Consider the following 57,671-nt stretch of genomic DNA (forward strand, 5'->3'; position numbering starts at 1 on the left):
GGGCAATGAAGAAACGCAAGGAAGAAGTGAATCTGCCAAGACTTGCTTCTGCTGGCGTGTGGCTATACCAGCTGTTTCCACGTCTTGCAGATCGATTGTCGCACGGTGTAATGAATCAGAAGTAAAAATGCAATAATGGGCATCATATACGGAATGAAAGAAAGGCTCCGCCGAGGGGCTTTTCTTTTTTTTGGCGTGTATACATATGATTCTGGAATAAGATTTGGTACACGGGCTTTTTTCGCATATAATGAAAGGTAATGTGATGACAGGCTTCGGTTTATATCCGTACAAGCAGGGCTATCAAAATGAATAAATTAAAAGGATGGACATACATGACGAATCAAACATTTGCTTCAATTGGCGTGGAACAGGATCTGGAGGCGCTTTTGGCTAAACATGGCATTAACGAACCCTCACCTGTACAGGCTCAGACGATACCGGTGATTCTGGAAGGCCGGGATGTCGTATCCAAATCCCAGACGGGAACAGGGAAAACGCTGGCGTATCTGCTGCCACTGTTACAATCCATCAAAATGGATATCAAAGGTACGCAGAAGCTCATTATTGCACCTACGCAAGAGCTGGCGATGCAAATTGTACGTGAAGCGCAGCGTTATGCGGAAGAACGTAAAATCGGCGTATTGGGTCTGATTGGAGGCGCAGCGGCTAAACGTCAGATCGAGAAGTTGCGTGAGCATCCGCAATTGGTTGTGGGTACACCGGGACGACTGAAAGAATTGATTACACTCAAAAAACTGAAAATGCATAACGTTTCCACCATTGTCATTGATGAAGCGGATCAGGTATTCCAGCTTGGCGGCGTAAGTGATGTGAACTTTGTACTCAAGAGCGCATTGCGGGACCGTCAGCTGATTTTCCTGTCGGCAACCATTGATGAGCACACGGCTGGACTTGCGAAGCGTGAGATGAAGGAGCCTGTGCAGATCGGGATTGAACCGGACCGCGCTACGGCTGCGGGCCTTGAGCATTTTTATTTTGTAGAAGAGAACCGCAACAAAATTGACATGCTGCGTCGTCTGGTTAGACAATATAACCCGGATCGGGCAATCGTATTTGTGAATGCAACCGAGGATATTGGTGAAGTGGAAGCGAAAATGAATCATCTGGGCTTGTCGGCTGCTGCACTGTACGGGGATGCTGACAAAGTGACCCGCAGCAACGTGTTGTCTGCCTTCCGTAATGGTAAACTTCAGTTGCTGATCGCCAGCGAAGTCGCTGCAAGAGGACTGGATATCGAAGGCTTGCCAATGGTTATTAACTATGACCCTGCCTTTGACTCGGAGCACTATGTTCACCGTGCAGGCCGTACAGGCCGGATGGGACGCTCGGGTATCGTTTTGTCCATTGTGGATGAAACACAGATCTTTATTATGCGTAAATTCGCACGCGAACTCGGTATTGAATTGCAAGAACGTGTACTCTTTGGCGGTAAAGTACTGGAGGCTGACCCGCGTCCGGACACGCGGCCTGAGGGACATTCGTTCTCCAGGAAACCAGGACAGTCCAGAGATCGCAAACCAGGTCAGGGCAATCGTAATGGGGGAACCAGAGCTACAATCTCCAATTCGAGTCCAGCAGGTAGCAAACCAACTGGCAATACAGGCCGTACGGAGCGCGATCAGGATCGTAAAAACAAAGGAGCACCCAAGTGGAGTAAAGACAAAACGCCACGCTCCGAAGAATAGAATCTGACGAAAGGGGTGCAGGGATAGATGGAAAACGTTCAATCGCCTGTTCTGCAAATCAGCGGGTTAAGCGGAGGCTATAGTGCCAAACGGCCGGTCCTTCACGGTATCGATCTGGAAGTCGGACGTGGTGAGATGGTCGGACTGATCGGATTAAACGGTGCTGGCAAAAGTACTACCATGAAACATATCCTCGGCTTGATGACCCCTCAACAGGGTGAAGTGCGAGTGATGGGCAAGAAGCGGGACGAGGATGCACAGATCTATCAATCGGCGATGGCATTTGTACCGGAATCACCCGAACTGTATGACGAGATGACGGTGATGGAGCATCTGGAGTTTACGGCAAGAGCGTATAATGTGTCGGAGGCTGATTTCAAACAACGGACGGAGAAATTGCTGGCATTGTTCCGCATGAATGAGAAAAGTACAAGTCTGTCGACGCACCTATCCAAGGGGATGAGACAGAAGGTCATGATCATGTGTGCTTTTGTGGCCGGACCGCCACTGTACATCATCGATGAGCCTTTTCTGGGGCTGGATCCATTGGGAATTCGCTCTTTGCTTGATTTTATGCTGGAGATGAAAGCTTCGGGATCATCCATCCTGCTGAGTTCACATATTCTGTCCACGATTGAAAACTACTGTGACCGTTTTATCGTTTTGCACCGTGGGCAGGTCATTGCTCAAGGGACGCTGAATGAATTGCGCTCCCAATTCGGGGAATCGGATGCCACGCTGGAGCACATGTTCTATTCCCTCGTACAAGGCAGGGATTGAGCATGGATCTCAAGCTGCTATGGAAGCAAAGACGCACAGGATTCTGGAACGGAATTCTTCCTTATCTGGGTTATGTGATCCAGAGCGGTGTAGCTATGGTCTTTTTATTTCTCGTCATTGCGTTCTCCGCCTGGTATACATCGTTTGTCCAGAACATTCCGGCGGGATTCCCGATTCGCTGGATTGCATTGTTGCTGCTGGCACCACTGGTGCTGTTTAGCAGTTATCGTACATATCTGCTTTCGGCAGATATCGTGTTCCTGCGACCACAGGAATACCGGATGCAGGAATATTTGAAGAACAGCTTTGCTCGGGGTGTCATCTATAAGAGTCTGGGCTTGCTGCTTGTTTTTGTTACACTGTGGCCCCTTTATGTCAGAGCAGATCTGGATGCACGGCCATTTGGCTGGTTCATCGTATTCCTGCTGTTGTGGAAAGGGTTGTCCAGTTATGGAGCCTGGCAAGAGCTAAGAATGGTTCAGGTCGGGGCTTCAAGAGGGTATCGTCTCTTGCGATGGGCTCTGGCAGTGCTAGCTGTTGGCGCATGGTTGTGGCAGCCACCGCAGCGCAGCGTATGGTTCCTGCTGTTGCTGGCTGTCGTCTACATCGTCGCTTTGCGTATACCGGTGAAACATCGGGTAGCGTGGGAACGTCTGATTCAGGTGGAGCAGGGTCAGGCTGGCAGGGTCATGCGGACGTTAGGCTGGTTCGTGGATGTACCATCATCCGGACAGAAGGTAAGTTCGCGTCGCTGGCTTAGCAAGTTGGGGAGCGGTCTTCCCTGGAATGCGGGGAAAGCTTATCGTTATCTCATTACCAAAACGTTTATTCGAACCGAAGTGTTCTCGATCGTGTTACGCCTAGTTGTACTGGGCATGTTACTATCCTGGTGGACGGCAGGCAGCTACTTCGGTGTAGGGGTGTATCTGTTCTTCCTGTTGCTTGCAGGGGTACAGCTCGGTGCGCTGCGTCGCAGTCATGGTGAATCGTTCTGGATTATGATCTATCCGATCTCGGGAGAAAGCCGTCGTTCACAGGTGCTGGGATTCATATTCCATCTGCATGCACTGGCTGCCTTGCTCATGTGGTTGCCTATGCTGGCTGCAGGAGTGAGTGGACTAAGCATCACCGGAGTGGCACTTATTTTAGGTATACTGGTGATCGTAATCATGCGGCGTTCGCAGGGCAACAAGTGGTTGAAGGAAGAAGAGGACGAGTAAATCATCGTACCTTCGTACGTCTCTTCAGCCAAGACGGTAGTTCGAGGTGAACGCTGACTTCTAATCATGCTAAAAAAAGAAGGGTATTCCGGACTGTGTCCCGGAATACCCTTCTTACTGCTGCAATCAGATTACTTGGTTCTCGTGCATGTGTGTGTATTGGGTACTAACAGAGGAACGATTTAGTGATAATCACGAGCAAGATGAACAGAACGAGAATGGCACCTGTGTTTGTAAATCCTCCGTAACCGCCGCATCCATAACCGCCTCTTGTATCTTCAACTCCAGACATGGTCATTCCCCTTTCAAGTGGTTGTTTGGCACGCCCTTGCGTACATCGTATATTATGTGCGCGGGGGTTAGGCTGATTGGGCCGTTGCCCGGTAAAGCCAGAAATTGAAGCTTTTGGGCAGATAAAACACAAAAGAACCCTTTGTATATCCGTAGACATGAAACGTCGCCGTTATACAAAGGGTTCTTATATCATTCAGGGTACAGAGATGATCCTGTTTCCCTGATCTATTGAGATTGTTGTAACTTCGCTACTGTGTGTTATCTAGGTCGCTTGCAGATCCTGAACTCCACGATAGATGGTTTCATACAGATCCTCCAACCCGGACTCTTCAATACAGGAGAAGGCGATTCGCAGATCCGATTCACCCAGCGCGATCGTACCCACACCGTATTTGTGCAGCAAATGGCTACGAAGTTCTTCAGCGCCAACTTCTTTTAGCTTCAGACACATGAAGTAACCGGAATTGAACGGATAATAATCCCATGCATCTCCATACTTGCCGCTATCGAGAATGGCCTTCACCTTGTTGGCTCGGCCTTTCATAATCTCGAATTTCTCCTGTTTTTGCCCTTCAAACTCCGGTGCTTTCAGCGCATCCAATACAAATGTCTGGGAAGGATGCGGGCCACTGGAGATCGTTGCCCGGATAATGCCGAGTGTCTTCTGTTCCAATGCGTGCAGAACGGCTGCATCTTCATGGGCATACGTAATGAATCCAACACGGAAGCCCCATACGAATTCTTCCTTGGTTGCACCATCCACTTTTACAGTCAATACACGTGGATGAATATTGGCAAGTTTGCCAAACAGGGATTCATGAATCGAATCTTCGAAGAACAGTCCGAAGTAAGCATCATCTGTTACGGCAACCACGTTCACGCCAGCTTCAGCTGCCTGAAGAATGGTGTTCACAATCGCATCTGCTTCTTCGGCTCCTGGCGTATAACCTGTAGGGTTATTCGGGAAGTTGAGCAGCACGATCGCTTTACCTTTGTCCTTCTGATCAAGGAGGGCCTGAAGCAAGCCTTCACTGTTGAAGTTCAATTGATCATCAAACAGGGGATAATGAACCAACTGGCCATGACGACGAATTCCGAAGGTCAGCTCATAATTTTCCCAGTTTTTATCTGGATATATGACAGCGTCCCCTTCATCGGCGAACAGGTCGGCTACGATACTCAGTCCATGGGTTAATGCATTGGTTACAATCGGGTTACCGAACGTTTTACCTTCAAGCGAAGGCGTTTCCTTCAGCATCTTGTCTCTCCAGACGGTCCGCAGTTCAGGCTTGCCTGCAGGCGGAGCGTAAGGGTACAGATCTTTTGGCTGGAATGCAGAGAGCTTCTCCTGAATAACCGGAAGATGCATCGGCACACCGCCCTCCAGAGCGATACCAATCGTTGCATTATAGGTTTTGGCCAAGCTTGCTGCTTCAGCAGATTGACTCAAGATACCTTCTTTAGGAAAATAAATTTCTTTGCCGAGCTGTGACAGCATGGAGTAGACGTGACTGCTGCCTGCCTGAATACTTTCGTTCAACTGTTCAGCCAGTGGATTCATTCTTTTCATCCTTCCAAGTCTTTGGGATTCAACTGCCTAACATTATAACACCTTGACATCCCCCCGTCACGGAAATTACGTAACATGACAGTTATATCACTTTACCGCGTTGTTGCAGAGGGCTTTGAGGTGGGAATTAGCCGAATTTATCCTTGGATGAATCCTCTGAAAATGAGAACTATTGCTGATGAAATGGACAATATTTCTGCATCATTGCTGCGGTTTCGGCATCTCGCCCCTCATTGCGCTGTTCCAGTTCACCACGGACATGATCCAAGCGATCGATAGACCAATTTTGTCCAAATTTAAACTTGGCGCTGATTCGTTCTGGCACGATTCTCACAACGGCTACAGCTTTAAGGTTCCCTGTGTAGCGTGAGTCAGTAGCATCAATGGGCACATACCCGCCTTGCGGCTGGAGTTTCTCCATAAATCGTTGCAGCACCTTGCCTTTGATCTCCAGTTCCTTAACCGGTTCTGCCTGACCGAAAGCCATGACACTTTTGAAGAAAGAAGTCGCCGGACAAGCAAGCTCTGGATCATTGAAGTAGGATGGAATCAGGGAGAACTCTTCCGCAACCGTAAAACTGACCGACGAATCCTGTTTGATCTGTTTCATCTTTTCGCCAGCCAGACTGCCGTGGAAATAAAAGCAACCGTCCATATAAACGAAATTCAGTGGTGTAACCCGTGGTTGTCCATCCGGGCTGACCGTTCCCAGAAACCCGAAGGAGCACTGATCCAGAAACTCGGTAATCTCCTGTTCTTCATCTACTGTGAATTCTTTCCGTCTCATGTGTATTCCCCCATCATTGAAATGTATAATAGAACGCCATATCTTATGGATAACAATAGTTCATACATTGACATTGAAATAGATCCAATTTACATTCACTTTAGTAGGCCAATTGGTTAGGGATCACGAATGAAGAAGAATGAAGAGAGGTGCATAATGGAATTGTGGCTGCCAATGGATACCTATGAACTTCAGCATCGATACAAGTATGAGGCATTGTACCATGCGTTACGTGATGCCATTCATGCAGGCACATTGGTGGGAGGTACGAGACTACCTTCTACCCGTGAACTGGCAAGGCAATATGAGATGTCACGTGGTTCGGTAGCTCAGGTATACGACATGCTGCTTGCGGATGGGTATGTCCATGCACATCGGGGAAGAGGTACATTTGTAACGGAAACATTATCGACACAGGAAAATGAACAACAAGAAGCCGTTCTCAGGCTGTCTCCCTGGGGCGAACGAGTACAGATGTTGAATACGCAATATGAAGTTCTGCGGACTCAGATGTCTTCACCGAAGCCGTCCGTTATTAATTTTCAAATGCAGCGCATGCCTGCAGAACATTTCCCGCTTGGGGAGTGGAAGAGTGCACTCGCTGCGGTTCATCGCAGTGGTTGGCGAGAACCTAGTGGTGTAGCCGGCGATCCGGAACTGCGTGAGGCCATCGCCTCCCATCTCAGATGGACACGTGGTATTCAGGCTGAATCATCTCAGATTGTATTGTTCAGTGGTTCAATGCAAGCCATCACCCTGCTATCTCAACTGCTGATTACGGAGAATACAGCAGTTGTATTGGAGAATCCGGGGTATCCAGGCATCGCCCATGCCGTCAAATCCTGTGGTGGGCATATCATCCCGGCAGATGTGGATGCCGAAGGCATTATTCCTCAGCATTGGGAGGCACAGACGTTATTTGTCACCCCTACCCGGCAGTTTCCAACAGGGGCCGTATTGGGATTGGACAGAAGACGTACCTTGCTTGCCTGGGCATCGAAGCGGAATGCGGTCATTATTGAAGATGATTATGACAGTGAGTTTCGATGGGGCGGAAGACCCATTGAACCCCTCAAAGTGCTTGATCGTGAACAGCGTGTCATCTACGTCGGTTCATTCTCGCAAACGATGGTTGCTTCGTTCCGACTGGGCTACGCTGTCCTGCCACCTGGTCTGGTGGAACCTCTGCTTTCGGCCAAGGCTCTGTATGAACCGGTGCCTCCGGCACTGCTGGAGCAACGAGCATTGGCAAAGTTTATGACCCGAGGAGGTTACCTGCGGCACTTACGGAGGTTAACCCGTTTATACGGGGAAAGGCATGATTTTTTTGTCCGAGAGATGCAGCTACAGTTGCCGGAGGCATTCACAATGCAGCTTGGTGATGCTGGATTGCATATCTACGCTACCTGGAATGGCGATATGGATAGTTACCAGCGGTTTAAAAAGCTCGCTCAGGAGGATGGCATATTGTTCCGGGATGCAGAGCGATACCGGTTGACTTCAGGACATCCGGCGGTCTGTTTTGCTTTTGCACATCTGGAGAAAGAAGAGATGGCGGAGGGAATTCGGCGAATGCGGTTAGCCTGGGAGAAGTGCACATTTTCGTTTCGGTGAATTCCGCTGTATAATGGGATAAGTCGTTTCGCTCCTGTAGGAGCAGATATCATATATAAGCAAGTTGGTTTGAGTGATTCAACATACCGAAATACATATGGCCTCGATTGAAGAAGTGAGATTCAGATCAGCAAGATGCCATATGCAGAGAGATTAACTATCAAGGGGGAGTGGCGACATGCTGCAGGCATCGCCGTCATCATTTGTTATTTTGCCCGCTGTCGCCAAAATTGTCTGTGAACCGGGCTGGAAGTGGCAGAAGCGCGAAAAACCGATGCAAAACTATGATTTATTTTATGTATGGAGTGGTGAAGGGACGCTTGTACTGAATGACCAGTCGTATGAAGTTGGCAAGGGTAGTTGTTTTCTATTCAGGCCAGGCGATCATCCTACTGCAACACATAATAAGCAGAAACCATTGGTTCTGACGTATATTCATTTTGATGTGGACGTGCCTGTTGCTGATGTTCCTCAGTCTTATCGTGAAGTACAGGAGACCGTGGAATTTGAGCATTTGCTGGCACGTTATGTAAGACTGTTCTTATCGGATGTGTATGGACGTGATGAAGAGAGTCGATTGATTCTGAAACAGCTGATGATTCATTTGCTTCGTGCCGATACGGAAGAACCGGTGGAGAAAAAGGTAAGCAACCAGCTGTCCGATGTGATCCAGGAGGTCGCCAATTATGTGCGTCAGCATCCGGGGATTACGCATCGGGTAGAAGATCTGGCTGCCCGGGCAGGCTTATCGCCCCGATATTTCTCGATCAAGTTCAAGGAACTGGTGGGATCATCGGTGCAATCTTATATCATCCGCATGCGTATTGAACGGGCAGAACATCTGCTGGTGCATACCGGCATGAATGTGACCGAAGTAGCTGATGCTCTGGGATACCGGGATATTTTCTTCTTCAGTCGTCAATTCAAACAGTATACAGGTAAAAGCCCGTCCGAGATTCGTTAGCATTCTGGTTGGAAGAACATGACAACGTTTCAAGTCTGGGAAGCAAGGGTAATGATCTAGCATTCCAGATGACTAAAAGGGGGGAACTTGTGATGAACGGAAAACGTCGGGTCCGCAACCGGGGATGCTCAACGAAGGGATGCAATATTTTCCGGAACCGTCTGCGCCGATTCAAACCGGCAGAGGACTTGCAAGATGTATGGTTTTGAGGAGAACTCAGCAGACCAATAACGACGGAGCGAAGCTTCGTTTTGCATGTATACATGGATGAAAATGAATGCATAAAGAGGATGGCGCAATACCTGGTTACAGGTGCTGCGCCATCCTCTTTATTGGTGTATGGACCCCTTATTGCTTCGGTTTCAAACGACCAAGCAATGCACCCATTTTGACGGAATCGCCTGGCTGTAAGCCTGGTTCCGGTTCAAACGTGCCACTCTGCGTCAGCAGAACGACAGTGGAACCGAATTCAAAATAGGCCAGATCATCCCCTTGTGCCCAGGTACTTGTGTCCGTGTTCGCATATTGTATGCTACTTACGTTCATTGCGCCCACTTTGACAACCGCCACTTCACCGTAATCGTGTGCGATATACGTAATGAGCCGTTCGTTTCGACTAAGCACGGATCTCATATGGGTCAGGCCAAAATCATTCACGGGATAAACTTTGCCCTTGATGTGTTCGCTCTCGATCTTGCGGCCGCTGACAGGTGCATGAATGCGGTGATAGTCGCGAGGGCTGAGATAGAGGACGAACCCGTACCCGTGCTTGTACTTCTCCAGATGGGGAGAATGGTTTAATAATTCAGCAAGTGTATAATTTTGTCCCTTAACATTCAGGAGTGTCCCTGCAGATATCGGACCGGCTGCCGTAATCTTGGCATCTACCGGGCTGATCAGTGCATGCTCTGAAAGTTCCAACGGGCGCATGCCCGGTTTTAATTTGCGGGTAAAGAAATCGTTCAGTGAACGGTATTCCTTCCAGTCCTTCTCGGCCTCCTGAACAGGGATGTCGTAGGTCCGGACAAAATAAGGGATAAATGCCTTACTTCCCCGGCTTTTGGAGAAGGCTCCCACAGTCCGGGAGATCCATTTGCGCGAAGAAAGCTCGGTCATTAATCGCAACAGCGTTTTTGCCATGAATATCCCCCTTAGGGTTAATGCGAACTTCAAGGCCGGCAAGACCGGCCGTTCTGCATAATATTGACACAGAATGCACACGAAATCAATATAATCCCCTATCGTATGTCTGCGGTTGTCTCGGAATCCTCGAATTCTGTTCCAGCAGAAGACGGCCATAGGCCATCGGTTTGCTGTACGTTCTCTTCCAGTGTTCCGACATTCCGGCCTTACGAAAACCGTAGCGCTGATCTCGTCCATTGCATTCAATGAAATAAATCTGACCGCTGCGGGTTACACCAAGATCAAGACCCAGGTCAGCCAGATGTGGCAAACTGGAAGCCAGCGTCTGGGCAATTCGGAGTGCAACGAATCCGATTCTGTGTTCCAGTCGAGCCAGATCGAAGTCGGATTCTGCTGCTCCAAGCGCCTCCGCGAGTGTCATGACTCTACCGCCCTGCGCGATGTTGGTAACAAACGTGTGGGCAGGAGCTGCTTTGGCAAACATGCCTGTAATTCCCCACAGACCATCGCTACCCCGCTGCACGGATACCCTCAGATCAACCGGCCTGCCCTCATAACGAACCAACTTAATACGCTCTTCGATGAGGTAGGCATGGCGAAAGATCCGCCGCAGGGTGGAGGAAGGGAGCTGTCCTTTGCTCAATCGGAAGGTCGCCCATCCTTTGCGCGCAGCCTTCGTCTCGCAGGTTAGTTTCCACTGTCCATCTCGCTGAAAGACCCGCATAATGCCATGACCGATACTACCGCTGCACGGTTTGATAACGAGGTCATCATAATGTTCCATCATATAGGCCAGAGACTCTGGCGTAGCTTTAACTGCACGGGGCAGGTGTTCTCTCAAGGCGAGATCCTGATGAAGCATGTCATGAATGTGATCTTTACGGTACCGGTTGCGAACGTTGAATACCTGAATACCCTGTAACATCAGCTTGGTGATCTGATGCTGTTCCGACCGACGAAGCTGGAGTGATCGGTTATGAATGACGGAGGGCAATGGCATGCGCTCGCGAACATATCTGCCTTCCTTTTTTACATAAGCAAGACATGTTTTCCGATCCGAATCAATATCTTCCAGTCGCAAAAAGTAGGGAGTTAATCCGTAACTGGCTGCTGCCTGTTCATAATTCGCGAGTGATTCCTGACCGGTCCTTCCGGCCGGTATCCCCCGGTACATGCGTGAATCGAACATAATGCCGATCGTTTCTTGGAGCATGACCGTTCCTCCTTCAATGTTATCGCGACATGGATCGTCCAATCATGGAATGCCGGCCTGTCACCGCATGGTTGGACATCACGATAACGCAGACCGGTGTATAGATGCATCGCCATGCACCAGCGTGAGCTCAGACACAATATCTTATGACATGAGTGGGACGGGGGCGTGGACAGCCGCCTTTCCTCTGCTCCCCTGACACGCCTATTTCCACGAAGATCATCGAACCTTCCTGTCTTGACGCCTGTACATTCGTGCTCTGGAATCCGCAAAAGTCATAAATGAAGTGGCAGATGCCCATATGGAAGCATATGATGCCGGAGACGAACGTTAGAGGAAGGAGCAAGCTGCATGAGTAAAAATGGCAAAAAGAAGGTTCCGACGCCGAAACTGCGGCATGTGAGCCCGAAATTCAAGGAATTGGAACTGACTGATCGCCGGGCAGACAAGATGAACTCAGGTTTCACTGTGAATAGGGAAGAACGTTTGAATACTGATAAAAGGGATTCGAGAGCTGTTCAGGAGTCGGAAGAATTCCTATTTGAATCAACGGAGCTACCTGCTTCAACAAACGAGCTGGAAGAGCTAGAGATCGAAGCCAAAATCAAGCCGGAACCCGTAGAGTCTGATAGCAAGGCAGTCGAGACGCAAGATAGCCTGGAAAAGCAGATTCAGGTCAGCAGCGTGGCCCCGCTTGCTCTGGAAGAAGAGCAGAGCACCAACAAGCTGGAGACAACAGGCAAGGACCGGTTGGAGGTCCTGAACCAGAACCAGATGCCGGGTCATACCGGACACTACATCTATACAGATGATCTGAGTGATTTTGCGGTAACGGAGAGCAAATTGGCTCCGTTCTCTGTGGATGACTCCAAGCTAAAACCAGGTGCAGTCGGCAGTGAAGCATTGCAGGATTATGCAGTGACCAGCATTCACATTGCAGATGGGGCGATTGTTTCCGCCAAACTGGCAGAAGCGTCTGTATCCGATGAGCATCTCATTGACGGCTCGGTGTCCGGTCATAAATTACGCAATGCATCAATTGCTGGCGAGAAAATCAGAGATGGCAGCATTACCTCGCAGAAGCTGGGCAACCAGGTAATCGATTCATCCAAAATTGCCGATGGTTCCATCGGCACAAGGCATCTCAGCCGCATGCTGGTCACGGAAGATTTAATTCAGAATCATGCCGTAACCGGAGACAAGATCGCGATTAGCGGTGTGGATACGCGGCATCTCACGGGAGGGGCTGTGCACACGTCCAAATTGGCCGACGATGCGGTGACTAGATCCAAAATTCGTGAAGGTGCTGTCTCAGGCAGCAAAATCGAAGAACAATCCATCGAGTCTCACCATATTCAGGCAGGTGCTGTTAAACAGACACATCTGGCAGAAGGGGCCGTCGGTCGTTCACAACTATCTAATGGCAGTATTGGAAGTGACCAAATTGAGGATGGATCCATACAAACAAGACATTTAGCTGAGGGTTCGCTAACTGGAAGACATCTACTGGACGGTTCAATCGGCTCAAGCCAGATTCGCGCTCATGCAGTTGGCAAGGAACAGATCGGCAATGGAGAAGTGGGCAGTGAACATTTGACGGAAGGTGCAGTAACCAGCAGCAAACTGGCAGACCAGTCTGTAGGAACAGCAAAATTGCTGGAACAGTCAATTACGGCCTCCAAGATTTCTGATCAGAGCGTCATTTCTTCCAAAATTGCAGATGAAGCTGTACAGGGTAAACATCTTGCCAAAGGATCCATTCGTGCGGAACACATTGCGAATCGGGGAATCACGCCGGTACATGTGGACAATTCCGCAATTCACTCCATTCACATTGCAAGTGGAAGCATCGAGGCAACCCATCTATCTACCGGAAGTGTGTCCGGAGAAGCGCTTGCAGATGGCGTTGTATCCGAGCGGCATCTGGCTGAGGCGGCGGTGGGTACGTTTGAGTTACAGGATGCTGCAGTGACAGACGTCAAGCTCGCAGACGGAAGTGTGACAGAAGAAAAACTTGGAACGGCATCGGTTAGTAGCAGAGCACTCGCTCCGGGAAGTGTCGCATCCTCGCATCTTGCGGGTGGTGGTGTCACGGGTACACATCTGGCTCCAGGCAGCGTGGGGTCCGAGGCCCTGAGACCTTATGCCGTGAAATCGGAGCATCTGACAGAACATGCCGTGGGTGTGCCTCATCTTCAGCCGAGCAGTGTTGAAACAGATGCTATTGCACGGGCGGCGGTCACAACAGACAAATTGGCTCCTGGTAGTGTAACTTCAACCCAACTGGCGGGCGGGTCCGTTTTTCCGCCTCATCTGACGGATCATGCGGTTACCTCCCCCAAGCTCTCACCAGAGAGTGTTGCCACGGATAAACTGGCGGATTTTGCTGTCACGTCAGCCAAACTGGCCGACGGCAGCGTGACTTCTTCCAAGATCATGGCTGAAAGCATTAATGCAAAACATATTCCAGCAGGAACCATACGCGGCTATCACCTGAAACAGCATGCCGTATCCCTGGAACATTTGTCGGAGGAAATACGTTCACCGGAATTATTCGCCGATGGCAGTATTACAGGCAACAAACTGCGGCATGGGTCGGTCACTGCGGACCATTTGACAGCAGACTCCGTATCAGGGACAGAGTTGCAAAAGGCAGCCATAAGCAGTGAGCACCTTCAGCCATCCGTTGTGCAATCCGAGCATCTGGCCGACGGTAGTGTGAAGTCTGACCATCTGGGTGATCACGTTGTGAACTCACAGCATCTGAAGCCAGACATTATTCATGAGGAGCATATTGCTGAACAGGTCATTAGATCCCAACACCTGGCTCCGGGATCTGTCGAAACAGACCATCTGGCACCTTTATCAATTACAGCGGCCCATCTTCAGCCAGGTTTGATCAGTGGTTTGCATCTTCAGGCAGAGTCGACGAGTGCTGTTCACCTGCAGCAAGGAGCGGTACATTCCCGTCATATTCAAGATGGTGAAATTCTTCCTCATCATATCCATGAACGCAGCATCGGAACGACTCATCTGGAAGAAGAAGCGGTAAGTACGATTATATTGCAGGATGAATCTGTAACACGCTCCAAACTGGCCGGTGGTAGTGTTGATGGCAGCAAATTAGCTACAGGGACAGTATCGGCTACCCACATTGCAGACGAAAGTGTGCAAACCCGCCATATCCAAGAAGGAGCAATTCTTGCTGAGCATATTCAAGAGTACAGCATTGGCTCAATCCATCTGGATGAGAAGTCAGTAAGTGCGGTTCATCTACAAAATGGATCTGTAACGAGTGACAAACTGGCGGACGGCAGTATAAGCGGCAGCAAATTGCTCGAAGGTACGGTATCAGGGATCCATATCGCATCCGAAAGCGTGCAATCCGGGCATATTCAGGAAGGGTCCATCCATGCTGACCATATTCAGGAGCGGAGCATCGGCACATTCCATTTGGAAGAGGACGCGGTAAGTGCAATTCATCTGCAAAATGGGTCCGTAACAAGTGCCAAATTGGCTGATGGCAGCGTAAATGGAAGTAAGCTGCTCGAAGATGCGGTATCGGGAATTCATATTGCATCCGAAAGTGTGCAGTCCCGCCATATTCAAGAAGGAGCGATCCTTGCTGACCATATTCAGGAGCGGAGCATCGGCACACCTCATCTGGAAGAGGAAGCAGTAAGTGCAATTCATCTGCAAAATGGGTCTGTAACGAGTGCCAAATTGGCTGACGACAGCGTGAATGGAAGCAAGTTGCTTGAAGGTGCGGTATCGGATATCCACATTGCAGAGGATAGTGTGCAATCCCGTCATATTCAGGAGGGAGCCATTCTTGCTAATCATATTCAAGAGCGCAGCATTGGCACTGCACATCTGGAAGAAGAGTCGGTAAGTGCAATCCATTTGCAAAATGGGGCTGTAACGAGTGCCAAACTGGCCGACGGTAGCATAAATGGCAGCAAGTTGCTCGAAGGTACGGTATCCGGGATTCATATCGCCGCGGAAAGTGTGCAATCCGGGCATATTCAGGCAAATGCCATCCATGCTGATCATATTCAGGAGCGGAGCATTGGCACAGTCCATCTGGAAGAGGAATCGGTAAGTGCAGTCCATCTGCAAAATGGGTCCGTAACGAGTGCCAAACTGGCCGATGGCAGCATAAATGGCAGCAAGCTGCTCGAAGATACCATATCGGGAATTCATCTTGCACCGGAAAGTGTGCAAAGCCGGCATATCCAGGAAGGCGCGATCCTTGCTGACCATATTCAGGAGAACAGTATTGGCACGTCTCATCTGGAAGAGGAAGCAATAAGTGCGGTTCATCTGCAAAATGAATCTGTAACGAGTACCAAATTGGCCGATGGCAGCGTAAACGGCAGCAAATTGCTTGAAAATGCGGTGTCAGATCTTCATATCGCAAATGGAAGTGTGCAATCCCGCCATATCCAAGAGAAAGCCATTCATGCGGACCATATTCAAGAGCGCAGCATCGGGATCTCTCACCTGAAAGCGGAATCGGTAAGTGCGATTCACCTGCACAATGGTTCGATAACGAGCGCGAAACTGGCTGATGGCAGTGTAAACGGCAATAAATTGCTTGAAGGTACGGTATCGGCAATCCACTTGGCAGACAAAAGTGTCCATTCCGGGCACATTCAGGATGGAACGATCCTTGCTGATCATATTCAGGAACGCAGTATTCGCACAGTCCATCTGGAAGAGGAATTGGTGAGCGGAATTCACCTGCAGAATGGATCCGTAACGAGCGCCAAACTAGCTGACGGCAGTGTAACTGGCAGCAAACTGGGTGACCAAAGCATTACCTCCAATCACTTGAATGCGGGAATTGTTGGTCCTGCCCATTTAAGTGTAGAGATTTGGAATGCGATCCGTCAGTTCAGTGGAGAAACGCTGGAACAGCTGGCAGCGATCAAAAGACAAGAGGCATTTCCTCAAGCAGAAAGTGAGGCTGTACAGCTATCACAGCAGGCAATCGTTGAGGCATTGCCGAGTGCCAGTCTGGAGGAACAACAAGAGCTGTTATCCCCAACAAACCAGCATGGAGTACCACTGGCAGCTTCGTACACGACAGAGGAGGCTGTTCAGGATCAGCAACCACAGCTTGAACTGTCACAGGAGATCGGTGGAACTACGGAGTTTATGTTAAGTGAACAATCGATTACACAAGAGCATCTGTGTGATGATTCTGTTGGCAGCAGTCAGCTGAAATTGGGTGCAGTTCAGACCAAACATCTGGCCTTCCAACCTGTTCGTAGTATAAGCAAGCAACCTGTGGTACAACAATTCGGGATGGAAGCTTTTGTACTGCCAGAGAGTGAAGAATGCACAGAGGTAACCGTTGTTTTTGAAGAATCATTTGCTTCAGAACATTATGTGATTGTGGCCATGAGCAATGATCGGGGATTTCAGGTATCCCTTCTCTCGCAGAGTGAGGATGAAGCGGTGCTGGAAGTGTCACGTACAGCAGATTGCAAGCATACGTACGGATTGTTGTCATGGATTGCCGCGGGGCCTTCGGAAAGATAATGAAGAATTATATAAAATAGACAGAAAGACAAAAGCGGTGCCCAGAGTTGTCCTGGACACCGCTTTTGGTTGAATTAAGCTTGATCCGTTCGGACGGTGAGGGGTGTCTGAACGTTTCGTTACATTTTAAAATGAGTTGATTATAAGTTCATCTACTTATAGTAAGAATTACAAGATCAAAGTAAGATTTACAGGCCTACAGCTTGATATGCTTTGGTAATGGCAGTAGCTTCAGCGGAATTTGCTCCATACAGATCTTTGGCTGCTTGAATGGTTGCTGTCTTGGCAGCGGCAAATTTGGACGTTGGTGTCAGGTAGTTCACCAGTGTACTGTAGAAAATCTGTACAGCTTTATCTCGTCCAATACCCGTTACAGTCACACCGTTATGCGTCCCGCCTTGAGCTGCAAGGTAGTAAGCTTTATTGATGATACCGCTGTTGATATGAACGCCACCGTTGTCCTGTGTACCTGTGTAACGATCGCTGTATTTGTCAGGTTGACCATACAACGTAGGGTTGGAGAGGGAACGCAGCGCATCACCTGGAATGTTAGGTGTGTAGATATCATCCCCGAGCAACCAGTTTTTGCTCTGGATGGTATTGCCCATAATATCGGCAAAGGCTTCGTTGAGTGCACCTGGTTCATTGCGATATTCCAGATTGGCTGTGTATTCAATAACACCGTGCGTCAATTCGTGACCCACAACATCGAGGTCACCAGACAGGGATCGGAACGTTGTTCCGTCTCCATCACCAAAGACAATCTGTACCCCGTTCCAGAAGGCGTTATTGTAATTGGAGCCGTAGTGCACGGTAGATCTGATCAGCAATCCGTTACCATTAATCCCATTACGGTTGAATTTGTTTTTGTAGAAATCATACGTGGCAGCAGCATAAGCGTGAGCATCTACACCCGCGCGATCGGTCCATACATTATCTGAATCCGTAAGCAAGGAACCTGGTAGCGAGGAGCTATTATTCGCCGTGTACGTTTGGATGCCATTGCCGCGAGTGGCATCTTTCAGTTGGAAGGTGCTTCCGGATTGGGTGGTCGTCAGGGTTTTGGTATCCCCAAGCACCCCTGTGCCTGTTCCGGTAGCGAAGTTAATGAGGTCAAACTGGGATACGATACTGCCATCCACTGCATTTATGAAATACTTGGTCCGCAGAGGGGCAGGTTCAAGCACGTTAACTTCCGTAATATAAACCAGATAAGTCTGGCCATCTTCTTCATGATGATAGATGTTCAATTCAGCTTGAGGAGTTATTTCCGCTGCACCAAGCTCTCCAATGCGGGAGGTTGCTTCTTCGGTTGCAATCCGGATTGCGTCTTCTCCGCTGATCTCGGCTACACCATCATTCGGAATGGCCTGTTCTTCAATCGGTGGAAGATCACCAAGTGCGGAACTTACGGCCCCGGTTTTGTCCAGGTGGATCGTCTGTTCAGCACCATAGACCGGGATACCTTTAATATACTGTTTCAGGCGAAAGTGTCTTACGCCAGATGTATCTGTGTTTCTTTTGACAATTTTGAGCTGGGATCTCACATCGGAATTCAGGAATTGTTCCTGTTGTCCAAGGTAATTGAAGATGGTGTCATCTGTTCCGCTGGTCAATGGGATACCCTCCTCAGAGGCATAAGGGGCCTGAAGTGGAATGGATTGATCAGACAATGGAGCTGCAGTAGCAGAAGATACGGAAGCGAGCAAAAGAGCTCCTCCAAGAATTGTTGGCATAACTTTGGCAAATTTCATCGTAAACTCTCCCATTCTTAAACTTATTTTTTTTGGAAAAATATCATGCCAATCTCGGTGGGATTCCGTCTGCAACTTGGTCAGCGCGGAGCGTGGGGCTGAACCTGAAGCGTGGAATAGACAAGAAACGATGGGAACAAAATCGGCTTGGCCTTGACCAGGGAAGTGTTAAACACAACCCAAAGGAGTACCGTTTATTCAGTTCTGCCCGGAGGCTTAATCGTCCATTGTGTTCCTCTTTCAGAAGCCGGGGGTTGTCCAATTGCGCAGGTAGAAGTGTGTTTACGAAAAACTGGGTTGTTCATTCCGGGTTTACGTAAGTGACAATGACGGTGTGTTCTGAACAGCATCACCCCTCTCAAGATCAGAATGCATTCACCTAAACATGCTCTGCGAGTACCATCATCGATAACTAACCTAAGGTCAATAAATAACAATAAGAAGAGGATTGGGGAACCTGTGTTCCGCATAAGGTTATTTTTGTAAATAAATGGCTTGGAACGTATATTATCACAGTGTAAAACTTTGGAAAAGATGCAAATTTGGTTTTTTTCTAAAATTGTGTCTGAAGTAGGGGAGAGGTAGCGTTTTTCATATATTTTGACGTATTTTGTCTGAAAGGAAGGCTTGTACCCGCGTATTCACAGAGAGAACCTGCTTGGTGCAAGGACATACGCCGTTTCCACTGCTCCACGAATACATAGAATAACGTGTACTCCCTTGGCATGCCGATGATTGAATGCGGGAGGTGAAAGTGTTGCGCAAAACCCGTACCACAGCACGTTATGCAACCCAATCGAAAATGACACGCAGAAAAGCAGTGCTGAAGAAAAGAAGATGGAAGTCTGCACACAAAAAGGGTACAAAGGCCTATACGTTCCTTATTCCATCCATACAACAGATGCCAGAGGAAAAGGATGGGGCCGAGAATGGAACCGAAAATGGGGCTGAACATGGCATGGGATATCCTTCTCCACATGGGGAAGATGCTCAGCGGCCGATGCTCTCGGTCATTATCCCTGCCATGAATGAGGAGAAAACGATTGGTGCTGTTGTTCGGGAAGCGCTGCGTATATGTCGTGATGCTGAAGTACTTGTTATTGTGAATGGTTCAACAGATGGCACGGCTAACGCAGCCCAACGGGCAGGAGCACGCGTGCTCACTTATGCTGAAGCACTGGGGCATGATGGAGGGCGAAAAGTAGGCGCAGCCGCGGCCCGCGGTCAGATATTGCTGTTCACCGATGCAGATATCGCTATTCCTGCCGAGCACCTTGCACCTTATGTGCAGGCTGTGCTGAAGGGGACAGATGTAGCGCTTAACGACTACCATGGTCCGATCAATCGCAGTCCCGTTCATCCAGTAGTGGAGGCCAAACATATGCTAAACAGCATACTTGCACGATCCGATCTCCGGGGAGCCTCGATGACAGCTATCCCGCATGCATTAAGCCGCCATGGACTTGAGGTCATGGGGATATCCTCGCTGGAAGTTCCGCCACTCGCTCAAGCGAAGGCAGTGATTGGCGGACTCCGGGTGCGCGCTGTTCATCACGTACCTGTGGGCAGAATGAATGCAATTCGCAGTAAGAAACGAACCGGACCTGATCCGCTAAGTCAAGTGGTACTGAATGATCATCTGGCAGCGATCAAGTGGATTACGGATACGCTCGGTCCCCGCGGAGGCTATTCCGATCTGCATCGTGTTCGCAGCCTGGCGAGGTAAGCATGCTGCATCGGATGATGCAGCATGCTGGAGGTGAGGAAATGAAGGGGCGTTCAGGGATTGTCCACCGCAGGCGGACAACGAATAGACGAAAGACAGCAGGAAGCACACGTATCCACAAGCGTCATATGAACAAGAAGCAATCCGTCATCTCCAAAACGAGAAGAAGCCGATCGAAAGCTGACCTGGTAGATCTGCGCTTGATGTGGAAAGCTGGGCAACGTGCAGGAAGCCAGGCGAAGGCTGACAATACAGCGTCAGAAGAACACGCCCGTCTCGCGTGGAATACACATGCGGCGAACGTTGCGGAGCTAAACAACTTTGAGGTAGCCATGAATGCAGGCAAGGCATTTATGCAGGGATATGCCCATAACTCAGGACATTCATTTCAGATCGTACCGCTGCCCCTTCGTCATTCGGCTGCTGCCGTTGTCTGTGCCTGCAATGAGGAACGTACGTTGGGGCAGGTGTTGTCGCAACTAAAGCGTTTGCCTCTGACAGACATCATTGTTGTACTGAATGGAACGACCGATGACAGTTTGAAGCAGGTGCTGAGGCAGCCGGGGATTACGCTCGTATATGAACCGGATCGGGCAGGACATGATGTAGGCCGGGCACTTGGAGCAAAGATGACGGATGCGGAGACGGTTCTCTTTGTGGATGGGGATATGGTCGTATCGGCGGAACAGCTTGCACCATTTCTGTTCGCAGTGGATCGGGGACAGGATGTGGCGTTGAATAATCTGACGTCCTTGCTTCCTCCGTTTGCCGGGCAGGATGAGGTGAGCCGGATAAAGGCATATCTGAACCGCACATTAGGCAGGGCAGATCTCGGTTCTAATTCCATGACAGCCGTGCCCCACGCATTGTCTCGTCGTATGATCCAGACCGTGAAGCCAGCATCACTGGCCGTTCCACCCAAGGCGCAAAGTCTCGCCATTCAGCATGGGATGAGCGTATCGGCACCAAGTCAAGTGGATGTTATTCGTTCCAATCGGTTGCGTCCCGGTAACACGGGGAATGGGAATGATGTCGCCAGATTGATCCTCGGAGATCATCTGGAGGCGCTGGCTACCTGGCTGGACACGGGTTGGAATACAGCTCAGGCACGTACGCCCTCCCGTGTAGAAGTAGCTTACAGGAGGAACGCCAGATGAGACTGACGAGCATAATTATTCCAACATACAACGGACTGGATCTGATCAGGCCTTGCATTGATGCCATAAGACAATACTCGGGTGAGCCTGCGTCATACGAAATTATCGTTGTGGATAATGGTTCGACGGATGGAACGGCTGAATATTGCGCGTTGGAGCGAATTCGGTTTGTCAGGTTCCCGGATAATCGGGGATTTCCGGCAGCGTGTAACGCTGGAATTCGTGCAGCCTGCGGGGATGAGCTGTTACTTCTAAACAATGATGTCACGGTCACGCCCCGTTGGCTGGAGAACCTGCGAACCGCTCTGTACAGTGATGCGAGTATTGGGATTACGGGTCCTGTCACCAATTATGCCAGCGGCGTCCAGCAGATTGAACTGGCGTTTCGGAACATGGAACATTTCCAGGAGCTGGCCGCTTCCAACAATGTAGCGGATGCTTCAAGGTGGAGGGAAGTGCGCCGGATTGTCGGTCTGTGTATGCTGATAAAACGGAGTGTAGTGGAATCGGTCGGACTGCTTGACGAGGCGTACTCACCGGGACACTATGAGGATGACGATTATTGTTATAGAGCAAGATTACAGGGATATCGCTTGTTGGTATGCGGGGATGTTCTCGTGCATCATCAGGGAAGTGCAAGCTTTCAGAAGACAGATAAGTTGGCGTGGAAACAGCTGCTTGAGCGTAATCGTTCGATTTTTATGAGCAAATGGCATGTCGATCCGCTTGAATATATGGACACATCCGATGAAGGAGGGAACGTGGAATGAAAGGTGTAATTCTTGCCGGCGGAACAGGAACTAGACTGTATCCTCTGACCCGGCTTATTAACAAACATCTGCTTCCAGTCGGTAAACATCCGATGATTATGTATGGTATCGACAGGCTCCGCCAGGCAGGCATTGATGAACTATTGATTGTAATCAACAAACATTCCGCCGGGCTGTACACAGAGTATCTTGGTGGCGGAGCGGATCATGGGGTCAAGCTGACGTATCGCATTCAGGAAAAGGCGGGCGGGATTGCGGAAGCATTGGATCTGGCGACCACTTTTATCCTTCCTGGAGAAAAATTCGTTGTGCTTCTGGGGGATAATCTTTTCAGCGACGATCTGAAACCTTATGTGGACCGTTACATGCAGCAACCTGCCGGTACAGCAAGGGTTCTGCTCAAAGAGGTGGATGATGCGCGTCGTTATGGGGTCCCAGTCTTTGATCCACAGCATCCGAAGCGTATCTCGTACATTGAGGAGAAGCCAAGCCAGCCGAAAACCTCTTATTGTGTTACGGGCATATATATGTATGACGATCATGTATTTAACCTCATTCGCAACATCGCGCCGTCAGCGCGCGGAGAGCTTGAAATTACGGATGTGAACAATCACTACGCATCTGCTGGTGGACTGGAATACGATATTTTGCAGAAATACTGGAGTGATGCGGGTACATTTGATTCGCTCCAGGAAGCAGCTGTCCGCATGAAAGGACAATTGCCCTAACATTAATGCGCCTGATGCTGCCGCTGTGCGGTGCCCCATGGGAGCAGAACACCCTGCGCCGGAGCTGAAAGGATGCTCCGGCGCTTTGCGCAGCGACAATCCACGTGCATGCCAAAGGAGGGAATGGCGTGAGAGTAGCGACACGCACCGGGTCCACTGGGCCTATGGTGACAGGTAAACCCCGGGGCACGCACCCGTCCGTGTTCACGGGCAGTGGTACAGCAGCGGGAGCAGGGGCAGGGGACGCTGGAGTCAGAGGTGTTAAGTCGGGGAAACGCAGTAGCCAGACAAAAGCGGATACGTCTGCAGGCGCAGCGCACAAGGTCCGTGCAGGCAAAGCGGGCAACACAGGCAGTGCTGTGGGCAGAGCGAGCTATGTGCGTAGGGCAGGTAATACGGGCAAACCCAGACGTACCAGCAGGGCGAGCACCGCCGGCAAAGGCAAAGCCGGTCTGCGCCAGGCCACTGCTGGGCGCAGACATGCACCAGCGCGGGGCGGGCGTGCCGCTGCCCGCGCCAAGCAGCGCACGGCGATGCGCCGAGCGCCCATGCCAGCACCGCAAGCCAGCACGCCACAGGCGATGCCTGCCAGCGGTGCTGGCCCCGCCCCGCGCCAGGCGACACTCCCGAAGGGTGTCGCCCCTGCGGGGCGGGAAGGCGCTTCCGCCGCGCATGCGGGCAGCGCGAAGGGCCTGCCTGCTGCGCATGCGGAGCACGCAGCGCAGGCGCAGGCCGTGCCCGGCGGCTACGCCGAGGGCTACCGCGACGGCGTATTCGCCGGCGGGGAGGCGCTGGTGGCGCAGCACATCCCGCCGGATCACATTCTGCCTGCCGTGGCGGCGGCAGATCTGATCGCGGCGGGATTCCGCCAATATGCGCCCAGCCTGACCCGGCTGGCCAGCCCTCACGAGATGGCTGGCCACATCATGGCGGCGCTGGATGCGCAGCGCCCCTTGTCTGTCGTTCGCCTCGGAGATGGCGAACTGCTCACCCTGGCAGCCGATACGGTGCTGCCCGGCCATGAAGTGCAGGAGCTGGCACCGTTTCTGCCCTATGCAGGGGTGCCATGCTCAACGCCAGACATCCGCGCGATGCTCGCGGAAGCGATTCAGGCCGCCGACTGGGTTGGCGTGCCGATCTCGCGGGCGCCTACGTTTCAGGGACTGCTCTTCCCCGTATTGCGCCACTTCAGAATCGACTGGTCTGGACTGAAATTGACCAGCTCCACGATCAATTACAGTCTGCATCAGTCTGGTCTAGTGCTGCCCCTGCTGCAAGGGCGCCGGGTTCTGCTCATCGGCAGCCAGGCTGCAGAGCTTGCGGCACTGTTGCACAGCCGGGGGGTTCATGTCACGGGTATCATTGGTTCTGTAACGGGAGTCATGGATGTTCCGAGGGTGATGCAGCAAACCGCAGAACATGCTTTTGATATCGCGCTGGTGGCGGCAGGGATTCCGGCGGTCATCCTATGTAGGCGAATCGCAGGTGAACTCGGTAAGGTCGCTCTGGATTTTGGACATTTGGCAGACAAACTGGTAACCGGAGAGCTTCAACTCTAGTGGACCGTCCGGGGGCAAGTACAGTACAACACTGGCCTCACGGACGAGTGGAAATGGAGGAAGCAACATGAGTACATCCGATCAACAACGTGAGGAAGGTCGTCACAGGCATAGTAACAAAGATAATGCTCGAAACGTCAACCGTCGTAAGGGGAACAGTCCCCATAACAACACTTCAAACATCAGCAAGCGCAGTGAGAACAAACGAAATGGCAGCATGAGCAACGACAAAAAAGTGGGCCGCCGTGCCACACAGCAAGATGTCTCGCGACCTGCCATGGCAGTCCTGCATGAAGCAGGTAGTCGCTCAACACGCAAATCCAGACGCAAAGGTAGAAGCAACCGCACAGCCAAAGGCGCCAGACTCTACAAACAGGGTTATCGCAGAGGCTACGATGAAGGTGTCCGCCAAGGACAAAGTTCGTTTGGTCTTGTATTTGAAGGGGTCAGCATCATAATTCCCACGTACAATCAGCGGGAGTATGTGCTGCAATGTGTGTCCAGTATCGAAAAGCATACGCCTGCTCCCTACGAAATCATTGTCGTGGATAATGCCTCCAAGGATGGTACTGCCGAGGCCATGCTCCGCAAAGGCGGCATGGTGAGGGTGGCTGCCCTGGATCAGAATCGCGGGTTTGCCGGAGGTGTCAATCATGGACTGATGATGGCAAGAGGACGACATATCGTCGTACTGAACAACGATACGCTGGTTACCCCGGGCTGGCTGGATAATATGATGACTTGTCTTGCCAGTGATCCGAAGATTGGTGTGGTGGGTCCGGTGACCAACTATATTGGCGGGGATCAGCAGATTCAGGTTCCGTATCGTGAGGTAGAAGAGATGTGGCCTTTTGCCAGCACACATAATCGTCCGGATACCGGAAAACATCGATTGACTGATCGCCTGGTCGGATTCTGCTGGTTGTTCTCACGGGAGTTGCTGGAACGAGTAGGTTATCTGGACGAAGGTTACGCGGTGGGGAATTTTGAAGATGATGACTGGATCATCCGGGTGAAGCTGGCAGGATACCAGCTTGCGGTTGCCGGGGATGCCTTTATTCATCACTTCGGAAGTGTCAGCATGAAAGCACTGGGGGAGCAGGATTTTGCTGTAGTGAACAAGGATAACGAGCAGTTTTATAGCCAAAAGTGGGGAGATCCCCATACGCTGGTTGCTGAAACCTCCCGCTTGGCAAGACAACAAACCTCTCTTAACCCATCCGGTCAACAAGAGGATAGGGATACGAGCCCGACCGATCCGCGTCAGCGAATCTCAACACAAGGTAGCCAAGATCCAGAACTACAGTTCAGACGCAGCAGTGAATTCTACCCCGAAGGCTCGTTCCTGTCTGATGCCAAAGGCGATGTCTATACATTGACTAGTGGGCGGCGGCGTAAGCTGAACATCCCTGTACCGCGTGGAATATCACCAGTTCAGGTTGCGAAACCGGATCTGCTCGGTATTCCTGCTGGAGAAGCACTGATATCAGCAGGGGACGTGCAAGGATGGCCGATGGAGTCACATCAGGTGCATACGACAGCGATTCAGGGTTCTCCCAATGGCTGGGCAGAGGGAAGTATTGTTGCCGCAGCGGATGCACCCGAGATTCGATATCAGATCAGCGGAGGCAAGCGGAGAAGATTTGTATCGGTCTATGCCGCAGAACGTTGGGGTGTACATTCCGGGCATATTGTCAGCGTGTCTGCAGATCAACTGGATTCGATGGAAGAAGGATGGCCGATTATCGCCCCACCTCAGCTTTTGAACCCCGATCTGTAATGTCAGGCGATCTGTTTATGCGAATCAGCAGCATGATGCGGAATGAAAGATGCAGCGGTATCCTGTGGAATCGCTCTGAATTCATTCCGCATCCAAACATTACATATGAGTTGGTAGCTATATAAGTTGAACTAAAGATTATTTACACTGACACTACGATGACAGAATAACCTTCCAATCGCTGTTATCCCCAGATTTTTTCGATTCCCCTTTCTCAAGGGAAAATCCGGGGATAAAGGCGAACGCTTCGCTTTTTCAGGTTTTTTCTGTCCTCTCCGTTATCGTGTAAATGATTAGTTCAACTTAAATAGACCACTTAAAGTAAAGAGATTGAAAGATCATCGATTTCCTTTTACACTATGACCAACACAATGATCACCAAGCGTAACTTGGGGTCATTAGATAGGGACAGAGATAGGGAGGAAGCACGGTGAAAAATTCTGTAGTCAACCAAGCCGAACAGATTGCCAGTGATTTTTTGCTGGAAAAAGTAACATGCTCACATCATATCATCGGTAAAGGTTTTGTTAATCAGGTCTGCTTGGTGGAGACGGCAAGTCATAAAGTGGTTGTACGCATGAACGATCCAGATACATATTCCACCTTTGTAAAAGAAAAATGGTGCATCGAACAAGCGGCGAGTGTCGGTATTCCTGGGCCACAGACATTGTCCGTGGGGCTTACCGCTGAACATGCATATATGATTCAAACGTATATCGAAGGGGACAACGGATTAGATACGACCGTGCCTGCTTCCGTAATCTGGAGGAAACTTGGAGAGTACACAAAACAGTTTCAATCCATCCCAGTGACTGGTTTTGGAAGGGAAATGCACGATGAGGTACAAAACCAATTTTATTCTCCTCCTCATGCAGGATCCGATGGCAGTTGGCAAGGGTATGTGCAATACAATATCAATAGTCTCACGGAGCAAGATCCATTGATTGAGCTTGGTGTCATTACGATGAAGGAATCACAGGTCGCAAGGCAATGGTTCGAACAATTGAAAATGCAAAAGTTCCGTTTTGGCTTATGCCATGTCGATCTCTCCTTGAAGAATACAATCGTAAGTTCTACGGGTGAGATTACCCTTCTGGACTGGGGCAATGCGGAGGTCACCGTCGTGCCTTACGGCGATATCATTCAACTCATGCAATGCCAGCTACGGGGCGAGGGTCCTGACAAGGAAGAATTGAAAGCGTTTTTAGAAGGCTATGGGACAAGTACACAAGAGCAGGAGCGTGAACTGAATCAAGCGAGGTATATGTTGCTATTAAAAGCTTTTGACACCCTGAGGTGGGCCATAGATCGAAGTCCGGATCAGATCGAGTTCTACACGGTATTAGCGAAACAAGCTTTTGACCAGGTTTGGAGGCATCAATAGGATTAAAATAAGCCATCTTTCAAATTTAAAATTTAATCTTTCTATTTGGTTATAGGTTTATTCTATTAGCAGATCCATTGACGCAGGAAGGGCACAGGAGTACATTTAGAGCCATAATTCTTATTTAACAGATGGGAATTGAAGGTCTAGGGCGTTCATATTCAATGGCCCGATCTTGATCTTAAAACCAATCAGGAGGTATGTCGATGTCTTCATCTACCAAAAAAGTCGTGCTGTGGAGCAAAACAGGCTGTCATTTCTGCGGGGAAGTGAAAGCATTTCTGACAGAGCGAAACCAGCCTTTTGAGAACATTGAAGTGCAGGGTCATGACGTGCTGCGAGATGTGCTTGAAGCAAAATATGGCATTCGGCATGTACCCGTCATTGAAGTGGGAGGGGACGGCAAGTTTGAAGCCTTGCTGGAGCCTGATCTGGAGAAGCTAGCTGAACTTCTGGCACGAGCGGACGAAGCGGCCGCAGTCTAACGGGAGTCGATATATACCTTTGGAGCAAGCTGTTCCGGCTGCTGCATGATGCAAGATCGCATTTGTGCGGCAGCCGGAACATTCATAAGCTATAGCTCTCTTGGGATGTAAATGGTCATATTTACATCTTCAATGCTCATATAGAAAATATCTATTAGTCGCGCTGTTGACCCTTTAACGGGGCAGTGATAAGATTTGTGAAATTAAAACAAACCAAACTCATAGGAATAGTTAACTTTTAAGTTATTTCGCATACGTAATCAGTTCAGTTGGCCCTTGATCATTCTTTTGAAGATTCTAATCCAAGGAAGGCGGAGTGCATATGACAGCGAAACGCAGTTTGAAATTTGGAGCCATTATTCACGGGGTTGGAGGAAGCAACACCACATGGAGACACCCGGAGGTTCTGTCGGATGCCAGCGTTAACTTTGGATTCTACAAACGTCAAGCACTGAAAGCGGAGGAAGGCAAGTTCGATCTGGTCTTTATCGCAGACGGTCTGTATATTACCGAGAAATCCATTCCCCATTTCCTGAATCGCTTCGAACCAATCAGTATCCTCTCCGCTTTGGCTGCCGTTACTTCACGCATTGGACTGGTGGGTACCCTCTCGACATCCTATAGTGATCCTTTCACCGTAGCCAGACAGTTCGGTTCCCTCGATCAGATCAGTGATGGCCGTGCAGGCTGGAACGTCGTGACTTCACCGCTGGAAGGTACAGCGAAGAACTATAGCAAGAGCAGTCACCCTACGCATCCGGAACGTTATCGCATTGCCGCGGAATATTTACAGGTAACCAAAGGGTTGTGGGACTCTTGGGAAGATGATGCCTTTGTAAGAGACAAAGAGAGCGGTGTATTCTTCGACCCATCCAAACTGCACACGCTTAATCATGAAGGAGAGTTTTTCTCCGTACAAGGTCCGCTCAATATTGCCCGTTCACGGCAAGGACAGCCGGTGATTTTCCAGGCAGGTTCATCGGAAGATGGCAAAACGCTGGCGGCGCAAGAAGCGGATGCTGTCTTTACTGGACACGATACAATTGAAGATGCACAGGCATTCTATAAGGATGTCAAAACACGAGCGGCTTCCTATGGACGTTCTGCACAGGATATTGTTATTCTGCCAGGCATCAATCCTATTGTTGGACAGACCGAAGAGGAAGCGGAACAGAAATATCAGGAGATTGCGAGCCTGGTGACCATTGATAAAGCGCTGGATTACCTGGGACGTTTCTTCGAACATCATGATTTCTCCCAATATCCACTGGATGAACCGTTCCCGGAGCTGAATGGCATTGGAAGCAACAGTTTCCGCAGTGGAACTGACAAGATCAAGAAGGATGCCAAGGAGCAGGGATTGACCTTGCGTGAAGTGGCTTTGCGGGCAGCAACACCGCGCAGCAAATTCCTGGGCACACCGGAGCAGGTTGCTGACAAGATTCAGGAATGGTTCGAGACGGAAGCAGCGGATGGCTTCATTATTGCTTCGGAACTGCCGAGTGGATTGTCTGATTTCGTGGAACTCGTTGTTCCGATTCTGCAAGAACGCGGCCTGTATCGTACGGACTATGAACACGATACATTGCGAGGTAACCTTGGGGTGCAAATTCCAGTTAACCGTTATACGGCTGCCAAGGAACAAGTCGTATCTGACTTGGCATAACTGAGAGGGAGCGAACGAGCATCTGATGTTGTCTGGCTGTTTTCTCCAACCGGTAATGAAATCAATTACTACGTTTCGTACTACTTTAAAACCTACTTAACTCATAGGAAATATCAAGTATCGGGTATAAACATCAATTAAATGACACCTGTATACACAGAGGGGGAAGCGATATGAACAGGTCTATCTCATGGATGAAATATATGGCATTGGCAGCAGTATTGGTGATGGTATTGTCCGGTTGCGGAGCAGCGGGAGGCAGCACGAACAGTTCGGCACAGGCGTCAGGCGGGGATCAGGCCGGGCAAGCCGAAGGAGGCAACCTGACTTTTGCACTTGCAACTTCACCCGATACGCTGGACCCTCATCGCAGTGGGCTTGCCGTAACGGTGCGTGCTATCCGGACGATCTACGACAATCTGGTCGTGCAGCTGCCTGATGGTTCCATCAAACCTTGGCTTGCCACGGAATGGAGCGTATCTGAGGACGGCAAGAGTTATACGTTCAAGCTGCGTGAAGGTGTGAAGTTCCATGATGGTACACCGTTTAATGCGGAAGCCGTGAAATACAATCTGGACCGGGTGATCGACCCAGCCACCAAAGCTGCCAATTCTCTGGCCCTGATTAGACCCTATAGCTCCTCCGAAGTCATTGATGAATATACCATCAAGGTAAATCTGGAATCACCATCGCAAGCCTTTCTCGGCAACTTGAGCCAGGCGCTGCTGGGGATCGTATCCCCTACGGCTGCCCAAAAATATGGCGACCAGCTGGGTAAAAATCCGGTGGGAACAGGTCCGTATACCTTTGTGAAATGGGATGAAAATGCGGATATCGTCGTTGCCAAAAACAAGGATTACAATTGGGGACCTGAGACGGTTGAAAATAAAGCCGCGCCCCATGTGGATACGATCACATTCAAGATTGTACCGGAAGAAGCGACGCGCATCGGAAGTGTTCAAAGTAGTCAGGTACTCGCTGCCGAGACGGTTCCCCCGCAAAATATTGCTGCATTGAAAAACGATCCGAACCAGCAACTGTTGCAGGCCAACACAGTTGGGTTGCCATACACACTCTTTTTCAATCTGCGTAAAGCGCCTTGGGATGATGTGAAAGTAAGGCAGGCGGTACAATCCGCCGTAGATGTGGAATCGATTGTCAAAACATTGTATCTGGGCAACTACGAACGTGCGTGGTCCGCACTGTCTCCTGGAATCCTGGGTTATAATGCATCGCTGGAAGGAAGCATCAACCCGGACATTAACAAAGCCAATCAGCTGCTGGACGAACAAGGCTGGGTGAAAGGTGCTGATGGTATTCGTGCCAAAGACGGGCAGAAGCTGACCCTTCGGTATGTTGATGGTTCGCCCAATCGGGAGAAACGCAATGACATTGCTGCCATTATCCAGCAACAGTTGAAACAGGTTGGCATTGCCGTTGAAGTCGAGATTACAAAAGATATCGCAACAGTCATCTATCAGAACTGGGATTATGATCTCTATGGCAACAGTCAGGTCAATTCCGATCCGAATGCCTTGTATGCTTTTTACCATACGAGTGCAGAGGGCGAGCGTCCGACATTGTCCGGTTTGTCTGATCCGAAGATCGATGAACTGTTAGAGCAGGGAGCGGTCGAGACGGATCCTGATAAACGTGTGGAGATCTATAATCAGATCCAACAATATCTGATTGAGCAAGCGGTAATCTTGCCAATCTATGTATTTCCGTATACGGTCGCAGCATCCAAAAAGGTCGAAGGCATCAAGTTCGATTCGCTGGGGTATCCACTGTTTAACGATGTTCGCATTCAGCCTTAACATGAAGGGCCAATCCAGATTCAGGAAGGAGATATCCCGGTATGGTTCAAACGATACTGTCACGACTCGCAACATCGCTCCTGGTTATATTCGGAGCTTCGGTGCTGGTGTACTGCATCATGTATCTTCTGCCGGGTGATCCGGTTCTGCTCATGCTGGACCCGTCCTCGGCTACCCCGGAGATGATCGAGAATCTGCGGGTCCAGCTAGGACTGGATCAACCGTTTTACATCCAGTTTGCGAACTATTTCGGTGATATGCTGCGTGGCGATTTCGGCAAATCAATGATCAATTCGGATCCGGTTCTGCCCAAAATCCTGGAACATTTTCCGGCTACGCTGGCTTTGACCGCACTCAGCTCGATCATTGCCATTACGATTGGAATTACACTTGGTGTATTGTCTGCGATTCATCGCAATGGCGTGATTGATTTCGTCGCCAGGCTCGTTGGACTGTTCGGCATTTCCATGCCAACCTTCTGGACGGGGATACTGCTCATCCTGTTATTCTCCGTACAGCTTGGATGGTTCCCCGCGATGGGTTCCGACGGATTTAGCTCACTGGTTCTTCCGGCAGTCACGCTGGGTCTCGTGGGTGCAGGGTTTATCGTACGAATGGTGCGGAACAGCATGCTGGAAGTCATCAATGAACCGTTTATTGTGGCATTACGGGCCAAAGGACTTTCGGAACGTGCCATCATGTATGGTCATGCACTGCGTAATGCACTTATTCCTGCTGTAACGGTAATCGGCATGCTGATCGGTGATCTGCTGGCGGGAACCGTTGTGGTGGAGACCGTCTTCTCCAGACAGGGAATCGGCCGAATTATTGCGGATGCGCTAATGGCCAAGGATCTGCCAGTGGTGCAAGGTGTCGTCTTCTTTACATCCATTATCTATGTGGTCTTGAACCTGCTGGTGGATATCTCGTATTCGTACATTGATCCCCGGGTTCGGCGTGCAGTCCGCACATGATCATGGATGGAACATTCAGAAGTGTTCTGACCCGGAGTATGGAAGGAGGAGTTGTTGCTCATGAGCATGAAACCTTTGGTTGGTGACAAAAAAGCGTGGGCGGGCAGTGCAGGACGTATCCGTCTGTGGAATCGCCGTCCTTGGCGCTATCGCATCTCATTCGCGGTATCCCGATTATTCTTTTATGCAGCATTGCTGGTGGTGGTGTTTACCGTGGCATGTGCGATTGTACCGGGCTGGATTGCACCCTATGATCCAACTCAGATGATGACGGATGCCATACTGCAGGCTCCCTCTGCCGCGCACCTGTTCGGGACGGACTATTTTGGCAGGGATATCTTCAGTGTGGTTGTACATGGAAGCAGGGATTCGCTGCTCATTGGATTTGCTTCGGTTCTGGTGGGCGGTATTGTCGGTAGTGCTCTTGGTATTATCTCCGGTTATGCCGGAGGAGTTGTCGATACCATCACCATGCGGGCTGTTGATATTCTGATGGCTGTACCCGGTGTGCTCCTGGCATTGTCTGTTGCAGCTGCTCTCGGGCCAGGACTGATGAATATTGCACTGGCTGTTGCTGTTTCCTCCATTCCGGGGTACGCAAGGGTGATGCGTGGGCAGGTCATATCGGTCAAAGGTCTGCCTTTCATTACAGCGACACGTTCACTGGGCGGTTCCAATACGCGTATTTTCTGGAAACATGTACTGCCGCATTCGTTGTCACCACTGCTGGTCATGGCTACGCTTGGCGTAGGGACATCGATCCTGACGGGCTCCGGACTCAGCTTTCTGGGACTTGGGGTGTTGAAGGAAATTCCGGATTGGGGCGCATTGCTCTCACAAGGTAGAGGTTATCTGACGGTTGCCTGGTGGATCTGTACGTTCCCGGGGCTGGCGATCACTTTGTTTGTACTGGCGGTTAATCTGATTGGAGACGATATTCGTGATCGGTTGGACCCGAAAGTAAAAGGAGCGGCTTGACCGCTATTCCAAGGAGGAGATATTCATGTCACATGTTGTCATTATTGCCGGATCACCTTCCAAGCACTCACGTTTGACAGGTCTGACGGATTACAGCAGCCAAAAATTAACGGAGGCAGGCATTACCGTTGAAGTCATTCATGTTGTGGATCTGCCTGCTGAGGATCTGGTGCAAGCCCGGTTCGACAGCTCATTCATTCGTGATGCACTTGCTGTCGTTGAAGCCGCGGATGCAGTTATTGTGGCTACGCCGGTATATAAGGCATCGTACTCGGGAGTGCTCAAGCTGTTCCTGGATCTGATTCCGCAAGAAGGGTTACGGGGTAAGTTGATACTCCCACTCGTCATCGGTGGCTCCATTGCTCATCTGCTCGCCATTGATTATGCATTGAAGCCTGTACTGGCAGCCCTTGGTGGAAGACATATTCTGGGTGGCGTGTATGCTGTGGATCAGGGAATCGAACGACTGGATGATGGGAAATTTGTGCTCTCTGCGGATATTACTACACGTCTGGATCGCTCACTGGATGAATTGTTATTGACACTGGAAAAGGATGGGATTACGATATCGTAAAACCAAGTAAATATATTGGATAAATCAATATAAGATCAAACGTCTGCGGACGTGGATACGGAGGCGCTCATGAATATCGAGAATATTGAAGCATTTGTATATATCAATCATTATGGAAGCTTCAATAAGGCTGCCGAAGTACTCTTCTTGTCCCAACCTTCGGTCACAGCTCGCATTCAGTCACTGGAAAGGGAGCTGGGCTGCAAGTTGTTTGATCGGCTTGGCAAGCAAATCGTGCTGACAGAAGAAGGTCGGAAATTCCTGCCGTATGCGCAGCAAGTGCTGCAAGTGATTCAGAAGGGCAAGCAGAAGATTCAGCAGCGCCGGACAACACCGGATGCTCTTCGGCTCGGTAGTACAGTATCGGTATCCAATTATGTTATTCCCGATTTTCTACCCAAGATCAAGGAAGCTTACCCCGAAATTAACATCAAACTGACGACAGCAACGACGGATCAGCTGATTGCCAAATTGCTTGGTCAGGAGATCGATCTTGCTTTTGTGCGCAAGGTCATGCATCCTGCGATCCGTACGGTTGCTTTTTATGAAGATCCGATCCAGCTCTATGTGTACAAAGGGCATCCATTCATTGAGAGCGGGCATGTCAGCATGGAAGCTATCCGGAATGAGCAACTGGTCTTTTTCGAATGTGGTTCACTGGACTGGCTTCGCATTCACCGGGCTTTCGACTCGCTGGAACATCCGCCGAATATTACATATCATGTCGATAATTCGGAGACGGCGAAGAAACTGGTTATGCAAGGGGCAGGCATTGCCTTTCTCCCGGGACTCACGGTGAAGAAGGAAGTGCAGAATCAGGAGTTGTTCCCCATTCAGGTACATGAGGTGGCTGGTGTATCGTTGCAGATCAGCGTCGTCACGTTAAAAGAAGAATATTCGCCATTGGCAGAGCCCTTCGGGGAACTGCTGCGGAAGTTATAGAGCGTCTAACGTTGAATCTGACTTTTACACCAAAACGGAGAGTGCAGAACCAATCTGAAGAAGCATCTCCAGTTCAACTTAATAGTGATTCAAGAATAGTGGTTCAGCACAATCAAGGAGGAGAAGGATATGAGTATTCGTGTTGGCATTTTGGATCAGACCCCGATCTATGAAGGGGAAACGGCAGTGGATGCTTTTCGACATACGATTGAGCTGGCACAGCGGGCAGAGCAGCTGGGATTCCATCGGTTCTGGGTATCGGAGCACCATGATTCAGGGCATGTTGCAGGTTCCTCCCCGGAGGTACTCATCTCTCACTTGCTTGCGCATACGAAGCGGATTCGTCTGGGGTCTGGCGGAGTAATGCTTCAGCATTACAGTCCATACAAAGTCGCCGAGAATTTCAATATACTCGCAGCGCTCGGACCAGGAAGAGTTGACCTGGGAATCGGTCGTGCACCAGGCGGGTTACCACGTTCTACACAGGCGTTGCAGGAAGGTATTCAGGAAGCCGCATCTCTTCAAGAGAAAATTGTTCAGGTGAAACGATACATCCACAATGAGCCGCTTGAAGATCAATCGCATCCACTTGCAGGTCTCAGCGCTTCGCCTGTGTCCGACATTCCAGCGGAACTGTACGTACTTGGAGCAAGTGTCGATAGTGCGGGCATGGCTGCGGAACTGGGACTCCCATATGTCTTTTCGCTGTTCATTAACAGTAATATAGAGGTAGCGCTTGAAGCGATCCGTGTATATCGTGAACAATTCGATCATTCCCAGGGACGAGAGCCTTATGCTGCACTAGCCATATCGGTAATTGTGGCCGAAAGTGAGGAAGAAGCGGAAGGACTTGCGAGCGAGCATATGCTGGTGAAGATCCATCTGAAGAGTGGGAAGGTGCTGACCGTCGGTTCTGTGGAACAGGCGGAAGAATTCGGACGTCAATCGAACGAAACCTATCGGATCGAGATTTTGGAGCCAAGTGTGACCCGGGGGACGAAGGAAAGTGTAGGTCAGGCGCTGCTGAAGTTCCAGCAGGATTTTGCTGTGGAAGAGTTCATTGTGACTACAGCTACACGGGACTTTACCAAGCGAATTCGTTCATTCGAATTGTTGCGTGAGATTCTGGCAGAGCAGGGACTAGGCGAATTTGCACTGGAATCCAAGGAAGAAGCAGCAATCGGATAGAAGTGACACAGCTAATATATACGAATGGGAGGCCATGTGATGAAAAGTGATCTGGAACAGCCCAAGCAGCATTCTGAGCAACAAGTACAGGGCCCCGAGCATGAACTTCACGGTGAACGGGCGGAAGAATTCGCGGAACGTTTAATCACTATTCGGCGACACCTGCATCGTAACCCGGAATTGTCCGGCGAGGAAAGGGAGACGACGGCAGCCATCCGCAGTTGGCTGGAAGAGGAAGGCGTTCGTATTGCAGACGAATATGCGCTGCGGACAGGGATTGTCGCTGAAGTGGGTCAAGGGGACGGCCCTGTTGTTGCCCTAAGAGCCGATATTGATGCGCTACCCATTCAGGAAGAGACGAAGCTGGAATTTGCCTCCCAGGTGGCTGGGAAAATGCATGCCTGTGGACATGATGCACACACCGCTATTCTGATTGGTGCTGCACGATTGTTGAAACAGCGCGAGTCCAGTCTACCGGGAAAAGTACGGTTGATATTCCAGCCGTCGGAGGAAAAAGCAACGGGTGCACGCCAAGTGATCCAGAGTGGTGCATTGTCCGATGTTCGGGCGGTATTCGGGTTGCATAACAAGCCTGATCTCCAGGTAGGGACGGTGGGCATTCGGGAAGGCGCATTAATGGCAGCAGCAGACGGTTTTGTTGTCAAAGTGGAAGGTGTAGGCACCCATGCAGCCGTGCCTGAAGCCGGCATTGATCCAATCGTGGTTGCTGCACATATCGTTACGGCTCTACAGGCGATTGTGAGCCGTAATGTAGGAGCACAGGAGAGTGCCGTAATCAGCGTCACCAAGCTCCACAGCGGTACAGCCTGGAACGTCATTCCCGATGAAGCGATACTCGATGGCACAGTACGTACCTTTGATGAGAAAGTGCGTGCACGGATTCGCGAGCGTTTCAATCAGGTAGTCGCCGGTGTGGCGGCAGCCTATGGCACACGGGCTACAGTTCGCTGGATTCAGGGACCACCTGCCGTGGTCAACGATGAGTCTCTCGCTTCTGCGGCGGAGCAAGTTGCAAGTGAGATTGGATTGAATAGTGTTAGACCGCTACCTTCTCCAGCAGGTGAGGACTTCTCTTTTTATCAAAAAGAAGTTCCCGGCCTGTTCCTCTTCCTGGGCACCTCTGGCCCGCATGAGTGGCATCACCCTGGCTTTGATGTGGATGAACGGGCTCTGCCGCTGGGAGCACATCTTCTGGCAGCACTGGCTGAACGGGCACTGCACAATGTGCAAGCACATCATGAGTGAGGGAAGAAGTTAAACCCTGGATCATATCCAGATGATCGAAACGGTTCTGTTCTGCGGCACCGTTTTTCGTATTTGTTGAATTTTATCAGACGGTGTAATTATGGCTAGGGCTGGCGCATAAGCGACAGCTCTGTTTGGGTTTTCTTATAGGAAGGGCAGCTAAAGGTATTATGAAATTTTATTTTTTTAAATGGAAATATTTGTTGACGCTCCCCAAAAGGATGTGCTATATTTTTCTCGACCTTTTAATCGTAATAATTACTATTAGATAAAAAGAAGAACAGGAGTAGTCGCTGCGATGAAACAGGAGATCGATTTTATCAAGTTCAGTCCCACTCAAAACATGACGATTCTGGTTAAAACGGATCATGCAGCCGAGCAATACAGTCATATTGCAACTCGTCTAATGTCGTATGATAACGTTTACGCTGAACAAGTGGGATTCATCGAACCAACGAGGAGACCGGAAGCTGTGGCCCGTCTGGAAATGGCCGGAGGCGAGTTCTGTGGCAACGCCTGTATGGCACTTGCAGCACACCACGCATCTGAAGCAGGACTGGCACATCAGGAATCGATGGACATCATGTTGGAGGTTTCCGGGACCGATCAATTGATCATGTGCCATGTGAAGAAACAGCAGAACGAATACGACTGCCAGGTAACCATGCCGATTCCGAAGCAGATCGAACAACGAACAATCCGATATGAAGGCATCGAGCTCGATATGGTGATCATCCGGTACGCTGAGTTCATCCATATCGTGATCGAAGTCGATGACTTCGACGATACGATGAAGAAGAGGGCACAGACCCTTGCAAGATTACTGGGACTAACCCTGGGAGATAAGCTGATTGGTATCTTGTTATATCAATCGAAATCGGAAGAAATGGCCCCACTCATCTATGTTCCGGAGCTGGATAGTCTGATCTGGGAGAGAGGGTGTGGTTCGGGTACAGCCTCCGTGGGAGCCTATCTCGCATGGAGCCGACAGAGAGGAATTACTCAGTACATCAAGCAGCCTGGTGGTGCAATCAAAGTGGTGGCCGAGTGGGAAGGCGCAGAACTTGGGAGCATTACGATTGAGGGATCTGTTGGCATCGTGGCTCAGGGCAAAGCCTTCATAGATGCTCCAGCAGAATGGAGCGTTGTAAACGCATGAGGGACATGATACATGATCGAGACAACGTATTGGGGGAAAAGAAATGATCACATTGGTCCATTTTCAGACATGTTTGAGTGAGTTTGCAGAGAAATTCGATAAGCTCGCAAGCAGGTATAATCACACAATTCAGCATAGTTCAGAGCTGGAAGCTGTAATCAATGACTACTCCCGCTTTGTGACGGATCCGGAGAATAAGGCAGCCTGGGAACAGTTAGAGCAGTCGGAGCTGGAAGAATTAGATTCACTTGTATGGGAATTGAGAAAAAAATCAGCCCTGTGTGTGGCGATCATGGAGAAATATCGTGCATTGAAGTTAGAGAACGGGGATGTGCAGATTGCCGATTATTTCAAAAATATAGAAGAGTGTATCGATAAAGAATTCGGCAGTTTCCATGTTACCTCTGAATCCAACGTATTGCTGGTAGGCTCCGGTTCATTCCCCATGACACCATTACTCATTGCCAAGCGAACAGGTGCACAGGTTGTCGGGATCGATATTGATGAAGAGTCCATTACACTCGGGCGAAAAGTGGTGGAGACACTGGGCACGGGTTTGAAGATTCGTTTGGAGTCAACATTGCTGGAGGATCTGGATTATACCAGGGAAGCAACCCATATCATTTTCAGCTCTACGGTGGCCCCTAAATATGAGCTGCTTGATCAACTGCATGCCCTGACGAATGCGCAGGTGGTTGTAGCCATGAGATACGGTGATCAGTTGAAGTCCTTGTTCAATTATCCCATGAGAGAGACGGACAGCAGCAAGTGGAAGCTGGTGGATACGATCCTGCGCCCGGATGATGTGTTCGATATTGCGTTGTATCAAAAAGCATAGCCATCCAAGTCAATCCCGATGGAGTCCAAGTTGAACATTAATTAAGGAGGCTTATATGAGTAATCTTCAGCGAATTCTGATACTCGGAACCGGACCTGCATCCATTCAGCTTGCGGTAACGCTCAAAGATGATCTCAACTGCTGTATAGGCATTGCGGGGAGACAATCGGTTCGTTCAGCATCGATATTTGCAGCCCTTGAAGAGAGCAATCAACGTATTCAGGTCAGCATTCAAAATGAGAAGCATCAATCGCTCGCAGGTGAGTGTTACGTTGATCATGTGTTCAAGGGATATGACACCATTGAGGGGGAATGGGACACACTCATTTTGGCTGTAACAACGGATGCTTATATCGATGTATTGGAACAAATGAAAAATGAATTCATCAAACAACTGAAATCTATCATTTTGGTTTCTCCAACGTTCGGGTCGAATCGACTCGTGACCCATTACATGAGAGAGCGGAATGCAGCGCCGGAAGTGATCAGTTTCTCTACCTATCTTGGAGATACCCGTTGGATGCACGAACATCCGTCGAATCATGTGATTACTACAGGGGTTAAGAAAAAGGTCTATATCGGTTCCACTCGTTACCCGTCTGAACAGGTTAGTAGGCTATGCCAAGGCTATGAGCGTTTGGGTGTTGCGCTGGAAGTGATGCGATCCCCACTGGAGGCGGAAACGAGAAATATCTCGTTGTACGTGCATCCACCCTTGTTCATGAATGACTTCTCATTAGAAGCCATCTTTGGAGCTTCGGATATTCAGAAGTACGTATACAAGATGTATCCTGAAGGTCCGATTACACAAGTTTTGATACGGGAAATGCGGGCACAGTGGCAGGAGATTATGAATATTACGGACCGACTTGATATTCAGGGAGTCAACCTGCTTCAGTTCATGACGGATGACAACTATCCGGTTCGATTAGAGAGTATATCACGCCAGGATATCGAGAATTTCAATCAGCTGCAGGTCATTCATCAAGAGTATTTATTATACATACGGTACACCTCATTATTGATTGATCCATTCTCGGAACCTGACTCGGAAGGGAAATATTTCGACTTTTCAGCAGTCCCATTCCGTAAAACGTTCATGAACCGCGAAGGGGAGCTGGATATTCCCCGTATGCCCAAGGAAGATTACTACCGCATCAAAATCATTCAGGGCATTGCCAGACATCTCGATGTGAGCTGTCCAACCATTGATCAATTTATCGCCAGGTATGAGGCGAAAATTCAGGAAGTGGCTGACGCACACCCGAATCAGCGCTTGTCCGACGCCTTTGTGATCCAATCCTTTGACGAGGATATCCGCATGATCTGCACTGGACTTCCAAGCAGTCGGGTCTAGTTACATTTAAATAATGCAAATTAAATTTTGTTTTACACAGTAACGGAGGGGGCAGAAAGAACCTGAAGAAGCGAAGCGTTCGCATTTATCACCGGATTTTCTCTTTGGAAAAGAGATCAAAAAAATCTGGGGATAACAGCGATCGGAAGGTTGTTCTGACCACGTAGTGGTCTTGTGTAAAGTTTGAATTTTAATTTGCTCATCAGGAGGAAATGTTGTGAAAAAGGGTTTTACTTTTACATCCATACTATTGCTGGTGTCTGCCATTGCGCTGCTCGCCGGATGCGGACAGAGCCCAAAAGAGACAGAGAGCGCCCAAACGGAGCCTGCCAATAGCCAAGCACAAACGGAACTTATCTATGCTTCTGCCAAAGATATTAATGATATGAACCCCCATCTGTATACTGGCTCCATGCCTGCACAAGGGATGGTATACGAGTCTCTGGTGGAAAACACGCCTGACGGGATCAAGCCATTGCTGGCTGAATCATGGGATATCTCCGAGGATGGCAAGACGTATACTTTTCATCTGCGACAAGATGTGAAATTCCATGATGGAGAGCCGTTCAACGCAGAGGCGGTTAAACAAAATATCGATGCAGTACAGGCGAATGCCGAAAAACATGCTTGGATCAAGCTGTCTACCAAAATCACGAGTGTAAAGGTAATCGATGAGCATACGGTGGAGCTGACGCTGTCGGAAGCCTATTATCCGGCACTGGTGGAATTGTCCATGACAAGACCTTACGTCTTCATATCACCCAAGGATTTCAAGGATGGCGGAACCAAAGACGGAGTAAGTGGTTTCCACGGCACAGGACCTTACAAGCTTACTGCTCATAAAGTCGAAGAGAATGCCACGTTTGAAGCCAATGAAGACTATTGGGGTGGTGCACCTGCAATCAAGAAGATCACATCCAAGGTTCTTCCGGCTGGAGAAACAACATTCCTGGCATTGCAAAAAGGAGAAATCAATTTCGTGTTCACCGATGACCGGGGAGCAGATAGTATCGATGTCGAAGCCATGGACCAATTGGCTGAATCCGGTGGTTATCAAGTGGTTCGAAGTGAAGCGATGAATACAAATATGATCGTAGCCAATAGCAGTCGCCAGAATAGTCCGGTTCAGGAAACGGCAGTGCGGGAAGCGCTATGGATGGGCATTGATCGGGAAACGATCAGTAAAGATATTTTCAACGGAACGCAGACCGTAGCGGACACGCTATTTTCAGCCAATGTCAATTACGCCAAGGTAGACCTTAAGAAACGGGAGTATGATCCGGAATTGGCTAAAAATCTTCTGGACCAAGCTGGCTGGACATTGGCAGATGGTGAAGTGGTGAGAACGAAGAACGGTCAGCCTTTAGCCATGAAATTATACTATGACAGCAACTCGTCTTCACAGAAAATACAGGCCGAAATGATTCAGTATTCCATGAAAGAATTGGGGATTCAGCTTGAAATCTTGGGCGAAGAGTCCACTTCCATTGCGAATCGGAGAGCTACCGGGGAATATGATCTGCTCTTTAATCAAACCTGGGGACTGGCCTATGATCCACAGAGTACCATTGCGGCATTTACGTCCGATTCGGCATACAAGCATACGACAAGCGGAATTGCCGAAGCAGATGAACTGTATAAGAAAATCGATGCGGTCATGGTTTCCACGGATGAGGCTTCACGCGAATCCCTGTATGCCGACATTATGAAGATCGTCCATGATGAAGCGTTGTTCATTCCGATTACCAACGGGCGGGTCACCGTAGTCGCTCCTGAGAATCTCGATGGAATCTCATTCAAACAGACCCAATATGAACTGCCATTTGAACAAATGAATTTTAAATAGAGCGGAGATGGATATGGGAAGTTATATCGTCAAAAGGATTCTGTTAACCATCCCTTTACTGATTATCATTTCATTTATAACGTTTGTTCTGATTAATCTATCTCCCTTGGACCCGGCGGTTGTTGTGTTACAGGCACAGGAAGTTCCGCAGATCACAGAGGAATTAATTGCCCAGACCAACAAGGCATTGGGGTTCGATCAGCCGTTCATGATCCAGTATGTGAACTGGATCATGGCTGTTGTGCAGTTGGACTTTGGCAACTCTTATGTATCTGGTGAACCCGTATGGTCATTGATGGGGCCGGCTTTTATGAACACATTGAAGTTAACGCTTGTCTCATCGGTATTCATTATTGCGCTGTCCATCCTGCTGGGTGTGATCTGTGCCATGAGAGAAGGCAAGCTGCTGGATCGATCGGTCAGAGGCGTATCATTTTTCCTTACCGCCATGCCATCCTACTGGCTTGCAGCCATGATGATCTGGTATTTTTCCGTCAAGCTGGACCTGTTACCTACCAGCGGCATGGACTCGTATCGAAGCTACATTCTACCGGTGATCGTAATCACGGTGAGTTATACGGGCATTTACTTCCGAACGGTTCGAAGTTCCATGCTGAGCAATATGAATGAGGACTATGTGTTATATGCAAGGGCAAGCGGTCTGAGTGAGAAGAAAGTCACCCTGCATATTCTGAGAAATTCATTACAGGTGGCCGTGTCCATCTTTTGTATGGCGATCCCAATTGTGCTGGGCAGTACGGTGGTCATCGAAAATGTATTTGCCTGGCCGGGACTCGGTAGGCTCAGCGTGAAATCCATTTTAAGCAGGGATTTCCCCATTATTCAGGCGTATGTTCTGATGTTGGCTGTAACCTTTGTCTTATTTAACACGTTATCCGACATCATTAATGCGGCGATGAATCCTCGTTTGAGAAAGGAATTCTGATGCGAATATTGAAAAATCTGAGCAAAGACAAGCTGGCCATGACCTCTTTGATGGTAATTATCGTCATGATTATAGCGGGCATTTTCGCCCCTCTTATTGCGCCGCATGATCCTGGACAAGTGAATATGAAGCTTCGTTATGCCTCCTCATCCTGGGATTATCTATTAGGCAATGATCATCTGGGCAGATGTGTATTATCCCGGCTTATCTATGGTATCCGTCCAAGTGTGTTATGGGTTCTGGTTGCGTTAAGTCTGTCTGTTCTGATCGGGGCCATTGTTGGATTCATCGCAGGGTACTTCAAGGGGAAAGTGGATGCGTGGATCATGAGAGTCTGTGACATTATGCTGTCTTTCCCCGGATACGTGATGACACTGGCGGTGGTCGGCATTCTGGGTGCAGGACTGGAGAATATTTTGATTGCCTTTGTGTGGATGAAATGGGCCTGGTTTGCCCGCGTTATTCGAACATCTGTGATGCAATTCTCCGATATGGATTATGTAAAATTCGCCAAAGCCTCCGGTACACCCAATCTGAGAATTATTACCAAACATATTGTTCCAGTTACCTTTGCCGATATTGCTGTCATTGCCAGTGGTTCCATGTGTTCGATGATGTTGCAGATCTCCGGCCTTTCCTTTCTGGGGCTTGGAATCCAGGCTCCGCATGCGGAGTGGGGGATGATGCTCAATGAGGCGAGGGAAGTCATGTTCTCCAGACCTGAATTGATGTTGGCACCAGGCCTGGCCATTGTGGTGGTGGTGTCTGCTTTTAATTTTCTATCGGATGCCCTTCAAGTGGCTCTGGACCCCAAATTGATGACCTCTCAAGGTAAGTCTGACAAGTCTTACGAAAGTGAGGTGAGAAAGACGGCTTATGAATATAGTCGAGGTTGAACATTTGAAAGTATGGGATACCAATACAGGTAAAGTGATCATTCATAACAGTTCATTCGAAGTTAAGCAGGGAAGCTGTATGGCCATCGTGGGGGAAAGTGGTAGCGGGAAGTCCGTTACGTGCAGGGCTATCATGCGACTGAACAAGCCATGGATTCGCCAATCGGGCACAATGTTATTTCAGGGCGAAGACCTGAACCAGCTTTCGGAACCGGAGATGCGGCGTAAGCGGGGCAAGCATCTGTGTATGATTTTGCAGAATGGCATGAGTGCATTTGATCCTTCCTGTGTCATTGGTGTCCATATTCGGGAGACGCTTCAGCAGCATTTTGGCTGGAATACCCGCGAGATTGAACGGAAAATCATCAATGCCATGGAAAGCGTCATGCTCAGACATCCGCGCGAGATTCTGAATCAATATCCACATCAGCTGTCCGGTGGGATGCTGCAACGAATCATGATCGCACTGGCATTGGTGCTTGAGCCCGATCTCATTATTGCGGATGAGCCGACAACGGCGCTGGATACGATCTCCCAATATGAAGTGGTGGAGCAATTGATTCAATTACGCGAACGCATGGGCTGTTCCATGATGTTCATCTCCCATGATCTCGGCGTCGTTCAGAAGATTGCAGATGACGTGATGGTCATGAAAGACGGCAAGATCGTCGAGCGCGGTAGCATGCATTCTGTTTTGACAGAGCCGGAGCATGCCTATACACAGTATCTGGTCTCTACCCGATTGGAGCTGAGCAATCATTTTAAGGCGTTGATGCAGGAGGACTTATAGATGCTAAAGGTGGAAGGTATTGAAAAATCATATAACCAAGGCGGACTGTTCTCCAAGCACAGACAACAGGTGTTGAATCAGGTTACCTTTGAATGCCGGCATGGCGAATGTCTGGGCATCATCGGCGAAAGCGGAAGCGGCAAATCCACGTTGGGTCGTCTGATTCTCGGCATTGAACGGCCGGATCGTGGAACGATCTCGCTGGATGGTAAAGACGTACAGGATCGACGTGTACGGATGGGTAACCTCAGCGCCGTTTTTCAAAATTATACGTCATCCATCAATCCATTTCTTAATGTGGAAGCTGCCATTATGGAACCTATGCAAGCGCAGCAAAAGCTGCGAAAGGATCAGGGCAACTTAGAGAAAGTGGATCTGTTGCTGAACCAAGTTGGACTGGATCCTTCTTATAGATCCAAATATCCGCATGAACTATCCGGCGGGGAGGCTCAGAGAGTGTGCATAGCCAGGGCCATCTCCACCGCTCCCAAATGCATCGTGTTCGATGAAGCGATCAGCTCACTGGACGTGTCTGTTCAGATTCAGGTACTGCAATTGTTGAAAGAGCTTAAGGAAATCTACAAGCTGAGCTATGTCTTTATCACGCATGATATACAGGCGGCAGCTTATATCTGTGACAGGGTTATCATTTTCAGAGAGGGTCAGATTGAAGAGATCGTTCCTATTGAGCAGCTAAAGGATGTTCAATCAGACTATGCGAAGAAATTATTGAAGCATTTAATTACATTTTAGGGGGAACACCCATTGTGAGTGGAGCGATGTCTTGGCCTTTTCTGCGCTTGTACATACTGGTTCTTCTATATTTCAGTGCCAATTCGATTCTTAACGTGATCATCCCATTGCAAGGGGAGTCTTTGGGCGCGAGCGGTACAACGATTGGACTGATCATGGGCGCTTATATGTTCACAACCATGTTTTTCAGACCCTGGGCAGGTCGGATTATTCAAAAGCACGGTCCGATCAAAATATTGCGTTTGATTCTGGTCATCAATGGATTTGCGCTGATTTTATATACCTTTACGGGACTCGGAGGTTATTTGGTTGCTCGTATTTTACAAGGTGTATCGACAGCGTTCTTCTCCATGGCCTTGCAGATTGGCATTATTGATGCTCTTCCGGAGAAAGATCGGTCACAGGGAATTTCGTATTATTCGCTGTTCAGTTATATACCGGGGATCGTGGGGCCTGTTATCGCGTTAGGAATCTGGCAGACGGGTGGTATGGATTATTTTACAGTGGTTCTGATCGGCATTGCCGTCTGTACGGGCGTCTTCGGATATACCGCCAAAATGGAACCAAGCAAGGAGCAACCTGCTGAGAATCTTTCGGAGCAGAACGTGAGTATGTGGGAATCCTTTGCTCAGTTGGTGAAAAATCCGTTTCTGTTTCGATGCAGTGTATTGATGCTTGTTGCTTCCGTTGTATTTGGTGCAATTACGACCTTTATTCCGCTGTATGCGAGCCAAGTACCAAATGGGAGTGCGGGTGTGTATCTGATGCTTCAGGCCGGGACGGTTGTGCTGGCTCGAATCATGCTCCGGAAAAGGATTCCTTCTGATGGGAGATGGCATTCTCCTTTTATCATGGGTACCCTGTTTCTTTTGGCCGTTGCTGCCCAATGTGTGAGTTTTTCGGTGACAGGAGGCGTAGTCTTTTTCTATGTCGGGGCTATATTCATGGGCATTGCTCAAGCCATTCTGTATCCGACGCTCACGACCTATTTGTCTTTTGTGTTGCCTAAGCTGAACAGGAACGTCCTGATCGGGTTATTTATCGCGATGGCTGATCTGGGTATTTCTCTGGGTGGTGTGATTATGGGACCCGTCGCTGACTTCTCTTCCTATTCATTTATGTACATGATCTGTGCTATCCTAGGAGCGGTAATGATCGTTTTTGCCTATGAACGGCGTAGACCCGTGACAGGTACATCTGTGAGTTGACTGCCAGGAGAGAAAGTGGTGACGAACGTTTGAAGGCTTCAATGACGGCAACATCCAATGGAAAATTAAATCCGGTATCCTTTTCGTTTATCCGGTTTTATATGCTGGCCTTTTTATTTTTTGCGGCAAATTCAGCTTTGACGATTATTCTGCCTCTGAGAAGTGAGGCCGCTGGATTAAATCAGGCTGAGATTGGTCTGATGATGGGGGCATATATGTTCACCTGTATGCTCTTGAGACCTTTTGCAGCGCAGTTGCTGGGTAAGCATGGGCCGCTTCGTGTGATGCAATGGCTATTGCTTTTGCATGCGGGCACGCTGCTCCTGTTTGTTGTTTTTGGTGTGGAGACGTATCTGTGGTTGCGGGCCCTGCAAGGGGTAGCTACGGCCTTTTTCTCCATGACGATGCAGGCAGGCATTGTGGAAAAGCTGGAGGACAAAGACCGGGCACAAGGGCTGTCCATGTACACCCTGTTTACGATGGTTCCTTCTCTGGTCATTCCGATCCTCGCCATACAAATCTGGGAAAATGCCAGTGATTTGGCGTTTACGCTGCTGATAATCGGACTGGCGGCTTTGCCACTTCTGATTGGATATAATGTGGATTTGCCGCGGAGTACCGTACAGAACAAATCGTACACCTTGGGCGATATGTTTCGTTCATTCGGCGGCATCTGGCGCAGTACGCCACTGCTGATTAGCAGTGTGGTGATGTTGTTTGCGTCCTGCGTCTTTGGGGCGACAGCGACCTTTCTTCCCCTGTATATGGTATCCACCGGAATGGCGAGTGCAGGGGTATTTCTGACGATACAGGGATTGGTTGTGATCCTGTGCAGGTTTATTTTGCGTAAAAAAATTCCGTCCGACGGTAGCTGGAATACCTGGCTGATGGCAGGGTTAATGCTGTGTGCAGCACTGGGAACCCAGTTACTCAGCTTAATGGAGATCATCGGGCCATTGGTGTATCTCTCCGCGGTGTTCAGCGGTTTTGCCCTGGCACTGTTGTACCCGACATTAACCACATATTTGTCTTTTGTGCTGCCTGCGGATTCCAGATATGTACTCATGGGGATCTTCATGTCTTCGTATGACCTTGGATTCTCTCTGGGAGGACTTGCGATGGGATTCATTGTACAGGTGAGTTCATATTCGACCATGTTTATGATCTGCACGTTGCTCTCTATTGCCGCTATGCTTCTGGTGTTGGTATTCAGGCAACGCATGGAAGCCGGGAATAAGGCTGCATCTGTGGTGTCTGTATAAATTGAACTAAAGAACATTTACACGGATCACTCCGATGACAGAACAACCTTCCGATCGCTGTTATCCCCAGATTTTTTTGATCCCTTTATATAAAGGTTAAATCCGGGGATAGCGTATGCTTCCGATGTAGCTTTCTTGCAGAAAGCTTGTAGGCGAACGCTCCGCTTCTTCAGGTTATTTCTGTCCTCTCCGTTTCGTGTAAATGTTCAGTTCAATCTATATAGCTTTGTTGAATCTGTCGCGCTACAGGCGTACTTCTAATTTATATTGGTATAGTCCGCTGTCTAGCCTATCCCGCAAGTATTGCCACCATTTACAGAGGAGGTTTATGACTCACTTCTTGCCAAAACGTATCCTCAGGATGCGAAAGTGCAAGGGCCGGTCATCAGCCTTTTTTTTGTTTTTTTTTTGCAGGTTGAATCAAAAATAGTTTGACAACGACCGTCTAACAGGATTATAGTCATTGTTGTTAATCGTAATAATTACTATTAAAGTCTGAATTACACAGACTGCACATATAAGGAGTAGAGATCTATGACACAAAAGCAAGTTCCGGTAACCGTACTGAGTGGTTACCTCGGTTCAGGGAAAACGACGGTTTTGAATCATGTGTTGAACAACAGACAAGGGCTCAAAGTTGCGGTGATTGTCAACGACATGAGTGAGGTGAACATTGATGCTGCGCTGGTCAAGGGGGAGGCAACCTTGTCTCGAACCGAAGAGAAGTTGGTGGAGTTGTCGAACGGTTGTATCTGCTGCACCTTGCGGGATGATCTGATGCAAGAGATTGAGAAGCTGGTGAACGAAGGCAAGTATGACTATATTTTGATCGAATCCACCGGAATCAGTGAACCTGTTCCAGTTGCACAGACCTTTACATACGCCGATGAGGAGTCGGGTATTGATCTGACTCGCCTGGCCCGATTGGATTGTCTGGTAACGGTGGTGGATGCCAATCGATTCTGGCATGATTTTGGATCAGGACAGAGTCTTCTGGATCGTAATCAGGCGACCGGAGATGAGGACACCCGTGACGTCGTAGACTTGTTGATCGATCAGATCGAAACCTGTGATGTACTGCTGCTGAACAAATGTGATCTGGTCGATGAAACCGAGCTGAACAAGCTCGAAGGTATCATCCGCAAGTTACAGCCTAACGCCAAGATTATTCGGACCGAGAATGGACAGGTGAATCCGTCTGAGATTCTGAATACAGGCCGTTTTGATTTCGAGAAGGTGAGCATGTCCGCTGGATGGATTCAGGAACTGGAGAAGGAGTCGCACACACCGGAAACCGAGGAATATGGGATTGCTTCCTTCGTTTATCGCCGCAGAAAGCCATTCCATCCTTCCCGTCTGGCTGAGTTCATGAGTTACTGGCCGGAAGAAGTTGTACGTGCCAAAGGCTTAGTATGGCTCGCGGCTGAAGGGGATGTTGCTGCAAGCCTCAGTCAGGCAGGGCCATCCATTCAGTTCGGTCCTGCGGGACATTGGGTCGCGGCGTTGCCGGAAGCGGACAAAGAAGAGATTTTACGTAACGAACCGGATGTTCTGGAGAAATGGGATGCCCAGTGGGGAGATCGTCAGACGGAGCTTGTCATGATCGGGATCGAAATGGAGCGTGAGAGCATTGAAGACGAGCTGGACCAGTGCCTGCTTAGTGATGAAGAAATGCTAGCCGATTGGGGTCATTTCGACAATCCGCTGCCATGGCCTGTGGAAGCCGTTTAACTTGGAAGATGATGTTCTGCATTGAGAGTAGCGCTATATAACCACGTTCAGATAAATAAAATAAATTCAATGGATAAAGGAGCTGTCATTCATGGCTAAAAAATCTAAAGTGGTACGTGAGAAGCAACGTCAGGCGATCGTGGCAAAATATGCGGACCTGCGCCGGGAGCTGAAGGAAAAAGGGGATTATGAAGCATTACAGAAATTGCCCCGGAATGCATCTCCAACTCGTTTGAAGAACCGTTGTGAAGTGACAGGTCGCCCGCGGGGTTATCTACGCAAGTTCAAGGTATCTCGAATTAAGTTCAGAGAACTGGCTCATCAAGGTCAGATTCCTGGCGTAACGAAATCCAGTTGGTAAAATGATCAAAGGGTGGTATTTTGCTGAAAGGATGTGAATCTCCATGCTGGACTCGTTTACATTACGAAGAATTCAGTCGGTGATGAACGGTTATATTCACGAGAAGGTACCTGCGCCACTGCGTACGATGGTGAAGTTGACATATGAGTTGAATGACAATGAACTGATCCTGACCGAAGAAAGACCTGCCGAGGAACGGTATCAATGGGACAAGATGCACATAGCCCGATTTTACTGGGAAGAAAATCAGTGGAAAGTCTATGCCAGAGATGAACAGAGCAGCTGGAATCCGGTAGATGTTATTACGCCTTGTTCCGATTTTGAGAATGTACTCGAGCAGGTTGAACGGGATGAGGCCGGACTGTTCTGGCGTACGTGAGCGAGTTCAAAGATAGCCATTCAATGACTATCTTTGGGCTTTTTTTTATGTTCAAGCAGAACTGAAGCAAAGAGGGGCAGATTTTACGTTATCTTTTCTTAAGGGATAAAAGAATAAATGAAATCTGTTTAACAATAAAAATTTATTGTAAAACGATAAATAATATGATAAATTCATATCACTTAAAACAAGTGAGGTGCTTTTTTGTGAAGCGAGGTACAACCATCTTTTTAAAATTGGCTGTGTTTCTTATTGGTGTTCCCATCCTTGCCTTATGTATATTCGGCATACCCTGGTTAGCGAACAATCCGGTGAATCCGAATTATGCAGGTGCACTATACCCCATAGTGATCATGATGTATGTATCAGTCATTCCGTTTATCGTTGCACTGTACCAGGCATTCCGTCTGCTGAGCTATATCGACAAGAATGAAGCGTTCTCTCTAATGTCAGTGAAATCCTTAAAAACAATAAAATATTGTGCTATTGTAATCAGTAGTCTTTATTTTGTGATGTTGCCATTTGTGTATGTTGTAGCAGAGAAAGATGATGCCCCAGGTCTCATTCTTATGGGAATGGTTCCTATTTTTGCTTCATTGGTCATTGCCGTGTTTTCCGCTGTGCTCCAAAGATTGTTGCAGGAAGCGATTGATATCAAATCAGAAAATGACCTAGTGGTCTGAGGTGAATATATGGCCATTATAATCAATATTGATGTGATGTTGGCAAAGCGGAAAATGACGGTTACCGAGCTTGCAGAGAGAGTTGAGATCACGATCGCCAATATTTCCATATTAAAAACAGGAAAAGCGAAAGCGATCCGTTTATCCACTCTGGATGCCATCTGTAAAGCACTGGATTGTCAGCCTGGAGATATATTGGAATATAAGGCTGACGAGGACGAAGATACAAATGAGCATATATGAAAAATGAGCGAAGAAGACTCTGCATGTTGTATGCAGAGTCTTCTTTTACGTCAGCTTGATCAAGAAATACGTGCCGTGCCTATAACGAATGATTGTGCATCATACGGAATTGCATAGGCGTTACGTTTTCCTGGGTTTTGAAACATCGGATGAAGTAGCTTGACTGTGAAAATCCCGTTTCCAGCGTAATTTGTTTAATGGAAAGGTTGGTTGTTGCAAGCAGCTGTTTCGCATGTAGTAGCCTGGATTCCAAGAGGAATTCCGGGAAAGAGATTCCAAACGTCTGACTGAACTTTCGGCTAAAGTATGTTGTACTGTATCCGGCAATCCCGGCAGCGTGGTCTAGTGTAATGTGCTCGTTACTATGGGAACGAATATAATTCCCTGCTTCACGAATTCGCTCGGAAGTGTGATTTAACGAAACATTAATCCGGCTCGCTGCGGATTGCAATCGGGTCAGAAGTTCATATAGTGTAGCTGCCACACTGTGCTCGTCCTCCACTTGATAGCCTCTTCCTAGCTCCAGTAATCGATCCATCAGCTTGGTAATCACCGGGAGGTTGGAACATTGAAACAGCCACGGCTCGTCAACTCCTTTTCCATTTAACAGCTCTTCGAGACGAACGCCGTAAAAGTGAATCCAACGAATATTCCAAGGCTCATCCGAATCTGAATAGTAGGTTTGTCTAAGACCGGGACCATAGAGGAATCCCTGTCCACGCGTTAGCTCATAACAAGTGGTTCCAGTGTCCAGGAATCCTTTACCGTCAAGTACAAGGTGCAGGTTATAGCAATGATTCAAGTTGATATCTTTCGTTCGATATTCCCGATTCACATGATGCTTCGGAAAGTCACTGTACCCTCCAATAAAATCGGGAAAGCATACATGTCTGGGGAAAACCGGCTTGGGGAGAAAGATGTGTTCTTTCACGTGCATCCTCCATTTGAACGCAATATTTTTATGTAGTGAACTGAAATAGATTCAGCCCACTGTTATTTGAATCTCAGACAATGACAATATTTTATTATAAGTCGCATAATCTTGTCATTTATTATCTGTGAAGTATCCAATAGAATGGAGGCAATATGGCAGGTTAAGGGGGCAATTGAAGGTGGCAAAATCAATCCAAATGGATGAATTGAAACTGGGGGTCTGTTATTACCCGGAGCATTGGTCGGAAGCGTTGTGGGAGGACGATTTCCGTAGAATGAAAGAGATGAATATCACAGTTATTCGGATGGCTGAATTCGCATGGTCCATCTTTGAACCGGAAGAAGACCAATTTGATTTTAGTTTTTTCCAGAAGGCACTGGATCTGGCGCATCAATATGGTTTGAGTGTTATTTTGGGAACACCTACTGCAACTCCACCAGCATGGTTAACATCCAAATATCCCGAAGTATTGAATGCGAATAAGGACGGGGTATTGTATCAACACGGCATGCGACGCCATACCAATTACAGCAGTCCAATCTACAGACAGCAATGTGAAAAGATCGTACGCAATATGGTGATTGCCTATAAAGACCATCCGGCTGTCATTGGCTGGCAGATCGATAACGAATTCAATTGTCATATGGATGTTTTCTACGCTGAGGCAGATCATGTCGCCTTCCGTGAATGGCTTAAGAATCGTTATGAATCGTTGGAGAATCTGAACCAGACATGGGGAACCGTATTTTGGAGTCAGACCTATACCGACTGGGAGCAGGTTCACCTTACCCGAAATATGGTTAGTCCATCGCCCAATCCTCACCTGGCATTGGATGAAAAGAGATTCATATCAGCCAATACGATTTCATTTGCCAAGCTTCAGGTGGACATCATTCGGGAACTGGACCCGGAACATTGGATCACGACGAATGGTACGTTCGGACACTTGGATAATCATGAAATGACAGAAGACCTGTTGGATTTCTTCTCTTATGATTCGTATCCGCAGTTTGCCACGATCTTTCCAGGGACAGACGACAATTCATTGCAAGATCGGGCATGGAGCATGAAGTTATCCAATGTACGCAATATGTCACCGAACTTCTGCGTCATGGAACAACAGTCTGGACCAGGAGGTTGGGTAGATAGTATCGGTATGGGTACGCCAAGACCTGGACAGATCCGATTATGGTCGTATCAATCCGTTCTTCATGGTACGGATCTGCTTGTATACTTCCGCTGGCGGACAGCAACGTTCGGAACCGAGATGTATTGGCACGGGATTAATGACTACCATAATCAACCTAACAGAAGAGTACGCGAGGTTGCACAAGTGGGTGAAGAGTTTGCCAGAATAGGGCGCGTTATTGCGGGGACTACCTATCAAGCTGATGTTGCGATCCTACAGGATTACGATAACAACTGGGATGGAGAGTTGGACGAGTGGCACGGCCCGCTTCATCAACAGAGCGTACGCTCCTGGTATAAGCAGCTCCAGTATCGTCATATTCCGACGGATCTGGTTACATTGCAACCAACGACAACGCTGGAGGAGTTATCCGAATATAAGGTGATCATCTATGCTCACCCGGCCATCATGACAGACGAGACAGCAGAACTTCTGCAAGCCTATGTCAGTCAAGGAGGGACTCTGTTTTTCGGTGCTCGCACCGGTTATAAGGATCTCAAGGGGCATTGTTATATGAGACCGTTCCCAGGGGCTGTCGCTGAGTTGTGTGGTGTAACCGTAGAGGACTTTACATTAATCAAAGGAACCGTTCCCGCAGCCGAGCTGCAATGGAATGGGGCGAGTGAGCGACTTCAGGAGGGAACGTCAACGGCCGGATTTAACGAAGTTCTTCATGTGGAGCATCCTGACGTGCAGGTCATGGCTGAGTATGCATCCGAGTACTATGCAGGTAATCCTGCTTTGACCAAACGTGCGGTAGGTCAGGGGCAGGTATGGTATTATGGGGCGGCTTACAATGAACCGGTCGTAGATGCTCTCCTGGATGAAATAGGGCTATCTTCGCCAGTGGATGACCTGATAGAGGTACCTTCCGAAGTTGAACTTGGTATCCGATCGGGTGAGGATAAAGCTTATGTATTTTTACTCAACTACTCGGATCAACAAGTACCCATTAAGCTTAAGAAGCAAGCAAAAGAGTTACTATCGGGTACAACAGTTCAGGATGAAATCAACATGTCCGCGTATGGTGTATTCATCCTGGAGATCGATTTACCGCAATGAGGAGCCTGTTCTTCAATATAATGAGTTATATATATAAAGAAACACCAAAAACGCCTTGCAGCCATTTGCAAGGCGTTTTGTATATGCATCATGTGTAACATCCGTTTAGCTTCGGCTGTAATGGGGTGTTTTTCGTAAAACTATGCTTCGTACAAAACCTCACCTGTTCGGGATACATCATATCCCTCGAATGACTGCAGTTCCTGCCTGAACTCCGGCGATTGTAGAATCCGCAGTACCGATTCGGTCCAGGCTTCATTACCTTGCTTCCTTAGCATGACCAGATCATAGCGTTCCTGAACGAGCGGGATAAAATCAACCTGTCCCACAAGTTTCGCAGCCTTCTCAATGCCGACTCCGACATCGGCTTCACCCGAACTGACTTTGGCAGCCACGCCCATGTGACTGGTTTCTTCCGCTTCATATCCAATAAGACTTGCAGGAGGAATTCCGTGCAGCCGAAGTTGTTCATCCAGCAATACTCTCGCGCCAGAACCTTTCTCCCGGTTAGCCAATCGCAGCTCAGGCTTGTTGAGATCATTCCAATTCTGCAAATGAAGCGGGTTGCCACGTCCAACATACAATCCGGCAGGTCGGGACAGCAAATTCACCACAACATAAGACCGTCCTGTCAAAATTTTGCGAATGTACGGCAGATTATATTCACCGGTATCTCCGTCGAGCAGATGGGTACTGACCAAGTCGGACTCGCCGCGATACATCGAGATAAGCCCGTCCAGACTACCCATAAACGAGCGGAGCGGACGAATGTCCCGTGTGTGTTTCTCCATATGTCGCATCAGAATATCCAGACTGACATCCTGACCTGTAATGACCAGATGCCGTGGCGTACCTGTCATTACATGGCCAGACGTCGCTGGCAAAGATCCGGTGGGGGTTGCTGATTGTAGGGAAGTCCCTTGGAAATCACCATACCCAGTCTGAGTTCCGGATGCGGGGGCCTGATCCGAAGTCGGGATGCGCTGACCTGGGGATTGGAGTTGCTTGGAGCGACGTTTATATGCCTCCAGATCGGCTCTATCAATTCGCATTTGTTTGCCAACACGGTAGGCGACGAGGTCTCCCTTTTTGATCAGGTCATAGACCGTCAGTTTCGATATTTTGAGCAGCTTGGATATTTCTTCCGTTGTGTAGGATTGCTCCTCCGTCATAAGTGAAGATCCTCCTTCAAAGGTATAGAGCAATTATGGTTTTGTTATGAATGTTTCTTGTACTATATCATTAATTGAGGGATGCTATAAACCTGAGAACAGGGAAGAAACGCATAAGAGAGGTAACCAAAATCAAATGTGATTGAACTCACCTTCCCATTTTATTCGTCTTGTGTATAATTAGTTATAATCAATTATATCTAGTTATAACCAAACATAACATTGGGGGATAAATGTATGAGAAATAGAATCGGATATGTTTTGGGAAGTATGTCACTGGGACTGGCTCTTGTATTGGCTGGTTGTGGCGCAAGCATGGGGACTAGGGATACGTCCACAGGTGCAGAACAGACGACTTCAACGCCAACGGCATCTGGTGAAAGTTCATCAGCAGGAAATACAGATCCACAGGAAACGGTAGATCTGACGATCTCTGCGGCTGCCAGTCTGACGGATGCCATGAAGGAAATAGAAACGAACTTTGAAACAGCAAATCCCAATATAGAACTGAATTTTAACTTTGGCGCATCAGGTGCTTTGCAACAGCAGATTGAACAGGGGGCACCGGCTGATATCTTCGTGTCGGCGGCAACGAAGAATATGAGTGCGCTGGTGGATGAGAACTTGATTGCACCGGGAGATCAGAAGAATTTGCTACAGAATTCACTGGTGGCAATAGTGCCAGCAGATGGAGCCCATACAGTAACCAGCGAAGCTGATCTCACCAGCGACTCCATCAAGACAGTAGCGATTGGAATTCCGGAAAGTGTGCCTGCGGGAACCTACGCCAAGGAAGCTCTGACGAATGCCAAGCTGTGGGATGAACTGGAAAGCAAGCTTGTGCAGGGGAAAGACGTTAGGCAAGTCCTTCAATATGTAGAGACAGGCAATGCAGATGCAGGATTTGTATACAAAACAGATGCTCTTACTTCGGATCAGGTGAACATTGCGTTTGAGGTAGACAAGAATAACTACACACCCGCCAATTATCCGGTAGGTATTATTGAAGGAACGAAACACCGTACGGAAGCCGATCAATTCTATGCGTATTTGCAAACTCCGGAAGTACTTGATATCTTCGCAAAATACGGATTCTCCATTCCGGAATGAATGTGAACGCAATAGACTGGTCCGTATTCTGGTCACCGGTGCGGTTGTCACTTCAGGTTGCGCTGTTATCCAGTGTGGTGGCTGCCATACTTGGCATCGCTATAGCTTGGAAGATGTCATGCAGTTCATTTCGGGGGAAGATTTTGCTGGAAACAGCATTTAT

At 48.9% G+C, this 57,671-nt stretch carries 50 protein-coding genes (2 of these 50 running past the window's edge); 41 read left to right on the forward strand and 9 right to left on the reverse strand.

Going from position 1 to position 57,671, the window contains the following annotated elements; all coding sequences use genetic code 11:
- From FS628_RS22115 to FS628_RS22130, 4 genes are all read left to right on the forward strand, one after another.
- Positions 1-125 carry the 3' end of an SDR family NAD(P)-dependent oxidoreductase gene (locus FS628_RS22115; RefSeq protein WP_145325150.1) on the forward strand. 649 nt of this gene lie to the left of the window's left edge, so 125 of the gene's 774 nt are visible here — the last part of the coding sequence; its start codon lies beyond the left edge, outside the window; it ends in the stop codon at positions 123-125.
- A gap of 210 nt (positions 126-335) precedes the next feature.
- Entirely contained in the window at positions 336-1,709 is a 1,374-nt protein-coding gene (locus FS628_RS22120; protein ID WP_145325151.1) for a DEAD/DEAH box helicase, read from the forward strand.
- Between the two features lie 27 nt (positions 1,710-1,736).
- The gene (locus FS628_RS22125) at positions 1,737-2,489 is read left to right on the forward strand and encodes an ABC transporter ATP-binding protein (RefSeq protein WP_062837910.1); all 753 of its coding nucleotides are present in this window, start codon (positions 1,737-1,739) and stop codon (positions 2,487-2,489) included.
- Between the two features lie 2 nt (positions 2,490-2,491).
- Positions 2,492-3,709 carry an ABC transporter permease gene (locus tag FS628_RS22130; RefSeq protein WP_145325152.1) on the forward strand — a complete coding sequence of 406 codons (1,218 nt, stop codon included), beginning with the start codon at positions 2,492-2,494 and terminating at the stop codon, positions 3,707-3,709.
- A 166-nt stretch (positions 3,710-3,875) separates the two neighbouring features.
- Here the strand turns inward: FS628_RS22130 and FS628_RS32060 are convergent, their stop codons facing one another.
- The 3 genes from FS628_RS32060 to FS628_RS22140 form a co-directional block, all read right to left on the reverse strand.
- A complete protein-coding gene (locus FS628_RS32060; protein WP_206759599.1) occupies positions 3,876-4,001 on the reverse strand; it encodes a YjcZ family sporulation protein in 126 nt (41 codons plus the stop codon).
- Between the two features lie 264 nt (positions 4,002-4,265).
- Entirely contained in the window at positions 4,266-5,564 is a 1,299-nt protein-coding gene (locus tag FS628_RS22135; protein ID WP_145325153.1) for an aminotransferase class I/II-fold pyridoxal phosphate-dependent enzyme, read from the reverse strand.
- Positions 5,565-5,742: 178 nt separating this feature from the next.
- Positions 5,743-6,360 carry a pyridoxamine 5'-phosphate oxidase family protein gene (locus FS628_RS22140; RefSeq protein WP_145325154.1) on the reverse strand — a complete coding sequence of 206 codons (618 nt, stop codon included), beginning with the start codon at positions 6,358-6,360 and terminating at the stop codon, positions 5,743-5,745.
- A gap of 156 nt (positions 6,361-6,516) precedes the next feature.
- Between FS628_RS22140 and pdxR the strand changes: the two genes are divergently transcribed.
- Together pdxR and FS628_RS22150 are read left to right on the forward strand one after the other, a co-directional pair.
- A complete protein-coding gene (gene pdxR, locus FS628_RS22145) occupies positions 6,517-7,974 on the forward strand; it encodes a MocR-like pyridoxine biosynthesis transcription factor PdxR (RefSeq protein WP_145325155.1) in 1,458 nt (485 codons plus the stop codon).
- Between the two features lie 178 nt (positions 7,975-8,152).
- A complete protein-coding gene (locus FS628_RS22150; protein ID WP_036605807.1) occupies positions 8,153-8,938 on the forward strand; it encodes an AraC family transcriptional regulator in 786 nt (261 codons plus the stop codon).
- Positions 8,939-9,286: 348 nt separating this feature from the next.
- Here FS628_RS22150 and asd read toward each other — a convergent pair whose 3' ends face one another.
- Positions 9,287-10,078 carry an archaetidylserine decarboxylase gene (gene asd / locus FS628_RS22155; RefSeq protein ID WP_145325156.1) on the reverse strand — a complete coding sequence of 264 codons (792 nt, stop codon included), beginning with the start codon at positions 10,076-10,078 and terminating at the stop codon, positions 9,287-9,289.
- An 85-nt stretch (positions 10,079-10,163) separates the two neighbouring features.
- Complete coding sequence (locus FS628_RS22160) at positions 10,164-11,294, reverse strand: YheC/YheD family endospore coat-associated protein (protein ID WP_145325157.1); 1,131 nt, start codon at positions 11,292-11,294, stop codon at positions 10,164-10,166.
- A gap of 351 nt (positions 11,295-11,645) precedes the next feature.
- Between FS628_RS22160 and FS628_RS22165 the strand changes: the two genes are divergently transcribed.
- The gene (locus FS628_RS22165) at positions 11,646-16,841 is read left to right on the forward strand and encodes a WIAG-tail domain (RefSeq protein ID WP_145325158.1); all 5,196 of its coding nucleotides are present in this window, start codon (positions 11,646-11,648) and stop codon (positions 16,839-16,841) included.
- A 188-nt stretch (positions 16,842-17,029) separates the two neighbouring features.
- Here FS628_RS22165 and FS628_RS22170 read toward each other — a convergent pair whose 3' ends face one another.
- Complete coding sequence (locus tag FS628_RS22170) at positions 17,030-18,595, reverse strand: M4 family metallopeptidase (protein WP_145325159.1); 1,566 nt, start codon at positions 18,593-18,595, stop codon at positions 17,030-17,032.
- 757 nt (positions 18,596-19,352) lie between these two features.
- On the opposite strand from FS628_RS22170, the gene FS628_RS22175 reads away from it, so the two are divergent.
- Genes FS628_RS22175 through FS628_RS22190 form a run of 4 tightly spaced genes read left to right on the forward strand, consistent with a single transcriptional unit; the run spans position 19,353 to position 22,976 of the window.
- Positions 19,353-20,321 carry a glycosyltransferase family 2 protein gene (locus FS628_RS22175; RefSeq protein WP_145325160.1) on the forward strand — a complete coding sequence of 323 codons (969 nt, stop codon included), beginning with the start codon at positions 19,353-19,355 and terminating at the stop codon, positions 20,319-20,321.
- A gap of 41 nt (positions 20,322-20,362) precedes the next feature.
- Entirely contained in the window at positions 20,363-21,478 is a 1,116-nt protein-coding gene (locus FS628_RS22180) for a glycosyltransferase family A protein (RefSeq protein WP_260871140.1), read from the forward strand.
- Positions 21,475-22,248 (forward strand): glycosyltransferase family 2 protein, encoded by a 774-nt coding sequence (locus tag FS628_RS22185; RefSeq protein WP_145325161.1) that lies wholly within the window; start codon positions 21,475-21,477, stop codon positions 22,246-22,248. The genes FS628_RS22180 and FS628_RS22185 overlap by 4 nt, the downstream gene beginning before the upstream one ends.
- A complete protein-coding gene (locus FS628_RS22190; RefSeq protein WP_145325162.1) occupies positions 22,245-22,976 on the forward strand; it encodes a sugar phosphate nucleotidyltransferase in 732 nt (243 codons plus the stop codon). Before FS628_RS22185 ends, FS628_RS22190 begins: the two co-directional genes overlap by 4 nt.
- Positions 22,977-23,349: 373 nt before the next feature.
- On the opposite strand, the gene FS628_RS31465 is transcribed toward FS628_RS22190, so the two are convergent.
- The gene (locus FS628_RS31465; protein ID WP_186327919.1) at positions 23,350-23,505 is read right to left on the reverse strand and encodes a hypothetical protein; all 156 of its coding nucleotides are present in this window, start codon (positions 23,503-23,505) and stop codon (positions 23,350-23,352) included.
- Between the two features lie 382 nt (positions 23,506-23,887).
- On the opposite strand from FS628_RS31465, the gene FS628_RS22195 reads away from it, so the two are divergent.
- The 27 genes from FS628_RS22195 (at position 23,888) to FS628_RS22325 (ending at position 52,041) form a co-directional block, all read left to right on the forward strand.
- On the forward strand, positions 23,888-24,535 hold the full coding sequence (locus FS628_RS22195; protein WP_260871149.1) for a GT-D fold domain-containing protein: 648 nt from the start codon (positions 23,888-23,890) through the stop codon (positions 24,533-24,535).
- A gap of 67 nt (positions 24,536-24,602) precedes the next feature.
- Complete coding sequence (locus FS628_RS22200; RefSeq protein WP_260871141.1) at positions 24,603-26,315, forward strand: glycosyltransferase family 2 protein; 1,713 nt, start codon at positions 24,603-24,605, stop codon at positions 26,313-26,315.
- Between the two features lie 430 nt (positions 26,316-26,745).
- The gene (locus FS628_RS22205; protein WP_145325163.1) at positions 26,746-27,699 is read left to right on the forward strand and encodes an aminoglycoside phosphotransferase family protein; all 954 of its coding nucleotides are present in this window, start codon (positions 26,746-26,748) and stop codon (positions 27,697-27,699) included.
- A gap of 206 nt (positions 27,700-27,905) precedes the next feature.
- Entirely contained in the window at positions 27,906-28,184 is a 279-nt protein-coding gene (locus FS628_RS22210) for a glutaredoxin family protein (RefSeq protein ID WP_145325164.1), read from the forward strand.
- 322 nt (positions 28,185-28,506) lie between these two features.
- On the forward strand, positions 28,507-29,850 hold the full coding sequence (locus tag FS628_RS22215; RefSeq protein WP_145325165.1) for an LLM class flavin-dependent oxidoreductase: 1,344 nt from the start codon (positions 28,507-28,509) through the stop codon (positions 29,848-29,850).
- A gap of 173 nt (positions 29,851-30,023) precedes the next feature.
- Positions 30,024-31,667, forward strand: a complete 1,644-nt coding sequence (locus tag FS628_RS22220) for an ABC transporter substrate-binding protein (protein WP_145325166.1) — start codon at positions 30,024-30,026, stop codon at positions 31,665-31,667.
- A gap of 41 nt (positions 31,668-31,708) precedes the next feature.
- A complete protein-coding gene (locus FS628_RS22225) occupies positions 31,709-32,641 on the forward strand; it encodes an ABC transporter permease (protein ID WP_145325167.1) in 933 nt (310 codons plus the stop codon).
- A gap of 60 nt (positions 32,642-32,701) precedes the next feature.
- Entirely contained in the window at positions 32,702-33,619 is a 918-nt protein-coding gene (locus FS628_RS22230) for an ABC transporter permease (RefSeq protein ID WP_145325168.1), read from the forward strand.
- A 25-nt stretch (positions 33,620-33,644) separates the two neighbouring features.
- The gene (ssuE, locus tag FS628_RS22235) at positions 33,645-34,193 is read left to right on the forward strand and encodes an NADPH-dependent FMN reductase (RefSeq protein WP_145325169.1); all 549 of its coding nucleotides are present in this window, start codon (positions 33,645-33,647) and stop codon (positions 34,191-34,193) included.
- A 69-nt stretch (positions 34,194-34,262) separates the two neighbouring features.
- A complete protein-coding gene (locus tag FS628_RS22240; protein ID WP_145325170.1) occupies positions 34,263-35,135 on the forward strand; it encodes a LysR family transcriptional regulator in 873 nt (290 codons plus the stop codon).
- Between the two features lie 129 nt (positions 35,136-35,264).
- Positions 35,265-36,323, forward strand: a complete 1,059-nt coding sequence (locus FS628_RS22245; RefSeq protein ID WP_145325171.1) for an LLM class flavin-dependent oxidoreductase — start codon at positions 35,265-35,267, stop codon at positions 36,321-36,323.
- Positions 36,324-36,362: 39 nt separating this feature from the next.
- A complete protein-coding gene (locus FS628_RS22250; protein ID WP_260871142.1) occupies positions 36,363-37,589 on the forward strand; it encodes an amidohydrolase in 1,227 nt (408 codons plus the stop codon).
- 298 nt (positions 37,590-37,887) lie between these two features.
- Positions 37,888-38,748: a diaminopimelate epimerase gene (locus tag FS628_RS22255; RefSeq protein WP_145325172.1), complete on the forward strand. Its 861-nt coding sequence runs from the start codon at positions 37,888-37,890 to the stop codon at positions 38,746-38,748.
- A gap of 43 nt (positions 38,749-38,791) precedes the next feature.
- Positions 38,792-39,586, forward strand: a complete 795-nt coding sequence (locus FS628_RS22260) for a class I SAM-dependent methyltransferase (RefSeq protein ID WP_145325173.1) — start codon at positions 38,792-38,794, stop codon at positions 39,584-39,586.
- A 55-nt stretch (positions 39,587-39,641) separates the two neighbouring features.
- The gene (locus FS628_RS22265) at positions 39,642-40,943 is read left to right on the forward strand and encodes an opine metallophore biosynthesis dehydrogenase (RefSeq protein WP_145325174.1); all 1,302 of its coding nucleotides are present in this window, start codon (positions 39,642-39,644) and stop codon (positions 40,941-40,943) included.
- A 217-nt stretch (positions 40,944-41,160) separates the two neighbouring features.
- Entirely contained in the window at positions 41,161-42,789 is a 1,629-nt protein-coding gene (gene cntA, locus FS628_RS22270; RefSeq protein WP_186327920.1) for a staphylopine-dependent metal ABC transporter substrate-binding lipoprotein, read from the forward strand.
- 13 nt (positions 42,790-42,802) lie between these two features.
- A complete protein-coding gene (gene opp1B / locus FS628_RS22275) occupies positions 42,803-43,735 on the forward strand; it encodes a nickel/cobalt ABC transporter permease (RefSeq protein WP_133387061.1) in 933 nt (310 codons plus the stop codon).
- Positions 43,735-44,631, forward strand: a complete 897-nt coding sequence (gene cntC, locus FS628_RS22280; RefSeq protein WP_145325175.1) for a staphylopine uptake ABC transporter permease subunit CntC — start codon at positions 43,735-43,737, stop codon at positions 44,629-44,631. Before opp1B ends, cntC begins: the two co-directional genes overlap by 1 nt.
- Positions 44,612-45,421 (forward strand): staphylopine uptake ABC transporter ATP-binding protein CntD, encoded by an 810-nt coding sequence (cntD, locus tag FS628_RS22285; protein ID WP_145325176.1) that lies wholly within the window; start codon positions 44,612-44,614, stop codon positions 45,419-45,421. Before cntC ends, cntD begins: the two co-directional genes overlap by 20 nt.
- Positions 45,422-46,174, forward strand: a complete 753-nt coding sequence (locus FS628_RS22290) for an ABC transporter ATP-binding protein (RefSeq protein WP_145325177.1) — start codon at positions 45,422-45,424, stop codon at positions 46,172-46,174. It begins immediately after the preceding gene.
- Between the two features lie 14 nt (positions 46,175-46,188).
- Positions 46,189-47,382 carry a staphylopine family metallophore export MFS transporter CntE gene (gene cntE / locus FS628_RS22295; RefSeq protein ID WP_145325178.1) on the forward strand — a complete coding sequence of 398 codons (1,194 nt, stop codon included), beginning with the start codon at positions 46,189-46,191 and terminating at the stop codon, positions 47,380-47,382.
- Positions 47,379-48,644, forward strand: a complete 1,266-nt coding sequence (gene cntE / locus FS628_RS22300; protein ID WP_313958627.1) for a staphylopine family metallophore export MFS transporter CntE — start codon at positions 47,379-47,381, stop codon at positions 48,642-48,644. The genes cntE (FS628_RS22295) and cntE (FS628_RS22300) overlap by 4 nt, the downstream gene beginning before the upstream one ends.
- Positions 48,645-49,178: 534 nt before the next feature.
- Entirely contained in the window at positions 49,179-50,375 is a 1,197-nt protein-coding gene (locus FS628_RS22305; RefSeq protein ID WP_145325179.1) for a GTP-binding protein, read from the forward strand.
- Between the two features lie 91 nt (positions 50,376-50,466).
- Entirely contained in the window at positions 50,467-50,736 is a 270-nt protein-coding gene (rpsN, locus tag FS628_RS22310) for a 30S ribosomal protein S14 (protein WP_036605831.1), read from the forward strand.
- 43 nt (positions 50,737-50,779) lie between these two features.
- A complete protein-coding gene (locus FS628_RS22315) occupies positions 50,780-51,115 on the forward strand; it encodes a DUF3024 domain-containing protein (RefSeq protein WP_145325180.1) in 336 nt (111 codons plus the stop codon).
- Positions 51,116-51,321: 206 nt separating this feature from the next.
- The gene (locus FS628_RS22320) at positions 51,322-51,798 is read left to right on the forward strand and encodes a DUF2975 domain-containing protein (RefSeq protein ID WP_145325181.1); all 477 of its coding nucleotides are present in this window, start codon (positions 51,322-51,324) and stop codon (positions 51,796-51,798) included.
- A gap of 9 nt (positions 51,799-51,807) precedes the next feature.
- Positions 51,808-52,041, forward strand: a complete 234-nt coding sequence (locus FS628_RS22325) for a helix-turn-helix domain-containing protein (protein ID WP_145325182.1) — start codon at positions 51,808-51,810, stop codon at positions 52,039-52,041.
- Positions 52,042-52,120: 79 nt separating this feature from the next.
- Here FS628_RS22325 and FS628_RS22330 read toward each other — a convergent pair whose 3' ends face one another.
- Complete coding sequence (locus tag FS628_RS22330; RefSeq protein ID WP_145325183.1) at positions 52,121-52,972, reverse strand: helix-turn-helix transcriptional regulator; 852 nt, start codon at positions 52,970-52,972, stop codon at positions 52,121-52,123.
- Between the two features lie 181 nt (positions 52,973-53,153).
- Here FS628_RS22330 and FS628_RS22335 point away from each other — a divergent pair, with 181 nt between their 5' ends.
- The gene (locus FS628_RS22335; protein WP_145325184.1) at positions 53,154-55,226 is read left to right on the forward strand and encodes a beta-galactosidase; all 2,073 of its coding nucleotides are present in this window, start codon (positions 53,154-53,156) and stop codon (positions 55,224-55,226) included.
- A 140-nt stretch (positions 55,227-55,366) separates the two neighbouring features.
- On the opposite strand, the gene FS628_RS22340 is transcribed toward FS628_RS22335, so the two are convergent.
- Positions 55,367-56,398: a substrate-binding domain-containing protein gene (locus FS628_RS22340; protein ID WP_145325185.1), complete on the reverse strand. Its 1,032-nt coding sequence runs from the start codon at positions 56,396-56,398 to the stop codon at positions 55,367-55,369.
- Positions 56,399-56,635: 237 nt separating this feature from the next.
- Between FS628_RS22340 and modA the strand changes: the two genes are divergently transcribed.
- A complete protein-coding gene (modA, locus tag FS628_RS22345) occupies positions 56,636-57,508 on the forward strand; it encodes a molybdate ABC transporter substrate-binding protein (RefSeq protein ID WP_145325186.1) in 873 nt (290 codons plus the stop codon).
- Positions 57,505-57,671, forward strand: partial view of a molybdate ABC transporter permease subunit gene (modB, locus tag FS628_RS22350; RefSeq protein ID WP_186327921.1) — the 5' end (the start) only. 520 nt of this gene lie beyond the right edge of the window; 167 of the gene's 687 nt are visible here — the first part of the coding sequence; the start codon lies at positions 57,505-57,507; the stop codon falls past the right edge of the window. Before modA ends, modB begins: the two co-directional genes overlap by 4 nt.

Source organism: Paenibacillus xylanexedens (assembly GCF_007676705.1).
Classification (GTDB): Bacteria; Bacillota; Bacilli; order Paenibacillales; family Paenibacillaceae; genus Paenibacillus; species Paenibacillus xylanexedens_C.

What these genes read in the sequence shown, in the direction of transcription:
- FS628_RS22260 (WP_145325173.1), top strand. Translation starts at nt 38,792, where the DNA reads ATGATCACATTGGTCCATTTTCAGACATGTTTGAGTGAGTTTGCAGAG.
- FS628_RS22165 (WP_145325158.1), top strand. Translation starts at nt 11,646, where the DNA reads ATGAGTAAAAATGGCAAAAAGAAGGTTCCGACGCCGAAACTGCGGCAT.
- FS628_RS22250 (WP_260871142.1), top strand. Translation starts at nt 36,363, where the DNA reads ATGAAAAGTGATCTGGAACAGCCCAAGCAGCATTCTGAGCAACAAGTA.
- FS628_RS22305 (WP_145325179.1), top strand. Translation starts at nt 49,179, where the DNA reads ATGACACAAAAGCAAGTTCCGGTAACCGTACTGAGTGGTTACCTCGGT.
- FS628_RS22200 (WP_260871141.1), top strand. Translation starts at nt 24,603, where the DNA reads ATGAGTACATCCGATCAACAACGTGAGGAAGGTCGTCACAGGCATAGT.
- FS628_RS22220 (WP_145325166.1), top strand. Translation starts at nt 30,024, where the DNA reads ATGAACAGGTCTATCTCATGGATGAAATATATGGCATTGGCAGCAGTA.
- ssuE (WP_145325169.1), top strand. Translation starts at nt 33,645, where the DNA reads ATGTCACATGTTGTCATTATTGCCGGATCACCTTCCAAGCACTCACGT.
- FS628_RS22255 (WP_145325172.1), top strand. Translation starts at nt 37,888, where the DNA reads ATGAAACAGGAGATCGATTTTATCAAGTTCAGTCCCACTCAAAACATG.
- FS628_RS22225 (WP_145325167.1), top strand. Translation starts at nt 31,709, where the DNA reads ATGGTTCAAACGATACTGTCACGACTCGCAACATCGCTCCTGGTTATA.
- FS628_RS22245 (WP_145325171.1), top strand. Translation starts at nt 35,265, where the DNA reads ATGAGTATTCGTGTTGGCATTTTGGATCAGACCCCGATCTATGAAGGG.
- FS628_RS22140 (WP_145325154.1), bottom strand. Translation starts at nt 6,360, where the DNA reads ATGAGACGGAAAGAATTCACAGTAGATGAAGAACAGGAGATTACCGAG.
- rpsN (WP_036605831.1), top strand. Translation starts at nt 50,467, where the DNA reads ATGGCTAAAAAATCTAAAGTGGTACGTGAGAAGCAACGTCAGGCGATC.
- cntD (WP_145325176.1), top strand. Translation starts at nt 44,612, where the DNA reads ATGAATATAGTCGAGGTTGAACATTTGAAAGTATGGGATACCAATACA.
- FS628_RS22340 (WP_145325185.1), bottom strand. Translation starts at nt 56,398, where the DNA reads ATGACGGAGGAGCAATCCTACACAACGGAAGAAATATCCAAGCTGCTC.
- FS628_RS22315 (WP_145325180.1), top strand. Translation starts at nt 50,780, where the DNA reads ATGCTGGACTCGTTTACATTACGAAGAATTCAGTCGGTGATGAACGGT.
- FS628_RS22125 (WP_062837910.1), top strand. Translation starts at nt 1,737, where the DNA reads ATGGAAAACGTTCAATCGCCTGTTCTGCAAATCAGCGGGTTAAGCGGA.
- FS628_RS22325 (WP_145325182.1), top strand. Translation starts at nt 51,808, where the DNA reads ATGGCCATTATAATCAATATTGATGTGATGTTGGCAAAGCGGAAAATG.
- FS628_RS22170 (WP_145325159.1), bottom strand. Translation starts at nt 18,595, where the DNA reads ATGAAATTTGCCAAAGTTATGCCAACAATTCTTGGAGGAGCTCTTTTG.
- FS628_RS22185 (WP_145325161.1), top strand. Translation starts at nt 21,475, where the DNA reads ATGAGACTGACGAGCATAATTATTCCAACATACAACGGACTGGATCTG.
- FS628_RS22230 (WP_145325168.1), top strand. Translation starts at nt 32,702, where the DNA reads ATGAGCATGAAACCTTTGGTTGGTGACAAAAAAGCGTGGGCGGGCAGT.
- FS628_RS22135 (WP_145325153.1), bottom strand. Translation starts at nt 5,564, where the DNA reads ATGAATCCACTGGCTGAACAGTTGAACGAAAGTATTCAGGCAGGCAGC.
- FS628_RS22265 (WP_145325174.1), top strand. Translation starts at nt 39,642, where the DNA reads ATGAGTAATCTTCAGCGAATTCTGATACTCGGAACCGGACCTGCATCC.
- pdxR (WP_145325155.1), top strand. Translation starts at nt 6,517, where the DNA reads ATGGAATTGTGGCTGCCAATGGATACCTATGAACTTCAGCATCGATAC.
- asd (WP_145325156.1), bottom strand. Translation starts at nt 10,078, where the DNA reads ATGGCAAAAACGCTGTTGCGATTAATGACCGAGCTTTCTTCGCGCAAA.
- FS628_RS22120 (WP_145325151.1), top strand. Translation starts at nt 336, where the DNA reads ATGACGAATCAAACATTTGCTTCAATTGGCGTGGAACAGGATCTGGAG.
- cntC (WP_145325175.1), top strand. Translation starts at nt 43,735, where the DNA reads ATGCGAATATTGAAAAATCTGAGCAAAGACAAGCTGGCCATGACCTCT.
- FS628_RS22290 (WP_145325177.1), top strand. Translation starts at nt 45,422, where the DNA reads ATGCTAAAGGTGGAAGGTATTGAAAAATCATATAACCAAGGCGGACTG.
- FS628_RS22150 (WP_036605807.1), top strand. Translation starts at nt 8,153, where the DNA reads ATGCTGCAGGCATCGCCGTCATCATTTGTTATTTTGCCCGCTGTCGCC.
- FS628_RS22130 (WP_145325152.1), top strand. Translation starts at nt 2,492, where the DNA reads ATGGATCTCAAGCTGCTATGGAAGCAAAGACGCACAGGATTCTGGAAC.
- opp1B (WP_133387061.1), top strand. Translation starts at nt 42,803, where the DNA reads ATGGGAAGTTATATCGTCAAAAGGATTCTGTTAACCATCCCTTTACTG.
- FS628_RS22180 (WP_260871140.1), top strand. Translation starts at nt 20,363, where the DNA reads ATGAAGGGGCGTTCAGGGATTGTCCACCGCAGGCGGACAACGAATAGA.
- modA (WP_145325186.1), top strand. Translation starts at nt 56,636, where the DNA reads ATGAGAAATAGAATCGGATATGTTTTGGGAAGTATGTCACTGGGACTG.
- FS628_RS22160 (WP_145325157.1), bottom strand. Translation starts at nt 11,294, where the DNA reads ATGCTCCAAGAAACGATCGGCATTATGTTCGATTCACGCATGTACCGG.
- FS628_RS22210 (WP_145325164.1), top strand. Translation starts at nt 27,906, where the DNA reads ATGTCTTCATCTACCAAAAAAGTCGTGCTGTGGAGCAAAACAGGCTGT.
- FS628_RS22190 (WP_145325162.1), top strand. Translation starts at nt 22,245, where the DNA reads ATGAAAGGTGTAATTCTTGCCGGCGGAACAGGAACTAGACTGTATCCT.
- FS628_RS22215 (WP_145325165.1), top strand. Translation starts at nt 28,507, where the DNA reads ATGACAGCGAAACGCAGTTTGAAATTTGGAGCCATTATTCACGGGGTT.
- FS628_RS22240 (WP_145325170.1), top strand. Translation starts at nt 34,263, where the DNA reads ATGAATATCGAGAATATTGAAGCATTTGTATATATCAATCATTATGGA.
- FS628_RS22195 (WP_260871149.1), top strand. Translation starts at nt 23,888, where the DNA reads ATGGCTGGCCACATCATGGCGGCGCTGGATGCGCAGCGCCCCTTGTCT.
- FS628_RS32060 (WP_206759599.1), bottom strand. Translation starts at nt 4,001, where the DNA reads ATGTCTGGAGTTGAAGATACAAGAGGCGGTTATGGATGCGGCGGTTAC.